The sequence below is a fragment of the Peptoniphilus sp. KCTC 25270 genome (assembly GCF_021012875.1).
Taxonomy (GTDB): domain Bacteria; phylum Bacillota; class Clostridia; order Tissierellales; family Peptoniphilaceae; genus JAJMZJ01.
Window position 1 is genome coordinate 230,687 of record NZ_JAJMZJ010000002.1, and the last position, 56,374, is coordinate 287,060.

67 protein-coding genes and 1 pseudogene (2 of these 68 cut by a window edge) are annotated in these 56,374 nt (G+C 37.1%); 13 read left to right on the plus strand and 55 right to left on the minus strand.

The window, feature by feature from the left end; translation table 11 throughout:
• Both LQU94_RS04975 and LQU94_RS04980 read left to right on the plus strand, forming a co-directional pair.
• Positions 1–125, plus strand: the 3' end of a protein-coding gene (locus tag LQU94_RS04975; protein WP_230696589.1) for a pyridoxamine 5'-phosphate oxidase family protein. The gene continues 250 nt to the left of window position 1, outside the view; only the last 125 of its 375 coding nucleotides appear in the window; its start codon lies beyond the left edge, outside the window; it ends in the stop codon at positions 123–125.
• Positions 126–237: 112 nt separating this feature from the next.
• Positions 238–492 carry a hypothetical protein gene (locus LQU94_RS04980; protein WP_230696590.1) on the plus strand — a complete coding sequence of 85 codons (255 nt, stop codon included), beginning with the start codon at positions 238–240 and terminating at the stop codon, positions 490–492.
• 97 nt (positions 493–589) lie between these two features.
• Here the strand turns inward: LQU94_RS04980 and chrA are convergent, their stop codons facing one another.
• The 4 genes from chrA to LQU94_RS05000 form a co-directional block, all read right to left on the minus strand.
• Positions 590–1,795, minus strand: coding sequence for a chromate efflux transporter (gene chrA / locus LQU94_RS04985; protein ID WP_230696591.1), 1,206 nt, complete (start codon positions 1,793–1,795; stop codon positions 590–592).
• Between the two features lie 134 nt (positions 1,796–1,929).
• On the minus strand, positions 1,930–2,871 hold the full coding sequence (locus LQU94_RS04990) for a 3-hydroxyacyl-CoA dehydrogenase family protein (protein ID WP_230696592.1): 942 nt from the start codon (positions 2,869–2,871) through the stop codon (positions 1,930–1,932).
• A gap of 63 nt (positions 2,872–2,934) precedes the next feature.
• A complete protein-coding gene (locus LQU94_RS04995; RefSeq protein WP_230696593.1) occupies positions 2,935–4,326 on the minus strand; it encodes a GntP family permease in 1,392 nt (463 codons plus the stop codon).
• Positions 4,327–4,401: 75 nt separating this feature from the next.
• Positions 4,402–5,160 carry a 3-hydroxybutyrate dehydrogenase gene (locus LQU94_RS05000; RefSeq protein WP_230696594.1) on the minus strand — a complete coding sequence of 253 codons (759 nt, stop codon included), beginning with the start codon at positions 5,158–5,160 and terminating at the stop codon, positions 4,402–4,404.
• 359 nt (positions 5,161–5,519) lie between these two features.
• Between LQU94_RS05000 and LQU94_RS05005 the strand changes: the two genes are divergently transcribed.
• Positions 5,520–6,470: an alpha/beta hydrolase gene (locus LQU94_RS05005; protein ID WP_230696595.1), complete on the plus strand. Its 951-nt coding sequence runs from the start codon at positions 5,520–5,522 to the stop codon at positions 6,468–6,470.
• 35 nt (positions 6,471–6,505) lie between these two features.
• Here the strand turns inward: LQU94_RS05005 and LQU94_RS05010 are convergent, their stop codons facing one another.
• From LQU94_RS05010 to LQU94_RS05045, 8 genes and pseudogenes are all read right to left on the minus strand, one after another.
• Positions 6,506–6,982, minus strand: a complete 477-nt coding sequence (locus tag LQU94_RS05010) for a cupin domain-containing protein (RefSeq protein WP_230696596.1) — start codon at positions 6,980–6,982, stop codon at positions 6,506–6,508.
• Between the two features lie 14 nt (positions 6,983–6,996).
• Positions 6,997–7,203 carry a DMT family transporter gene (locus LQU94_RS05015; RefSeq protein ID WP_230696597.1) on the minus strand — a complete coding sequence of 69 codons (207 nt, stop codon included), beginning with the start codon at positions 7,201–7,203 and terminating at the stop codon, positions 6,997–6,999.
• Positions 7,191–7,919, minus strand: coding sequence for a DMT family transporter (locus LQU94_RS05020; protein ID WP_230696598.1), 729 nt, complete (start codon positions 7,917–7,919; stop codon positions 7,191–7,193). The genes LQU94_RS05015 and LQU94_RS05020 overlap by 13 nt, the downstream gene beginning before the upstream one ends.
• Positions 7,920–8,060: 141 nt before the next feature.
• The gene (locus LQU94_RS05025) at positions 8,061–8,771 is read right to left on the minus strand and encodes an AAA family ATPase (protein ID WP_230696599.1); all 711 of its coding nucleotides are present in this window, start codon (positions 8,769–8,771) and stop codon (positions 8,061–8,063) included.
• A 10-nt stretch (positions 8,772–8,781) separates the two neighbouring features.
• The gene (locus LQU94_RS05030) at positions 8,782–9,957 is read right to left on the minus strand and encodes an MFS transporter (RefSeq protein WP_230696600.1); all 1,176 of its coding nucleotides are present in this window, start codon (positions 9,955–9,957) and stop codon (positions 8,782–8,784) included.
• Between the two features lie 80 nt (positions 9,958–10,037).
• A complete protein-coding gene (locus tag LQU94_RS05035; protein ID WP_230696601.1) occupies positions 10,038–10,442 on the minus strand; it encodes an HIRAN domain-containing protein in 405 nt (134 codons plus the stop codon).
• Entirely contained in the window at positions 10,439–10,804 is a 366-nt protein-coding gene (locus LQU94_RS05040) for a DUF6054 family protein (protein WP_230696602.1), read from the minus strand. Before LQU94_RS05040 ends, LQU94_RS05035 begins: the two co-directional genes overlap by 4 nt.
• 201 nt (positions 10,805–11,005) lie before the next feature.
• Positions 11,006–12,166, minus strand: a pseudogene (locus LQU94_RS05045) (NAD(P)/FAD-dependent oxidoreductase); the annotation flags it as partial.
• Between the two features lie 389 nt (positions 12,167–12,555).
• On the opposite strand from LQU94_RS05045, the gene LQU94_RS05050 reads away from it, so the two are divergent.
• Positions 12,556–13,140 (plus strand): general stress protein, encoded by a 585-nt coding sequence (locus LQU94_RS05050; protein WP_230696604.1) that lies wholly within the window; start codon positions 12,556–12,558, stop codon positions 13,138–13,140.
• Positions 13,141–13,314: 174 nt separating this feature from the next.
• Complete coding sequence (locus LQU94_RS05055) at positions 13,315–15,054, plus strand: flavocytochrome c (RefSeq protein ID WP_230696605.1); 1,740 nt, start codon at positions 13,315–13,317, stop codon at positions 15,052–15,054.
• A 39-nt stretch (positions 15,055–15,093) separates the two neighbouring features.
• Here the strand turns inward: LQU94_RS05055 and LQU94_RS05060 are convergent, their stop codons facing one another.
• The 13 genes from LQU94_RS05060 to LQU94_RS05115 form a co-directional block, all read right to left on the minus strand.
• On the minus strand, positions 15,094–15,936 hold the full coding sequence (locus LQU94_RS05060) for a pirin family protein (RefSeq protein WP_230696606.1): 843 nt from the start codon (positions 15,934–15,936) through the stop codon (positions 15,094–15,096).
• 166 nt (positions 15,937–16,102) lie between these two features.
• The gene (locus LQU94_RS05065) at positions 16,103–16,588 is read right to left on the minus strand and encodes an NAD(P)H-dependent oxidoreductase subunit E (RefSeq protein ID WP_230696607.1); all 486 of its coding nucleotides are present in this window, start codon (positions 16,586–16,588) and stop codon (positions 16,103–16,105) included.
• 423 nt (positions 16,589–17,011) lie between these two features.
• Positions 17,012–17,224 (minus strand): hypothetical protein, encoded by a 213-nt coding sequence (locus tag LQU94_RS05070; protein WP_230696608.1) that lies wholly within the window; start codon positions 17,222–17,224, stop codon positions 17,012–17,014.
• Positions 17,225–17,286: 62 nt separating this feature from the next.
• Positions 17,287–17,502 carry a hypothetical protein gene (locus LQU94_RS05075; protein WP_230696609.1) on the minus strand — a complete coding sequence of 72 codons (216 nt, stop codon included), beginning with the start codon at positions 17,500–17,502 and terminating at the stop codon, positions 17,287–17,289.
• A gap of 460 nt (positions 17,503–17,962) precedes the next feature.
• Complete coding sequence (locus LQU94_RS05080; protein WP_230696610.1) at positions 17,963–18,400, minus strand: helix-turn-helix domain-containing protein; 438 nt, start codon at positions 18,398–18,400, stop codon at positions 17,963–17,965.
• Between the two features lie 13 nt (positions 18,401–18,413).
• Entirely contained in the window at positions 18,414–19,067 is a 654-nt protein-coding gene (locus LQU94_RS05085; RefSeq protein ID WP_230696611.1) for an ABC-2 transporter permease, read from the minus strand.
• Positions 19,060–19,782, minus strand: coding sequence for an ABC transporter ATP-binding protein (locus LQU94_RS05090; protein WP_230696612.1), 723 nt, complete (start codon positions 19,780–19,782; stop codon positions 19,060–19,062). The genes LQU94_RS05085 and LQU94_RS05090 overlap by 8 nt, the downstream gene beginning before the upstream one ends.
• 556 nt (positions 19,783–20,338) lie before the next feature.
• Positions 20,339–20,656, minus strand: coding sequence for a hypothetical protein (locus tag LQU94_RS05095; protein ID WP_230696613.1), 318 nt, complete (start codon positions 20,654–20,656; stop codon positions 20,339–20,341).
• Positions 20,657–20,779: 123 nt separating this feature from the next.
• Positions 20,780–21,016: a hypothetical protein gene (locus LQU94_RS05100; protein WP_230696614.1), complete on the minus strand. Its 237-nt coding sequence runs from the start codon at positions 21,014–21,016 to the stop codon at positions 20,780–20,782.
• Positions 21,017–21,253 carry a serine aminopeptidase domain-containing protein gene (locus LQU94_RS08115; protein ID WP_370631506.1) on the minus strand — a complete coding sequence of 79 codons (237 nt, stop codon included), beginning with the start codon at positions 21,251–21,253 and terminating at the stop codon, positions 21,017–21,019.
• A 420-nt stretch (positions 21,254–21,673) separates the two neighbouring features.
• Positions 21,674–22,207, minus strand: coding sequence for a flavodoxin domain-containing protein (locus tag LQU94_RS05105; RefSeq protein ID WP_230696615.1), 534 nt, complete (start codon positions 22,205–22,207; stop codon positions 21,674–21,676).
• A gap of 80 nt (positions 22,208–22,287) precedes the next feature.
• Positions 22,288–23,643, minus strand: coding sequence for a 23S rRNA (uracil(1939)-C(5))-methyltransferase RlmD (rlmD, locus tag LQU94_RS05110; protein WP_230696616.1), 1,356 nt, complete (start codon positions 23,641–23,643; stop codon positions 22,288–22,290).
• Positions 23,644–23,671: 28 nt separating this feature from the next.
• Complete coding sequence (locus LQU94_RS05115) at positions 23,672–23,986, minus strand: hypothetical protein (RefSeq protein WP_230696617.1); 315 nt, start codon at positions 23,984–23,986, stop codon at positions 23,672–23,674.
• Positions 23,987–24,237: 251 nt separating this feature from the next.
• Here LQU94_RS05115 and LQU94_RS05120 point away from each other — a divergent pair, with 251 nt between their 5' ends.
• Positions 24,238–25,419 carry a coenzyme F420-0:L-glutamate ligase gene (locus tag LQU94_RS05120; protein ID WP_230696618.1) on the plus strand — a complete coding sequence of 394 codons (1,182 nt, stop codon included), beginning with the start codon at positions 24,238–24,240 and terminating at the stop codon, positions 25,417–25,419.
• A 95-nt stretch (positions 25,420–25,514) separates the two neighbouring features.
• Entirely contained in the window at positions 25,515–26,813 is a 1,299-nt protein-coding gene (locus tag LQU94_RS05125) for a DUF2254 domain-containing protein (protein WP_230696619.1), read from the plus strand.
• Positions 26,814–26,836: 23 nt separating this feature from the next.
• Here the strand turns inward: LQU94_RS05125 and LQU94_RS05130 are convergent, their stop codons facing one another.
• Positions 26,837–27,718 carry a DUF368 domain-containing protein gene (locus tag LQU94_RS05130; protein WP_230696620.1) on the minus strand — a complete coding sequence of 294 codons (882 nt, stop codon included), beginning with the start codon at positions 27,716–27,718 and terminating at the stop codon, positions 26,837–26,839.
• Positions 27,719–27,829: 111 nt separating this feature from the next.
• Here LQU94_RS05130 and LQU94_RS05135 point away from each other — a divergent pair, with 111 nt between their 5' ends.
• The 4 genes from LQU94_RS05135 to LQU94_RS05150 are packed head-to-tail and all read left to right on the plus strand — an operon-like array spanning position 27,830 to position 30,947.
• Positions 27,830–28,171 (plus strand): hypothetical protein, encoded by a 342-nt coding sequence (locus tag LQU94_RS05135; protein ID WP_230696621.1) that lies wholly within the window; start codon positions 27,830–27,832, stop codon positions 28,169–28,171.
• A gap of 58 nt (positions 28,172–28,229) precedes the next feature.
• On the plus strand, positions 28,230–28,814 hold the full coding sequence (locus tag LQU94_RS05140) for a phosphatase PAP2 family protein (protein ID WP_230696622.1): 585 nt from the start codon (positions 28,230–28,232) through the stop codon (positions 28,812–28,814).
• A complete protein-coding gene (locus tag LQU94_RS05145) occupies positions 28,811–29,848 on the plus strand; it encodes a homoserine dehydrogenase (protein WP_230696623.1) in 1,038 nt (345 codons plus the stop codon). The genes LQU94_RS05140 and LQU94_RS05145 overlap by 4 nt, the downstream gene beginning before the upstream one ends.
• Position 29,849: 1 nt before the next feature.
• The gene (locus LQU94_RS05150; protein WP_230696624.1) at positions 29,850–30,947 is read left to right on the plus strand and encodes an SLC13 family permease; all 1,098 of its coding nucleotides are present in this window, start codon (positions 29,850–29,852) and stop codon (positions 30,945–30,947) included.
• A gap of 31 nt (positions 30,948–30,978) precedes the next feature.
• On the opposite strand, the gene LQU94_RS05155 is transcribed toward LQU94_RS05150, so the two are convergent.
• From LQU94_RS05155 to LQU94_RS05175, 5 genes are all read right to left on the minus strand, one after another.
• Positions 30,979–32,325: an MATE family efflux transporter gene (locus LQU94_RS05155; RefSeq protein ID WP_230696625.1), complete on the minus strand. Its 1,347-nt coding sequence runs from the start codon at positions 32,323–32,325 to the stop codon at positions 30,979–30,981.
• 123 nt (positions 32,326–32,448) lie between these two features.
• On the minus strand, positions 32,449–32,991 hold the full coding sequence (locus LQU94_RS05160; protein ID WP_230696626.1) for a TIGR00730 family Rossman fold protein: 543 nt from the start codon (positions 32,989–32,991) through the stop codon (positions 32,449–32,451).
• Between the two features lie 37 nt (positions 32,992–33,028).
• Positions 33,029–33,295: a DUF1294 domain-containing protein gene (locus LQU94_RS05165; RefSeq protein WP_230696627.1), complete on the minus strand. Its 267-nt coding sequence runs from the start codon at positions 33,293–33,295 to the stop codon at positions 33,029–33,031.
• A gap of 9 nt (positions 33,296–33,304) precedes the next feature.
• A complete protein-coding gene (locus LQU94_RS05170) occupies positions 33,305–33,793 on the minus strand; it encodes a GAF domain-containing protein (protein WP_230696628.1) in 489 nt (162 codons plus the stop codon).
• A 52-nt stretch (positions 33,794–33,845) separates the two neighbouring features.
• Positions 33,846–34,622, minus strand: coding sequence for an EFR1 family ferrodoxin (locus LQU94_RS05175; RefSeq protein WP_230696629.1), 777 nt, complete (start codon positions 34,620–34,622; stop codon positions 33,846–33,848).
• A gap of 397 nt (positions 34,623–35,019) precedes the next feature.
• Between LQU94_RS05175 and LQU94_RS05180 the strand changes: the two genes are divergently transcribed.
• A complete protein-coding gene (locus LQU94_RS05180; protein WP_230696630.1) occupies positions 35,020–36,357 on the plus strand; it encodes an APC family permease in 1,338 nt (445 codons plus the stop codon).
• Between the two features lie 36 nt (positions 36,358–36,393).
• On the opposite strand, the gene LQU94_RS05185 is transcribed toward LQU94_RS05180, so the two are convergent.
• Complete coding sequence (locus LQU94_RS05185; RefSeq protein ID WP_230696631.1) at positions 36,394–36,984, minus strand: hypothetical protein; 591 nt, start codon at positions 36,982–36,984, stop codon at positions 36,394–36,396.
• 95 nt (positions 36,985–37,079) lie between these two features.
• On the opposite strand from LQU94_RS05185, the gene LQU94_RS05190 reads away from it, so the two are divergent.
• Entirely contained in the window at positions 37,080–37,748 is a 669-nt protein-coding gene (locus LQU94_RS05190; RefSeq protein ID WP_230696632.1) for a Crp/Fnr family transcriptional regulator, read from the plus strand.
• 101 nt (positions 37,749–37,849) lie between these two features.
• Here the strand turns inward: LQU94_RS05190 and LQU94_RS05195 are convergent, their stop codons facing one another.
• From LQU94_RS05195 to LQU94_RS05305, 23 genes are all read right to left on the minus strand, one after another.
• On the minus strand, positions 37,850–39,286 hold the full coding sequence (locus LQU94_RS05195; RefSeq protein WP_230696633.1) for a DUF438 domain-containing protein: 1,437 nt from the start codon (positions 39,284–39,286) through the stop codon (positions 37,850–37,852).
• 139 nt (positions 39,287–39,425) lie between these two features.
• The gene (locus LQU94_RS05200) at positions 39,426–40,634 is read right to left on the minus strand and encodes an OFA family MFS transporter (RefSeq protein WP_230696634.1); all 1,209 of its coding nucleotides are present in this window, start codon (positions 40,632–40,634) and stop codon (positions 39,426–39,428) included.
• Positions 40,635–40,891: 257 nt separating this feature from the next.
• On the minus strand, positions 40,892–41,689 hold the full coding sequence (locus LQU94_RS05205; protein ID WP_230696635.1) for an acyl-ACP thioesterase domain-containing protein: 798 nt from the start codon (positions 41,687–41,689) through the stop codon (positions 40,892–40,894).
• Positions 41,690–41,748: 59 nt separating this feature from the next.
• Entirely contained in the window at positions 41,749–43,035 is a 1,287-nt protein-coding gene (gene dcm / locus LQU94_RS05210; protein WP_230696636.1) for a DNA (cytosine-5-)-methyltransferase, read from the minus strand.
• An 8-nt stretch (positions 43,036–43,043) separates the two neighbouring features.
• The gene (locus tag LQU94_RS05215; protein WP_230696637.1) at positions 43,044–44,408 is read right to left on the minus strand and encodes a Sau3AI family type II restriction endonuclease; all 1,365 of its coding nucleotides are present in this window, start codon (positions 44,406–44,408) and stop codon (positions 43,044–43,046) included.
• Between the two features lie 131 nt (positions 44,409–44,539).
• The gene (locus LQU94_RS05220) at positions 44,540–45,118 is read right to left on the minus strand and encodes a flavodoxin family protein (RefSeq protein ID WP_230696638.1); all 579 of its coding nucleotides are present in this window, start codon (positions 45,116–45,118) and stop codon (positions 44,540–44,542) included.
• A 90-nt stretch (positions 45,119–45,208) separates the two neighbouring features.
• On the minus strand, positions 45,209–45,556 hold the full coding sequence (locus LQU94_RS05225) for a DUF2200 family protein (RefSeq protein ID WP_230696639.1): 348 nt from the start codon (positions 45,554–45,556) through the stop codon (positions 45,209–45,211).
• A 9-nt stretch (positions 45,557–45,565) separates the two neighbouring features.
• Positions 45,566–45,880 (minus strand): thioredoxin family protein, encoded by a 315-nt coding sequence (locus tag LQU94_RS05230; protein ID WP_304622580.1) that lies wholly within the window; start codon positions 45,878–45,880, stop codon positions 45,566–45,568.
• 9 nt (positions 45,881–45,889) lie between these two features.
• The gene (locus tag LQU94_RS05235) at positions 45,890–46,891 is read right to left on the minus strand and encodes a permease (RefSeq protein ID WP_230696640.1); all 1,002 of its coding nucleotides are present in this window, start codon (positions 46,889–46,891) and stop codon (positions 45,890–45,892) included.
• Positions 46,892–46,894: 3 nt separating this feature from the next.
• Positions 46,895–47,167: a metalloregulator ArsR/SmtB family transcription factor gene (locus LQU94_RS05240; protein WP_230696641.1), complete on the minus strand. Its 273-nt coding sequence runs from the start codon at positions 47,165–47,167 to the stop codon at positions 46,895–46,897.
• A gap of 85 nt (positions 47,168–47,252) precedes the next feature.
• Positions 47,253–47,525 carry a hypothetical protein gene (locus LQU94_RS05245; protein ID WP_230696642.1) on the minus strand — a complete coding sequence of 91 codons (273 nt, stop codon included), beginning with the start codon at positions 47,523–47,525 and terminating at the stop codon, positions 47,253–47,255.
• Entirely contained in the window at positions 47,518–48,015 is a 498-nt protein-coding gene (locus LQU94_RS05250; protein ID WP_230696643.1) for a GNAT family N-acetyltransferase, read from the minus strand. The genes LQU94_RS05245 and LQU94_RS05250 overlap by 8 nt, the downstream gene beginning before the upstream one ends.
• Positions 48,016–48,083: 68 nt before the next feature.
• Positions 48,084–48,692 (minus strand): helix-turn-helix domain-containing protein, encoded by a 609-nt coding sequence (locus LQU94_RS05255; RefSeq protein WP_230696644.1) that lies wholly within the window; start codon positions 48,690–48,692, stop codon positions 48,084–48,086.
• A 102-nt stretch (positions 48,693–48,794) separates the two neighbouring features.
• Entirely contained in the window at positions 48,795–49,700 is a 906-nt protein-coding gene (locus LQU94_RS05260; protein WP_230696645.1) for a glycine betaine ABC transporter substrate-binding protein, read from the minus strand.
• A 46-nt stretch (positions 49,701–49,746) separates the two neighbouring features.
• Positions 49,747–50,595, minus strand: coding sequence for a proline/glycine betaine ABC transporter permease (locus tag LQU94_RS05265; protein ID WP_230696646.1), 849 nt, complete (start codon positions 50,593–50,595; stop codon positions 49,747–49,749).
• The gene (locus LQU94_RS05270) at positions 50,579–51,808 is read right to left on the minus strand and encodes a glycine betaine/L-proline ABC transporter ATP-binding protein (RefSeq protein WP_230696647.1); all 1,230 of its coding nucleotides are present in this window, start codon (positions 51,806–51,808) and stop codon (positions 50,579–50,581) included. The genes LQU94_RS05265 and LQU94_RS05270 overlap by 17 nt, the downstream gene beginning before the upstream one ends.
• Positions 51,809–52,065: 257 nt before the next feature.
• Positions 52,066–52,560, minus strand: coding sequence for an O-acetyl-ADP-ribose deacetylase (locus tag LQU94_RS05275; protein WP_230696648.1), 495 nt, complete (start codon positions 52,558–52,560; stop codon positions 52,066–52,068).
• A 35-nt stretch (positions 52,561–52,595) separates the two neighbouring features.
• Positions 52,596–53,255, minus strand: coding sequence for an aspartate/glutamate racemase family protein (locus tag LQU94_RS05280; protein WP_230696649.1), 660 nt, complete (start codon positions 53,253–53,255; stop codon positions 52,596–52,598).
• Positions 53,256–53,267: 12 nt separating this feature from the next.
• Positions 53,268–53,588: a rhodanese-like domain-containing protein gene (locus LQU94_RS05285; RefSeq protein WP_230696650.1), complete on the minus strand. Its 321-nt coding sequence runs from the start codon at positions 53,586–53,588 to the stop codon at positions 53,268–53,270.
• Between the two features lie 57 nt (positions 53,589–53,645).
• Positions 53,646–55,298 carry an FAD-dependent oxidoreductase gene (locus tag LQU94_RS05290; protein WP_230696651.1) on the minus strand — a complete coding sequence of 551 codons (1,653 nt, stop codon included), beginning with the start codon at positions 55,296–55,298 and terminating at the stop codon, positions 53,646–53,648.
• Between the two features lie 60 nt (positions 55,299–55,358).
• The gene (locus tag LQU94_RS05295; RefSeq protein WP_230696652.1) at positions 55,359–55,928 is read right to left on the minus strand and encodes a 4Fe-4S binding protein; all 570 of its coding nucleotides are present in this window, start codon (positions 55,926–55,928) and stop codon (positions 55,359–55,361) included.
• Positions 55,912–56,121, minus strand: coding sequence for a DUF362 domain-containing protein (locus tag LQU94_RS05300; protein WP_230696653.1), 210 nt, complete (start codon positions 56,119–56,121; stop codon positions 55,912–55,914). Before LQU94_RS05300 ends, LQU94_RS05295 begins: the two co-directional genes overlap by 17 nt.
• Positions 56,122–56,197: 76 nt before the next feature.
• Positions 56,198–56,374, minus strand: the final stretch of a protein-coding gene (locus LQU94_RS05305) for a Crp/Fnr family transcriptional regulator (protein ID WP_230696654.1). 483 nt of this gene lie beyond the right edge of the window; the window shows 177 of its 660 coding nt (coding positions 484–660); its start codon lies beyond the right edge, outside the window — the gene reads right to left on this strand; it ends in the stop codon at positions 56,198–56,200.

Sequence of the window (56,374 nt, forward strand, 5' to 3'; positions counted from 1 at the left end):
TCCTATTAACTGGTACGGGAGAATTTTTCTTTGAGGGAGAACTTTTTACACAAATGCACGACAAATGTGATTTTGCAAGCCGTGTTTTGGTATTCACACCTGAAAGTTGCAGACAAACCATCTAAAACACAATCGTACTTCCTAGTTTTGAATCAAAGTTTTTCGGGTAAAGGAACCACAAGAAAGACAGAAGAGAAGGTGCACTTGAGAGTGCGCCTTTTTTTATAAGGAGGGCTTATGGATCATAAAAAAATGTCAGAGGATTACGAAAAAAAAGAAGAACTTATCCAAACGCGAGATTTTCTTTTGGAAGTGGAAAAAGATGCGAGGGAAAAATACGATTATTGGAATGAGTTAGACCCCAATGGCGAAACCATGGGAATTTTAATTCGCGCCAAACGGGTGGCTTGGCTTGAATCCATTCTCCCTAAAATGGAAGAGGCCATTGAAACCTTAGATGAAATCATCGAAAAAGACTATTATTTGAAATAAAAAAGCGAGGAGGACTTCCCTCTTCGCTTTTTCTTTTTCTTCTAAAAATTTTTTCTCTTCTTCTCTTTTTATTCCCGCTGTTCTTCTGTCGTCGTTCTTAGGTGAAAACTCCCAATAAAATTACCATCAAGACAATGACAGGAGAGGGGATTTTTTTCGTAAATAACAAGGCCGTTGTCCCTATGGTCACAAGAAGAATATCCCACGCCATTCCATTTTTCCCTATCATAGAAATGGCTGAAGCCAAAATCAATCCACAGGCAACGGGGGCAATTCCTGAAATCGACAACTGAATGGCTCTCATTTTCTTCAAATCTTCCCAAATGGGATAGACGAAAAAAATCAGCAAAACTCCAGGCAAGAAAACCCCCAATCCTCCAGCCATAGCCCCAAGAAGTTGCCCAAAGGTTCCCAAATCTCTAGCGGCCATTCCTCCGGCGTAAGCAGAGAAACTAAACATAGGCCCCGGCAAGCCTTGAACGATTCCAAAACCTCGCAGAAATTCTTCCCCCGTCATATAGGAATGTACCTCTACCAAATCAGAAAACATCAAGGGCACAACCACTTGCCCACCGCCAATGACCAAATAGCCATAGCGATAAAATCCATCCAATAATTGAATCAATCGATTATCCGTAATCTTTCCAAGGAAAGCAAGGCCCAAGGCAAAGGTCAGAAAAGCGACAAAGTATTTCCAGGGAGGACGAATTTCCACCCGCTGAAATAGGTTGTTCTCTTTAGAGGAAAGTACCGCCGCCACGCCCCCAAATAATAATACGGCTGGAAAAACCCAATTGGCTTTGTAAAAGTAAGTGACAATGGCCCCGAAGAAAAAAAGAGCCCAGTGAAAGGAATTTCGAATCACTTTTTTCCCTATGGTATAAATGGCCATAAGAATAAATCCAACTGCCATTGGTCCAACGTATCGAAAATTTTCAGGGGAAAAATTCAGCCGTTCTCCCCATACTCCCATAAAGGATAGAGTCGTCATCAAACATAGCACTGGCAACGCCCATACAATCATAGTGAAAAAGGCAAGAGGCACGCCTCCGACTTTGTACCCCATGGCAATGATCGTTTGGGTTGAGCTAGGCCCGGGCAAAATTCCTGTTAAAGCAATTAACTCCGTTAATTCTTCTTCTGTAATATATTTTTTCTTCGCTACCATTTGGTCTGAAAACACACCGTAATGAGCTTCCGGCCCTCCATAGGCGCCTAAAGAACAGATAAATACGTCTTTTAGAAACGTAGAATATTTCTTTCGATTCTCTTTGAAAGCAAACACCTCCTCCGTTCTATTCATACCCAACGAAAGTTTTTCCTCCTTTTTTCAAAAAAATAATCCTTATTATGGTATTCGCAAAGAAAATAACAAGGATTATAAAAATGATTTTATTTATTTTAGGAATAAAAATAGCGGGGATTCCCCCGCCACTTTTATTTTTCTTCATATAAAGTTTTTGAAACTTTTGTAAACATTGTATCTCTATAGCGAATCAATTCTTCGTCTTTTCCATTGCTATAATCGTAGAATCCTTTGCCATTTTTTACGCCTTTGGCATCTTCTTCTTCGATACATTCTTTTAAGCGACCAAATACTTCTTTTTGATCTGCCAAATCTTCAAATAAGTAAGAAGAAATATTATAGAAAATATCCAATCCACCTAAATCTGCTACTTGGAATGGTCCAAGACAAGCATAGCGCAATCCCAAACCATATTTCACTACATCATCTACGGCTTCCACTGGAGCAATTCCACGTTCCACAATATTTAATGCTTCGCGCATAACAGAAAATTGTAGACGGTTTAATACGAATCCAGGAGCATCTTTTACAACCACTGGTTTTTTGTTTAATTTTACGCACAATTCACGAACCACTTCTGCATTTTCTTCCAAGGTTTTTTCCCCACGAATAACTTCGATCAATGGAATAATATGAGGTGGGTTAATCCAGTGCATACCAGCAAAACGTTCTGGATTTTTGATGACTTCTGCGATTTTTGTAATGCTTAAACCGGAAGTATTACTACATAGAATAACATCCTCGTCTACCAATTGAGAAACCTCTTTCCAAAATTTGTGTTTGATTTCTATTTTTTCAGCAATGGCTTCTACTACAAAATCTGCTTTCTTAAATTCGTTTACATCATCTGTATAAGAAATTCGGCTTAACAATTTTTCTGATTCTTCTTTGGTAACCATACCTTGAACCACTTCAGTTTCTTGGTTCAAAGAAATCAGCTTTTTCGCTTTTTCCAAAGCTTCTTGGAAAATATCATAAAGAATTACATCGTAACCAAATTTTGCAAAAGTTTCTCCCATGGAAGAGCCCATGGTACCTGCACCTGCAATTACTACGGTTTTTATTTCTCTCATTTTTTCCTCCTAAATCCATTGTCATGAATTTCTACTACTTTCTATTCCTATTGTAACAAATTTTTACGCAATACCGAAAGACCCTAAAATAATAATCGCAATGGTTGCGATTGTTGGAATTACTACGGTACACATTCCAATATTTGCATAAGCCTCTTTGTGAGTCATTCCTGTAATACCCAATAGAGTAATAACTGCACCATTGTGTGGCAATGTATCCAAACCACCACAGGCTACAGCGGCAACCCTATGCAAAACTCCAGGGCTAATTCCCGCCTGAAGTGCCCGTTCCATAAATACATCTCCAAAAGTTTCCAAGGCGATGGAGAGACCACCAGAAGCAGATCCTGTAACCCCTGCCAAAACAGAAGATGAAATCGCTTCACCAATCAATGGATTGGAAGAAATATCGGTCATAAACGTTGCAATCATAGTAAATGCTGCTAAGGATTTAATTACATTCCCGTAACCAACTTCTGAAGCTGTATTCATTACGGCTAAGAAAGAACCTTGTACCCCTTCTTTTAATGTATGCATAACCCCATTTTCAAATCGTTTGTAATTCAAAGCAATGGCCAATAAAACACCTAAAGTTAAGGCGCAAATCAAAGACCAGTTTCCTAATACTGCCCCAAGGGTTGTATTGTATTGTTCTTCCAAATAAGCTGCTTCCATATTGGCAAAAACAAATTTTGTAAAAATTAAATTCCCAATCAATACGACCAAAATAGGTAGAATGGCTGCACCCATACCTGGAAGATCGCCTTGATCATCTGTACGAATTCCTTTGTCCTCATGGACACCGTAACCTTCTCCGTTGGCTCTTGCTTTTTTGGCTCGACCAGTAAGCCAAAACATACCGCCAAACAACATAATCAATGTAGCAACAATCCCTAAAATAGGCGCTGCAAACAAATCGGTTTCAAAGAATTTCATAGGAATCGCGTTTTGAATTTGTGGTGTTCCTGGAATGGCTGTCATTGTAAAGGTAAACGCACCCAATGCAATGGAGCCAGGTAATAAGCGTTTTGGTATATCTGCTTTTTTGAACAAAGCCGCGCCAATTGGATAAATGGCAAAAGCGGCTACAAAAAGAGATACCCCACCATAAGTGATTACTGCACAAGAAAGAACTACAGCCCAAATTTCTTTTCCCTCTCCGATTTTTTCAGAGATAAAAGCTGCAATTGATTTCGCAGAACCTGTGTCGTCCATAACCTTACCGAACAAAGCCCCCAATAAGAACATTGGGAAATAGGATTTTACATAACCAGCCAAAGAAGCCATAAAGCCTTCTGTATACGTAGCTAGTAAATGCATATCCTCACCGCCAAGCCCGGCGATTACAACGGCCAATAATGCAAGGATTGGGGCCAAAAGAATAACCGACCAACCTCTATAGGCCAAATACATCAACAGGGCAAGAGAAATAACAATACCAATAATGCCTATCATCTTTTACTCCTCCTTAATATTAAGTTTTGTATGTAAGGAGCCAATATGGCTCCATACTACCGAATTGACTTTGGATTAGTTCGCTGTCCAACCACCATCCATTGTAATAGCGCTACCAGTCATACTATCTGCTGCATCTGTACAAAGGAATTTCACCAATTCTGCCACAGAACTTGGATCCAACATCTTCTTAATGGCTGCCTTTTGTAACATAATTTCAGAAATAACTTGATCTTCAGAAATTCCGTGAGTTCTCGCTTGGTCTGCAATTTGCCCGTCTACCAAAGGAGTACGAACATAGGCAGGACAGATTGCGTTTACAGTAATTCCATGAGGTCCACCTTCCAAACCGGCTGTTTTTGTAAAACCAATCAAACCATGTTTTGCAGAAACATAAGCAGACTTGAATTCAGAAGCTACCAAACCATGGATAGAACTAATGTTGATAATACGTCCCCATTTGTTTTCTTTCATAGAAGGCCATACGTATTTTGTCAAAAGGAATGGCGCTGTTAACATTAAGGAAATCATAAAATCCCATTTGTCTTCTGGAAATTCTTCAATCGGAGAAACATTTTGGATTCCTGCCACATTTACCAAAATATCTACTTTCCCAAATTTTTCCAAAGCAAAATCAACCAATCCTTTACAGGACTCTCTTTTACTAAGATCTCCTACAAAATATTCTCCGTTACATTCTCCACTTACTTTTTTTAACAGTTCTTCGTTAATATCTGCAAATACAACTTTGGCACCTTCTTTGGAAAGCGTTTCCGCAATGGCTAAACCAATACCACTTGCAGCTCCAGTTACTATAGCGACTTTGTTGTTCATAAAATACCTCCTTATTGTATTAAAAAAATGAATACTCTTCATTGAATCATATCACAATAAAAATATAATTCTATATCAAATCCCGTTAAATACATATAATCGAGTTTGCATTTTTTCGTGTTTTTCTTAATAAAATCTTCTTTTAATATTGAAATTTAGCCATTTATTTTATTCTATGAATCCAATTCATGGAATCTTGCTTTTTTTTCATAACAAATCCTCGATTTTTGGCTTATTTAAGCCATTTTTTCTGTTAGTTTTTTCCATTTATGGTTATATAAAAAGTAACGAAAAAGTCTATGGGAGATTTCTACAAATTGAAATTTTCATTTTTATTTAGAAAAAGAAGGGAGACAAAAATGAGACAATTAAAACCGACTATGGTAGCTTTTTTAGACACATTTAATAACGTCACTGTTCCCGCTTTATTGGAAGCTGGATTTACGCCAAACGTTATCAATAAGAGAGAAGGACTAGCCAATACAACCAACCTTTTTTCTACGGAAAATCCTGAGCCCGTTGCACAAGTTTTAGACGATACCATTGATGGCAAAGGGCAATACAATGTTCCTATTCGAATTTTTAATCCAAATCCTGAAAAAGAACTTCCTGTTATCCTCTATTACCATGGAGGAGGACATTTAGCCGGATCTGTAACGGTTTACGATCCTATCTTGCGATTGTTGGCCAATCGTGCCGAAGCCATTGTAGTGGCTCCAGAATATCGCTTGGCCCCAGAATCTCCTTATCCTGCCGGAGAGATCGATGCTCGTACTTGTTTCTATGGCGTTTTTGATATTTTGGAAAAGAAAAATATCAAACACCAAAAGAGACTAACCATTATGGGCGACTCTGGCGGAGGTGCTTTGTCTACAGCATTGGCACGGGATGTGCAACACGACAAATCCGTTCCTTTGGAAAATATGATTCTAATTTATCCAAGTGTTGACTACACCATGAGTTTTGATTCTTATAAACCAGAAGTAAATGGACAGGGATATCTACTGGAAACACCTGGAATCGAATGGTATTTCGATCAATATTTTCAAAAGGGCGAAAATCGCCGTCATGCCTCTCCATTGTTTGGAGAAATTAGTTCCGATATGCCAAGAACCCTTTTATTCTCTGCGGAATTTTGCCCATTACGTGACGAAAACTTTGCCTATGTTGAAAAACTAAAAGAAGTCGGCGTAGAAGTGGAGCACCACAATATTGAGAATATGCCTCATACTTTTATGAATATGAGAGATTTGGCCAAAGAAGAAACCGACTTCGTTTATGAAACCGTAAAAAAATTCCTACAAAAATAGGTCCAAAAAAACTCCTTGCTTAGACAGGGAGTTTTTTATTTTCGCGTTAATTTTTCTATGATTTCTCTTTCTTCTGGATAATTCTCCAATAAATCTTTTCTTTTCATCAATTCAAAATCCGAATATTCAAATCCTGGCGAAACCATACAAGACACCAAGGCGTAGCCACTTTCTACGGAAGAGCCAAAAATCGTGTGTTTGGGTACGACAAATTGCAAATGTTGCCCCTTTTCTATTTCTGTTCCAAGAAAAACCTTGGAATATTTTCCTTCGGGAGAAAACATATGAATTGTCAAAGGCTCTCCCTCATGGAAATACCAAACTTCATCCGCTGTTAACCGGTGAAAATGGGAGGGATTGTCCTCTTCCAATAAAAAATAAATGCTCGTATAAAGGGCTCGATTTTCTCGCGAAAGAATTTTTTCCTCCGATTTTGCCATTTCCTTAAAATATCCACCCTCAATATGAGGTTCCATCTTCAATAGTTGAATCCAATCCTTTGCCGTCTTCATTTTCAATCCTTTCTTTATTCCTCTGAAAAAATATCCCCTGGATCTGGCAAAGTATTTTCAGGCAATAACTTTTCTTTCTTTGAAGGGGCCATCGTCAAAAATAACGCCGACAAAACCAATGCTCCTCCCAATAGAACACGAACTTCTAAAGGATCCCCTAAAAAAACAATCGCCACCAAAACCGTAACGACCGGTTCTAACGTTGAAATCAACGCCGCCATAGAAGGCCCCGTTTTTTCCATTCCTGTAAAAAAGCCCACATAGGCAAAACTGTAGAGGCAAAAGCAATCAGAAGAGCTCCCATCCACCCCGTGGAGGTCTTTGGTAACGAAAAACCGAAAAGAAGCGCCATCACGCCAAAAACAATCGTCGCACCCAACGTAATAAACGCCGAAGATTGGATTCCCATTCCTTCCCCAATCACTCGAGAACTCACCAAAATATAAACCGTATAAATAATCGCTGCCGAAAGAGCCAAAAGAATTCCCGTAGCCTCTCCGCCAATTTGTCCGCCAATAATGACAAAAGCTCCACTTAAAGCCAACAACAAGCCAAAAACTTTTTTCTTTGTCACTTGTTCCTTAAAAACTAAAACCGAACCAATCATAACCAACATAGGATAAGTATAGAGCAAAAGAGAAACCACACTAGACGGTGCATAATTTAAAGCCGAAAAATAACAGAAAGATTGTCCCACATAACCAATTCCTACCAAAAGAAGAAAAGACAAAATCTGCTTGCCCGTTGGAAATTTCAATTTCCTCCCAAAAAACAGACCGAACATAAAAATAGAAGCCACAAAAAAGCGAAGAAACAATAACGTAAAATTGTTCACACCTGATCCAAAGGTCATAATGACAAAAATGGGCACCAAACCAAATCCAACAGCCGAAATTCCAATTAATATAGGACCTCTAAACGCAGAAAAATTTTCCATACCAATCTCTCCTAAACTACTTTTCCCGAACAACGAATTTTTCTTTTCCTTATTATCTAAAAATCCAAGCCCATTGTAAATCCTTCCTTATAAAGTTTTTAGAAAAATTTATCCATCAAAAATTTCTCAACACTCTCTTCCCTATTCCTTCAGTAAATGATGCAAAAATCCCTTAGGATTTTCCAAAAACATTTTCATCACCTGATAACTTTCTGTTTCCTCATACTCGCACCTTCTGATCCCATCTTCTGAAAAATTATAGATTTCTGCCCCTTCCATAGCCAATACAATCGGCGAATGGGTCGCAATAATAAATTGTGCCCCCTCTTTCACCAACTCCGAAATTTCCCTCAAAAAAGCCAATTGCCTTTGAGGAGAAAGAGAAGATTCCGGCTCATCCAAAAGAAACAACCCCTTGCCCGAAAAGGAATTCTGAACCAAGGATAAAAAACTTTCCCCATGGGACTGCTCATGAAACCGAAGGGAACGCCCGCCACGATATTCCTCCTCCATCGTCGCCACATTATAAAAAGTTTCCCCACGGAAAAAATATCCCCCATTCGTGGGAACGGCCCCCTTCACCAAAGAAACAGCTTGCCACAAATCCGAATGAGAAGAATGAGTCGAGAAACGATAATTTCTCGTTCCCCCCTCTGGATTAAAACCATAAGACACAGCGATCGCCTCCAAAAGAGTTGACTTTCCACTCCCATTTTCCCCTACGAAAAAAGCAACCGGAGACGAAAAAGTAAAACTTTCCAAAGAACGAAGGGAAGGGATTTCTCGAAGATAAGAAGAAGAATCCACCTTCTCCCAATCTAAAATAACTTCACGCAAAAGCAATGGATTCATATCATTCCTCCTAAACCTCCTTTTTCCCCTTTACCATCTTCCCAACGACCCAATACAACAACAAACCAATTGGAACTGTGCACATTAACAAGGGATAAAACCATTGAATGGGGAATTGTCCATACAATACGCCCCCAAGAAAAGGTCCGAACGCCATTCCTGCATTGAGCCCCATATAATAAGTACCGTTGGCTATTCCTCGCTTTTCTGGTTCTACCAAAGTAATGGCCTTGGATTGGGAAACGGTACACATAATTCCGTAGCCTCCTGCCATAAATAAGGCACCTAAAAAAAGTTCTCCATTGTTTTCCATCGTTCCTAAAAAATAAAGGGATGCCAAAGCACAGAGGCTCCCGATTCCTAAAAATTTATGATAAGACCATTTGTCAAACCAATTTCGCAATAAAATTCGACTGGTCAATAAAGCCATGGCATATAGAGTAAAAAATAAACTTACGGTAATGTTTAATTGTTTCGTTTCTGCGTAGCGAACGATAAAGGATTGGGTAGCGCAATAGGGAAGGGCAAAAAACAGAACCACAAGAGCCACAGGAAGTACCCGTACATCCAAAAGTTCCCATTTTCTGTTTTTTATTTCCGCTCCTTCAAAGGCTTCTCCTTTGTCCTGGCAAAATTGAATCAAAATCATACAAACAATGGCGAAAAATGTAGCTGCTCCAAAAGCCCAATGGTAGCCTACTCTTTGATACAAAAATACGCCCACTCCTGGTGCTATTGCCATGGCTAAAGCATTCATCATTCCATAAAGCCCCATACCATAGCCAATTCGATCCGATGGCAAAAGATTGGCAATCCATGTAGAAAAGCATACGGAACAAAAGGCAAATCCTATACCGTTAATCATTCGAAAAATTAAAACCATTTTCGCTGTTTTGGAAAGTACATAGCCCAGACAAGCCAAAATCAAAAACCCTACGCCAATGCAACCTAGTTTGTATTTGCTTTCTCGATCGGCCCATCCGCCGGCAAAAGGTTGAAACAACAAAGAGCAAAGATTGGTAAGTCCTCCTACCAATCCCATAATCCACCCACTGGCTCCTAGAGTTTCAGAAAACCCTGTGATTAAAGGCGTTACCAGCATCGGCGATGCCATATAGAAAAAGCTTGCCAACATTAAAATTCGAATATCTCTCGTAAAGATAGAATTTTTATTCAAAGAGTTCATCTCCACTTCCATATTTTTCTTTATTTTACCACAAGAAAAAGCTCTCTTTCCTAGAACAATCCGAAAGAGAGCTACTTCTTTTATTTTTTCTTTTTTACATAAATACTGATACGAACAAAAAGCCAATCCCCCTTATATTCCTTCCAATCGATCCGTCCATACAATGGAATTCCCATATCCATTAACCGGGCCAAAATTTCATTGTCCTTTTTAGGAATGTATCCCAATTTTTTCCCTTTTTTGGTTTCCACACGAATGGCCCAAAAATCATAGGGATTGTAGGATTCTCGTTTTAGAACCAATTTCTTTCCACGTTTCAATTTCGGTTCCCTTTTTTCTATCTTTTTAATATGGCTCGTTCCCGCAATATGCGTTTCTGTTAAAAAATTTTCCTTTCGATAGGGAACAAAGGCCGTTTCTTTTCTATCTACATCCATCCATTCTTTGGGAAACTTTCTCGCCTTTTTTGTTTTTGAAACAATCATTTTTCATCCTCTTTTGTAAATCCAAGGGTTTCCAAGTGATCCACTACTTTAATGGCAAAATCTTTGTTTGCGCCCCAGCTGATATTGAACACTCCGTCCCCACCGCCAGTTCCAACAATTTGAATGGATTGATGATTCTCATAATTTATTCCTTGAACGGCTAGAGCTGCCATTCCTCCGATTCTCGCATAATATTTTTCAAATACTAGAAGAAAAATTTCCACATCGCCTACCATTTCTAAATGTTCTGAAACCAATTCTGCCGGCACAAGGGAACTCTCCATTTTTTCTCGAATGGAATCCGCTACTTCTTTTAGACCAGTAGAGGAATCTCTCTTCATAAAAATCTTCGTACTGCCCATTTCTCCCTCTTCCTTTCTCTCATTCATAATCTGGATGATCTTTTATAAACGTTTCGTTTTTCAATATTTACTTGCATCCATGAAATCTAGCTTCTTATAAAATTTATACTAAAAGGGAAATATACTGTTTTATTTTTATTTTCTATCCAACTTCAAAAAATCAAATGCAGATATGTCCTTTTCAGCAACCCAATCTAAGACAAGTTTAGAGGCTATAGTTGAGTATACAGTCCCATTTCCTCCCACACCACATATTAAGAATACATGAGGGTTTTCCGGATGAATTCCCATATAAGGTAGATTATCACTACTTTCGCCAAACAATGCCGCATAAGAGTATTCCGGTTGAATGAGAGAGGATTTATGTCCTATTATCTCCTGCATGGATTCTACAAGTTTACCTTTATTTTTATATGCGTCTTCTGGCTTTAAGCTAGAACCTTTTGTGTCCAATCCGCCAATCATAAATTTATCTTCAAAGGTATATTTATAATAAGTATAAGGAGTTTTTGCCTCCCAAACTAGATAATCCAACTCTTCATCGTAACCCTGTTCTCCATTCGAAACAATTACATAGGTTTTATTTATCATTAAATGTTTCAAATATTTTCGCAAAAATTCTGGAGGATTGTAGCCAGTAGCAAAAAGAATTTTCTTGAACTTTCCTAAAATTATTTTTCCTTCTTTTTCGCAGACCACCTCTTGATATTCTTTTTTATTTTTTAATTTCAAAAATTTTGTTTTCTCAAGAATTTTTACCCCACATTTTTCATTTCCATGAACAATCAGTCGATTTAGGAATCCATAAGGATTTAGAGAAATATCTGGAGTCGTTTTTAATGCTCCATAAGCTTTGAACCCTTTATTTCTAAGCTCCATTTCCTCTAAGAAGGAAGCTGCATAGCCAATTCTGCTCTGTTTATCTGCCTCTTTTCTTATAGCTTCAACCTTTTTTCCCTCTGTAGCCAAAATCAAACTCTGAGATGGTCGAAATGTCTCACTACTTAAATTTTCTATTTTCTCATCTATTTTTATTAATTCTTCTATAGCTTTTACTGATTCGTTGTAAAAGTTTACTGCGTTTTTTTCTCCAATTTGCTTGATTAAGTCTGTTAAAAAAATATCACTCATATATTGAATCAAACCCGTATTGGCCAAGGTCGACCCCGATCCAATTGTATTGGATTCTACCAACGTTACCTTGTATCCTGCCTCCGATAAAGCATAGGCCGAAAGAGCTCCGGATATCCCTCCTCCGACAATAAGTATGTCTTCAATTTCATTTCCAAAACTAGTACTTAAGGAATAGTGTTTCTTTTCTGTAAAGTCCGACCAATACATATCTCCAATGTGTAAATTCATTTTCTTACCTACCCCCTCTTCATCTTTTTTTCTAAATTTAAATCATATATATCCAAACTTTTGATTCCTCGAACACCAATAGAAATTTTTATATTTTATTTCATTATGTTTTTTTCGTGCTTATAGCTTTTATGACATCTTAATTATTATCAAATTTACATAAAAATATACTTTTAGTTTAATTCTTTTTTGCATGGGTATCTACTTAGGGCAGGCGAATAAATTAGTTGGTTATTGCGCCACACTTAGGTAAATAAGACCTTATATATCTCTGTGCTCTAAAGATAAACTTACAAGTTATTGTCAAACTTAAGTGAGTAAGACGCTATTTCTAGAAACTTAGTGCATAAGCGTATGCATGAGTAATTGTATCTGAAAGGATGGAAATAATGAGATATTTTGAAACTTTTAACACAGAAGAACAACTAAAGGAAAGAATTAGATACTTGAGAGATAATCAGTACGAAAACTTCGAACTTGAGGTGTTCACATCAAATGAACTTCATGAGAATGGAGACTACTATTACAGAGTCAATCGTCATGATGGAGAGGCAAGCCTAGGTGATAAAATCGCCGCCTTCTTTACTGGGGAAGATCCTGAAGATAGAGTTTTCAATAGATACGAATGGACAGATGATGTAAAAAGGGAAGCCCGCCGTGCCGTAGACAAAGGCCAGTACGTTTTAGTCGTTAAGAGGGAAGGTTATTATGATAACCCTGAGCATTTCACATATAGAGATTCAGATCCCTTCTATACCGGCATTAATGACGGCGTTGGATTCCGCGGCATGGAATTTGCTGATGAAGACCTGGCTTATGACAGAGAGTTTGCCGCTCAAAAAGGGCTAGATTTTGATCGCTTGGATGATGAACAAAAAATTCAAATTCATGAGGAAGGTTTAAGAGTTAGAAGAGAAAAATCAGACGCTGTCGATGATAGCACCACATTTGATGGCGACAATAGAATCATTTAACAAAACTAAAAGGGACCATTCATGAAAATGGTTCCTTTTTAAGTATTCATTGCATGACCTCATTTAGTTAAAAGTGATTGAATCAAGTATTCTCTTGTGAATAATTGGATTCATTCACATTTTTATGAGAAGTTCACTTTGATAAATGATGATAGTTCCAAAGAGGAGGCGAATATGAAGAAAAAATTTACAACGCTATTTATTGTTGCATTGGCACTGCTTGCAATCGCGTGTACGGCAAAAGAGGAAACCACCGGAAAAGCAATAGAGACTGGACACAACGGAAACATTCAAGTGGAGGTGAGCTTTGAGGGGGATAAAATTTCTGAGATAACCACGGTACATAACGAGACACAAGGTCTTGGCGATGAAGCAATCAAACGATTAACCGAATCAATAAAAGCAAATCAATCCATTAACTTAGATACTATTTCTGGAGCTACTGTAACAAGTACTGCTTATTTGAAAGCTATATCCAAAGCAATTGAAGATGCTGGAAAAGATCTTTCTAGTTATCAAACAGCTGCTGAAAAAAGCGAAAAAACGGAAGAAAATTTAGATACAGACGTTGTAGTCGTAGGAGGTGGCGGCGCAGGATTTGCCGCTGCAATTTCTGCTAAAAAAGCTGGAGCCAACGTCATCTTACTTGAGAAAATGCCACAAGTAGGCGGAAATACACTTATTTCTGGTGGAGAATATGCAGCCCCTGGTAATGCACTTCAAAAAGTTGAGAATATCGAAGATAGCCCCGAAATTTTTGCAAGAGATGTCGAAGCGGCAGGGGGAAACCCTCAATTAATTGAAGTCCTAGCCAATAATGCTTTGGACTCCTACAATTGGTTACGCGACGATATTCAAGTAGAATGGCTAGATCAATTGATGTTCTTTGGAGGTCACTCTGTAAAGCGCTCTTTAATTCCAGCTGGACATTCTGGAAATGAAATAATTTCCAAATATTTAGCCAAATGCGAACAATTACACATCGAAGTTCTTACAGAAGCAAATGTGACAGAACTTTTAAGTGAAAATGAAAAAATTATTGGTGTAAAAGCTGAGACACCTAAACACTTCTTGAAAATAAGCGCAAAATCTGTCGTTATAGCAACTGGTGGTTTTGGCGCAAATGATGAAATGACCTACCAATATGATAACGAAATAGATGATAAAATCTTATCCACTAATGCACCTGGCGCAACAGGAGATGGAATTTTGATGGCAGAAAAAGTAAATGCCAACACCGTAGATATGAATCAAATTCAATTGTATCCTGTTTGCGATATAGAAACTGGAAAACTATTATATGTTGGCGATACTCGACTTGTTGGAGGTGCGCTACTCGTAAACAAAGATGGACACCGATTCGTAGAAGAATTAGATACAAGACGTGCTATTTCTCTAGCTATAAAGAATCAAGTCGATTCAGTTGGGTATTTAATTTGGGATGAAAAATCTTCCGAAGAAACCGGAACCATCCATTCCCATCCTGAAGAGGCTAAAAGCTTATATGACAGAGGACTTTTGGTAAAAGCAGATACTCTAGAAGAGTTGGCTCAACACTTCGAAATTCATCCAGAATCTTTGAAAGAAACGATAGAGAATTTTAATCAAAATTCCAAGAATAACCAAGATCCAGAGTTCAATTTACGTATGCTTGGATGGACTATCGAAGAACCCCCTTTCTATATGCTAAAAACAGCTCCGGCTGTACATCATACCATGGGTGGCCTTGAAATCAATACGAAGGCGCAGGTTATGAATAAAAACGCCCAACCCATTGAAGGGCTTTACGCTGCTGGAGAAGTTACAGGTGGCACTCATGGTTCCAATAGATTGGGGTCTGTAGCAATGACAGATATTACTGTTTTTGGTAGAATCGCCGGAGAGGAAGCCGCAAAATACGCATTAAATCAATAATAAAAAAAGGGAATGGAACTTTTTCTCCATTCCCTTTTTTTATTCATAATCTGGATGATCTTTTATAAACGTTTCGTTTTTCAAATCCGAATAGGCCTGTTGAATTTCTTCTTCCGTATTCATAACAATCGGACCCGCCCAAGCCACACTTTCATGAAGAGCCTTTGACTCCATATACAAAATTTGGGCTTTTTCTTCTGTGGCAGAAATCGTAACCGAATCTCCCTCTGATAGCTTTACGGCGGTTTTCTCTTTTACTTCTACATCGCCAATCTTCGCTTTTCCTAACAAAGTAAAGCACATCACAGAATTTTCTGAATCCATATGCAAAGTCAAACTTTGATTGGGTTCCAAATGAATATCGTAATAATTTAGAGGAAGATAATCCCCTTTGTATCCCTCATAATCTTTGTATTTCCCTGCCAATAATCGCAACTTACCGCCATCCAAAGGAATCTCCGGGATTTCCTCTCTCCCAATACTATGGTAAGAAGGTTTTGACATTTTGTCCTTTTGTGGCAAATTCAGCCACAGTTGTACCCCCAAAAGACGATCCGCTTCCGGTATCATTTCTTCGTGTAAAATTCCTGAGCCGGAATTCATCCACTGAATTTCTCCATCGCCTATAGCATCCTTATTTCCTAAGCTATCTTTATGAACCATCTTCCCCTTATATACGTAGCTAATGGTTTCAATTCCCCGATGAGGATGCAAGGGAAAACCTGCCGTATAATCCTCTGGATTCTGGCTATCAAAAGAATCTAACATCAAAATGGGATCAAAATCCTCCACCGTTTCTCTCCCAAGAACTCGAACTAAATTTACTCCAGCTCCGTCCACAGTGGAAAATCCCGTTACCGTTTTTTCTATCTTTCTCTCCATCTTCATCCCTCCTTAGGAATTTTTTATCTTTATGCTAAAAACCATTTATTTTCTCATAAAATATATTCCCTATTTCCTTCAAATGAATCTTTTCTCCCCTCTTAAAAACAAACTTCGCCCATAAAAAAATGACCTCTCTTACAAGAAGCCATCTTCACGAAACAATTTATTTTTCTACCATTTTGCCCAAAACCTCTTGAACCTTCTTCCGGTCCATTTGGTGATGAAATTTTCCATTGATCATAATGTTGGGCCCAAATTTACATTTTTTGAAACAATTCTGTCCTCTAAGTCGAATTCTTCCATCTTCTGTCGTTTCATTAAAATCAATTCCCAAAATATTTTTTACCTCTTTTAAGACTTCCACAGAACCATTTTTTGCACATCGAGGACCCGTACAACAAATCACTTCATACTCTACTTTGGACTCCTTTATAGAAGGCATAAACTTAATTACCGTCTTAATAATTTTTTCATCCAAACCAAAGGCCTCTGCAATTTGCTTTTGATGGCTAATGGAAACAAATCCAAAATCCTCTTGGCATTCCTTAATGGCCATCTTCGCCCCTTCTTGGTTGCCCTCTCCAAAGCTCTCCACAATTTCTTCCAATCTATCTCTAAAAATTAACTCTTCATTTCTTTCTTCCAACATATTCTTCATCCTTTTTATATTTATCTGCTTTATTCTAAAACACGATTTCTATAAATATATTCCCTACTTTCCCCAAAACAATCTTTTCGAAATAAAATCAACTTTCGACAAACCCTCGATTTCTCCTAAGACATAAATAAGCACCTAGAATTTTCTAGATGCTTACTTCAAACTCCTTTTATTTAGAAATAATGTGATCGACTCTTTCTTTTAGATTATACGAAGTTTTATAGATTCCTTCTATATTTTTATCTTCCGATTCAACATTATACCAATACATCTTATCTTCAAAATATGGCTTATCTTCTATTATTTCTATGGTAAATGGCGTTCCCTCAAAAATCTTAATGAGATAAGTATTTTCATTATAAGCGGATTCTAAGCCTTGATATTCTCCATCTATATATAATTCCCCACTTTTTGTCAGTTTTTTATCTCTCCAAAAACCTCTTGTTGTTTTTCTGGCGAAATACTGATTTTTTTGAATTCTAAGGAATCCCCATCATAGGAATATACCTCTACTTTATCTGTTTTCTCATTTCCGCTCTCTTCCTTCCATTCTCTTTCCTTTGATGAACAGCCTACAAGAGTGAACAAAAAAAGCATCACGACAAAAACTTTGAAAATCCCTTTCACTTTATAGTCCTCCTCTTCCCAAATTTGTGCAGATTCTGGACTTCTTTTCATTATGGATGAATCTAGCGATAATGTTTCTTTATTTTAGGAACATCTTTTAAATCAACCCATTCTTCTGTAAATCCACAACTACAGCAGACATATCGATGAACTGGCACGGCTGATAATACCGTCATTCCAACTTGGATATTATTTCCGGAACCATAATCTTTTACCTTCCCTGGTATTTTAACAATATCTTGGCCTTTGCATTTCGGACATATTCCACTTTCTTTCATTCGTCATCCCTCCATAAAATTATAGAATCCTTTTTTCAATGCATTCTTCCATTTCATGATACCTTAAAAATTTTGGATAATTGTACTATTTAAGTAAAATCAAGAAACCATTCGTCTTTGTAAGGAAAGTTAGGGTTTCCCAAGTCGCTTCACGGGAAAGCTTTGGATGAGACAGCCTCCGCTTCACACGATTGGCTTCGTTATTCCCGCGATAACAGGGTAATCGCTTCAACATGCCTCGAGTTTGGAAGTCTGATGTCAGTAAGAGCAGGACAATATTTTTTTCCCGCAAAATGCTATCTGGTCATAACAGACAATCCCCGCTTCTCCAAATAAACATTGGGGATATTTCGCTAATCGACATGGCGAATTGTCACTGTAATTCCATCGACTAATCGTTAGCAAAAGTTTTGGTTGAAATTTTTTGCTCTGTTTCTGATCAAATATTCTCTCTACTACTTTACTGATCTTTTTTCATCGACATCAGCTTCATACCTTGATTGACAATTTCTTCAAAAGTCTTTGACGGTATCAATGCAATGCCATGTTCATCGCTGAGAACAATGAGCCTTTTTCCGGCTGTTATATCAAACAATTCCCTCGCTTCTTTTGGAATAACAACCTGTCCTCTGTCATTTACCGTGACAGATCCCCAGATATTCTTTCCCATTGGCGCCGGCGGAAGAACACCTATTCCCTCAACTTTTGTAGTGCTGACAAGACTATCAATCGTGGTTCCATATATCCTAGCCAGCAAGCTGCATTTTTCAATATCAGGTACTGTTGCACCGCTTTCCCATTTTGCATATGCCTGACGGGAAATACCTATCTTTTCCGCAATTTGTTCCTGTGAATACCCGTTTATATTTCGAAGCATTACAAGATTCTCTTTCAGCATTTATGAATCCTCCTTATAAATCTATAGTTTCAAAATGAGCACAGGATTTATTACATGAAAGAGCCGTCATCAGAGACCATGCTGTAACACCAGAAATTAGAGTAATAATCTGTAATTCAATATTATCTGCGCCAAATGCATTGAGCTTTTCAAGCCCAGGAATGTGATGCAAAGCTTCAAATACGCCTATACTGAGAAATGCCGCAATCATATAGACAACGAAGGGACGGCCTACCTTGTATCCTGTTTTGAAAAAGCCTCCAACAAAAAGCAGATTAAACAGACCAAAAATAATAAAGGCGGCACCCAAGGCAAATAAATTGGCATTCATCAGCACGTTGTTTCTGTACAGTTCTACACCTTCCGCAGCCGTCATTCTAATAATTACTGATAAAAGCATCAAAAGAGTAGTAGATATTTCAATCATACAGATAAAACAAAATCTACCCTTTACAACATCTTTTTTTGCAATCGGAAGAAGAGCCGAGAAAAGTGTGTCATTTGCTTCTCTGGCGAATTCAAAGCTCTTGAAAATGCCGAGAGTTGAGAAGAATACACCGCATAGAATCGGATATCCGGGGAGTAAAAACATGAACCCAAAAAGAACAAACAGAAATGCCAGGGGTGATGCACTGAGCTTTATCTCCTTCAGAAGAATGTTACACATGGTCAGCACCTCCTTCCATACGGAGAATAGTTTCCTCGAGAGTCTCTCCTGGAGCAGAATACTTTATTATAAACCGATCTTCCGGCATTGCCGCAACAATTTTCCCAGATGAAATATAGACGATGTCATCCGCACATTTTTCAATATCTGATATGATATGAGTTGAAAAAAATACAGCTATGCCTTCCTTTTTCAGCTTGATGAAAATCTCCAGCAGTTCATTTCGCGAGAAAGGATCAAGACCGCTTGTTGGCTCATCCAGTATCATTATCTCTGTCCTGTGTGAAAGTGCAATAAGGAGATTTACCTTTACCTTCATGCCCTCTGAAAGTTCAATTGGCATTTTATTCTCGTCAAGCTCGAATAAATCAAGATATTTTCTGTATGCCTCATCGTCCCACGTCTCATAAAAGTTCTTTACAACGCTGACGATATCCTTTATTTTCTTGCGTGGATACCAGTTGACTGTTCCCGTTGAATAACCGATTCTCTTTTTTGTTTCCGGCTCATTTTCCGATAAGGCTTTGCCAAAATATGTAATACTTCCGCTCTGCGTATGAATTAAATTCAGCATGGCTTTGATTGTTGTCGTCTTGCCAGCACCGTTTCTACCAATAAACCCAGTGATTCTACCTTCATGAATATCAAAAGAAATCGATTTTAATTCAAAGGAAGGATACCTCTTTACAATATCCCGTACTTCTACAATACTCATAAAAACCTCCACTTGTATGATTTGTATGAATATTGTAATGTCTAGTTGCTATGCGTTCAACCAACCGCACTTAACAGATTTTTCGATATTTTGTTAAATTAAGTTGCCTAGGGTGACTCCTTTACCCGTCATGTATCTTGCAGATTGGAGGTGCTGAACCGCAGTTAGTAAAAATCTAATCCGCCCACTCAATTTTTACCATAGATTTCAACTCCCGCGGATATGTTCTATCGTACAACTTCGACATTTCTAGTGAGCAATTTGAGTATAGGATTTTATGCAAAAATCCTTGGAAACAGCCATTTTTAGGTCATTATTCCCTTGACAGTAGAACTAGCGTCTCGACATGGCTTGAGTGGTCAGTATTGATAAAATTTCATATTTCTCAAAAGCCTCGTATGCGGGAATATATCCACAAAATCAAGTCATTTACTTATAATATATCCAAAAATTGCTATCGATTTTTCTCTAATCACAATATAATCTTTAAATATGATCCTTATTAATTGAATTATAAAAAAACAAAACCATATAGTATTTACTTTAAAACTGAAATTTAATTCAAGTTTAAATAATCATCATAAAAATCAACAAAATGTTTAAAAAGAATTATATCCATTCTATTACACCATTTTTTTCTATCGAGATTAGCATCAATGAAATTTTCCTCATCTTTTATAAAACGCTCTATATTGTCCTCCGCTTTATAAGCATAATCTAGGGATTCAGTCCATTTTTTTAACGCAGTGTTAAACTCATCTTTGTAGGTGTTGTTACAATCGAAAAAAAAAATCGTTATGCCCTTTATATTTGAAACGAAGGAATGTAAATCTCGGATTTTCCTTATATTTTTCATAATATAAATCGTATCCATATTATATTCGAACCACCTCGCCATCCTCGCTATGCGTAACTAAAATTGCAGCATCACTCGATTCAAAACCATCCATCACTGTGCTAATAGCGTACTTTCCAAGATTTATCCATTCATGTATTTTTACAAATGCATCATAGCATATATGAAATTGCCCGCCTGCTCTTTCCCTCCTATCTCAAAGATATCCGAAGAGCTGTTAGTACCGCAACATGCAATAACTGCTTTCACCTCAGGATGATATGTAAGAACACCGCAATCACAATAAGCACCCCAACTATGTCCAAACAAACCAATCGGTAAATTTGGGAAGTTTCCGCTATCTTCAACAAATGATAAAGAATAATCTAAATCAATCACTCATTGTGGAAATCCTCTGACACCTTCGCCCTCGCTTTCGTCATTGCCAGTAGCGTCATAAGCAAATACATAGTATCCATTCTGGGCAAAATAGTTTATACAATCCAAATATGAATTATGACCACCGCCGCCAAAACCATGTGCGATAATAATGATCCCTTTCAGATTATCTCCTACACTATATAGTGAACCATAGTGAGCCAGCGAGCATTTAATCTTTATCTGAAGGAAATTCATACTTTGTACAAATCAGCCCTTCAAAGTCCTCAACTTTAAACATTAGCGGATTATAACTTTCAAATCGTTTGTTGATGTTATCATTATACGTAAATACTGAAAAATACCAAACAATGCCTACTATTAGCATAAGAAAGATTACTTCATTATTTTTTACTATTTTTTTTGATTTTTCATAGTCAATTAATTTTACACTATCTTTATTTTAAAATATAAAAATGCGTTTTTTAGTAATTTATCTGTCTATTTTAAAATGAATTTCTGCTTATCACATTTCAAACTAATAAAGTTTTGATTCACATAATTATAAATCTGTTTTCTTTTCAATTTTAATCGTTTAACATTATCTTTTGTCGATAGTAATAATATTTCTAATTTCTATAAATCAAAATTTTCTGTAATATATATTTTTATAATTAATTATTCTATTCTATCTAATATAGGATTTAAGTAAGCCTTGTCAGTCCAATCATGTGTTTTATTACCAGCCTCAATCAAAGCTTTTTCCCATATTTCATAAGAAGAAGGATCTTTTTTTGAAACTCTATTTTGAAGTAATTTACACAGATTTTTATCAATAAAACTCATATTTTCCAAGTCCCACTTTCCTCTACAATAAAATACAGGAATATCTGATAACTCACCTGTTAAATTGTTTTCTGCAATAACTTTTTCTATTCCGTCAACATAAGGAGAAGCACCCACTGCAAATACTAAAATTTGTTTTGGTTTTAATAAACTGTAATTCTTTTTAAGAAAGGATATCCCTGAAATTCCTGTTGCATAAAGTCCACCACCAAGTATTATTAAATCATACTGCAAAATCTCGTCAATTTTTGCCTTCTTAATTTCTAAAAATTTAAAACCTGTTGTCTCGGACAACCATTTTGCGTATTCTTTAGTTGCACCATATTTGGATTGGTATAAAATAATACCGTTTTTTTGTTTGTTCATATTCTTCTCCTCAATATTTTTATCTCCATATTTTCTTTACAAACCGAGATATATTATTCATTTTTAAACCACTTTTGAGTTTATACTGTTCTTGACATCAATACTACACTCTCAACGTGAATGGTCCGTGGGAATTGATCTACGGCTTCTAAGTGATCCATTTTGTATCCGTGTGCCTTAAAAATATCCAAATCTCTTTTTAATGTTGCTGGGTTACAGGAAATATACAGAATCCTTGGACTTTCCATGGCGATCAGCTTTCCAATGGCTTTTGGGTGAATTCCATCTCGTGGAGGGTCAACTACCAATAGGTTCGGCTTTTTCTCTAATTCATCTACGACTTTTAATACGTCTCCTGCTAAGAAAGTGGCGTTTTCTACGCCATTCTCTTTGGCGGTTCGATTGGCCTGTTCTACGGCTTCTTCCACAATCTCAATTCCGATTACTTCCTCTGCTTCTTTGGCCAAAATTTGCCCGATGGTTCCGGTTCCGCTATATAAATCAAAGACAATTCCTTTTTCTTGTCCAGCCAAAGCACGGGCCTTTTCATAGATGATTTCTGCTGTCCATGGATTGGGTTGGAAGAAAGAGAAGGGACCAATGTGAAATTTCAATCCCAACAATTCCTCTTCAATGGTTTCCTCACCCCAAAGTAGCGTTACTTTTTCTGGCTTAATGGCATCGGCTAAATCATTGGTTTCGGTGTGATAGATGGATTGAATCTTCCCGTCTAATTCTAAATTTTTCAACATTTCCACAAATTCCGTTAAATCCATGTCCGTCCACGTGGTAACAAGATTTACCAAAATTTCTCCCGTTCCTCGAGCTTTTCGAATAACAAAATGACGCAAAACGCCTTCATGGCGCATGCGATGATAGAAAGAGACTCCTTTTTTATCAAAAAATTCTCGGGTGGCTTTTCGTATGGTGTTCATATCTTCTGGAACCAATAGACAATGATCGGTATTTACCAATTCATGGAATCGCGCTTTTCGATGAAGTCCCAGTGCCAATGGCCCGTCTTTTTCTTCGTCTCCAAAGGTATATTCCATTTTGTTTCGATAACGAAGCTCTTGGTTGCTTTTTGTATAAGGAAGGGGCGCGCCTTCTAACTCTTCGGCAAAAAGCTCTTCTAATAATGTTTTTTTCAATTGGCTTTCTTCTTCATAAGAAATGGTTTGGTAAGAGCAACCCCCACAAATTTCTCCGTGAGGACAAGGGCTTTCTCTTTCGTAATCTGCCCGTTTCGCCACTTGTAAAATGCGGCCTTTTTTATTGTTTTTTCTTGTGCGTGTCAAGAGAATATCTACTTCTTGCCCTACCATTCCTCCTTTTAGGGAGATGGTTTCGCCCTCTTCATTTACTGCCTTGGTTCGATTCGGGAAACTATGGGATACAATTTTCCCGCTTGTTAATTTTGATTTTTTCTTAGCCATTCTGCCTCCGGTCTATTTTATTTCTAATTTATTCCCATCCTGACAATCTTCCCGTATAGAGAGAAACCTCTTCTTTATGGTTTGGATGGGGAATAAATCCTTGATCTAGCAATTTTCTTATATAGATTTTATTATACATAAAACCGAAGAATAAATTAACTATGGATATCCCAAAACCAAAAGTGATATATCCGAGAATCGATTCTGCTAGAATCATAATGAACATCCAAAGAAAATCCCCTCGGAATAAGGGAACTAGAAATCCAAAGAATAATGTTGTCCACGAAAAACCTATTTTGACTTCTTTGTCTTTTCCATTTGGGTGAACGAATAACGCTTTCATAATTTCTCCTTTGCTTTTTCTTTTATTCTATCCTCTAATTTCTCCAATTTCAATGGAATTAGACGTTTTTTTGCTTTTGTTTCTTTTTCTTCTTTGGGAAAATTTTTTCCCGAAATTTTCAAAAAAATAGGAAAAATTTTCCAATTTTTTTATATATTTTATACTCATTTTGTGGCCCTTATGGTAAAATACATGAGTATGAAATGGCACAATCCTAGAAATAGGAAAATCATCTTGAAAGAGGCGATGAAATGAAAAGATATGTTGGAACTGTCACTCGTGGAATTCGTACCCCAATTGTAAAAATGGGCGACAATTTGGTGGATATTGTTTATGATTCTGTTACAAAAGCCGTTGAATCTGAAGACATCCAAATGCAAGAAAAAGACGTAGTTTGTGTTACTGAGTCTTTGTTGGCTCGTTCTCAAGGTAACTATGCCACTACAGACCAAATTGCTAAAGACGTTGCAGCGAAATTCCCTAACGAAATCGGAGTTATTTTCCCAATTTTGAGCCGTAACCGATTCTCTACTATTTTACGTGGTATTGCAAAAAGTGGTAGAAAATTGCATATTTTATTGGCCTATCCTTCAGATGAAGTGGGAAACCATTTAATGGACGAAAAACTTCTTTATGGCAAAAAAATCAATCCTTACACTGATATTTTAGAAGAAAATCAATATCGTGAGGCTTTTGGTCAAGAAGTAAGACATACTTTTACTGGCATCGACTATGTTACTTTGTATAAAGAAATTGCTCCAAATTGTGAAATCCATTTTTCCAACGATCCAAAAACCATCTTAAATTATACAAAAGATATTCTTGTTTGCTCCATTCACACAAGAGAATTGGTGAAACAACAGTTAAAGGACAATGGCGCTGAAATTGTATTTGGTTTGGATGATATCCTAACAGAAAGCATTGATGGCAGCGGATTCAATCCTGAATATGGTTTGCTTGGTAGCAACATGGCTGGGGAAGAAAAAGTCAAATTATTCCCAAGACATGGACAAGAATTTGTTACTGAATTGCAAAAGAAATTAAACGATTACAGCAAAACAAATATTGAAGTAATGGTTTATGGCGATGGTGCTTTCAAAGATCCAGTAGGAAAAATTTGGGAACTTGCTGACCCTGTTGTTTCTCCTGCTTATACATCTGGATTGGAAGGAACACCAAACGAATTAAAAATGAAATATATTGCAGATACTGAGTTAGAAAACATGAGCAAAGAAGAAATGGAAGAAGCGATTCTTTCTCGTATTAACAAAAAAGACCAAGACTTAACAGGTCGTGACGAAACATTGGGAACAACTCCTCGTCGTTTAACTGACCTTTTGGGTTCTTTGGCTGATTTAACTTCTGGCTCTGGAGACAAAGGAACGCCTGTCGTTTACGTTCAAGGATACTTTGATAACTACGCTAGCAACTAATCTGCCTTTCTAGTCCAACCTTCGGGTTGGGCTTTTTTATTTCCTTATTCCTATAGCTTTGATATACTATTTGGTAGAAAAAAAAAGGAGATATTATGAAAAATCAAATACGACTTTATTTATTTAATCATCGAACGTGGGTCTACAACTTGCAATACATAGGAATTTCTATTTTGCTCCTAATCATTGTAACTTTTATTGACTACAGCACCGCCCAATGGAGCCGAAACTTACCACAAATTCTTTTTACTAAATTGGATTTATCCAAAACGGTTTTGTCCTCCATTGCGGCCAGTTTGCTTTCTATTGCAATCTTTACTTTTTCATCGATTTTATCTGTTTTAACCTACTATAGCGGATCCATTACGCCAAGAGCTATGGAAAATTTTGTTGGCAAAAAAATTACCATGAAAGTTCTTGGAATTTTCATGGGAGGATTTATTTATTGTATTGCCTCTCTAAATTTTATGCGTAGTTACGATGAAACTCGCTACGTAATAGCGGGGACCGTCGGCGTTGTATATGCTTTGATTTGCGTTGTTTACATGGTTATCTTTATTCAACAGACCATTCGTGATTTGCAACCGGGAAATGTTATTGCCGATGCCTTTGAGGAAGCCTTAGAAATCGTAAAAAACGAGGTGAAAGAGCGAGATTACGACAATTTGTATGAAAATTTTGACCGAACGGATTTCATCCCAATCTACAGTAGCACTTCTGGATATTTAGAACATTTTGATTTCGGTGCGGCAAAGTCTACTTTCCAGGATTTTGAAGGGACGTTTGTCCTCACTCGTAAAAATGGAGAATTTATCGTAAAGGAGCAAGAAATTGGTCGGTTGTATCTTAACCAAAATAAAAATCAAGAAGAACTAGAGGAGAAAATCGAAAAAATAAAAAAATTATACCAAATCCAAGATACAAAAATCGTCCTAACAAACTACCGCTATAGCATAGAGAAAATAACCGAAATGACTTTAATGGCTCTATCTACAGGAATCAACGATCCTACCACAGCCGTTACAAGCATTCGAAGACTTGGAATTCTATTGGGTGAGCTTGCCTCTGTAGATACCCATCATCATATTATGCACCTAGATAAGGGTTGCATTTATTACACATCCAACACTTTAGAAGAAGATTTGTATCACACCATTATTCCAATCGTAAATTCTGGAAGTCATAGTCCTCAAGTTATTTCCGCCCTCTTCCATGGATTCAATGTAATGGCTCTAAAATCTACAAGAAAGAATTTAAGCCTACTACGAAAAATGGCCAAAGAAATTTATGAATCTACCGTTCCAAACTTTTTACTAGAAATAGACCGAATAAAAGTAAGAGAGCATTACGAGGCTTTTGAATCTTTTGCCGCAGAAAAAGAAGCACAAAAATAACCGTGGAAATTTCCACGGTTTTTTTATTCTGCTTTTGTATCTTCTTTTAATTTTATCCACTGCATTCCTAAAACCAGTAGGACTCCTCCAATAAAAAATATAGGAGAAAATGTTCCTAGGCTTAAAGCGGGAACTGGATTTTCTAAGGTGGTAGGACCTAAAATAATGGGATAAATGGAACCAAACATCATTCCCAATACAAAGAAAATGGTACGAGATCGATAATTTCTCAAACAATATTCTATTACTTTTACTACGCTTTGTGCCCCGATTAATACACCCACTCCAAATACAAATAAGGAAGGAATATAGGAAAAATCTAAGCCCAATACTTCACGAATTCCTGTAATAATGGGTATATAAGCTCCAAAGATTAGAAGAAATGTAGAGCCAGAAATACCTGGTAGGAACATGGCCGAAATAGCAATCATTCCAAGGAAAAATAAACGGATGCTTTGAGATAGAGTGAATTCTCCTAGAGAAAAAGAAGCGCTATCGCCAATATTTCCTAAAAATCCAATTCCGACTACAATAGCCAATCCGATACCAAAAAATATTAAGCTGGCTGGATTGTTCTTCAAATTTCCTTTCTCTTCCATTACAATAATAGGGATAGCACCTAAGATAAAGCCCATAAATAGAGAGCTTACGTTGTAAATATGGGATTCAAATAGAGCGGATAAAATTAGCACGGCCAAAATCATGCCGATTCCCCAGCCAACTCCTAATTTCATCAGATATTTTAGTGCTTTGATCTTTGCGTCTTTGTTTCCAAATGTTAGGGCGTTTATGGAACCGATAAATCGATCGTAGAAGCCCATTATAAAGGCGACGGTTCCTCCTGAAACACCGGGAACGCTGTCGGCAAGTGCCATGGAAAATCCATGGAGTATATCTTTTATCATAAATTCACCTTTTTTCTCTTTTTTAGTAACTCTATCTAGTTTAGTATAGGAAGAAAAAATATTCAACAATTTATAAAAATTCAATTCTTAAGATATTTCTAAGGAGGTTTTATGAAGCCATTATCTGTTCTTTTTTATGGAGAAAAGTCCCGGGAAATCCCCCATACCAAAAGTTGTGGATTTGCTGGAGTAACCCATCGCGATGCGAATGAGTACGATATTTTTTGTGAACTGCAGTCCTTTTTGTCAGGAACCGATGTAAAGGAAAAAATCCAATTTGAATTTGTTGAGTCCTCTTCGGTGGATTCAGAAAATATTCAGGAGCTTTTGGAAAAATACGGCACGCCCATCCTCTCCCTTGGCGATTCTGATTTTCTTATTGGCAGACCCCACAATGTGAACCTTTATTTGAAAATAAAGGAGATTTTAGAAAGAAAAAATTCTTATGAATAAGCGTATTTTTTATTCTATTCTTCTCCTTCTCCCTTTTCTTTTCAGTTTGGGAGGGCTCTTGTTTTTTCCTGATTTTATCAACACTTGGGATCACCGAGTTTTGGAATGGATTCTTACCATTCGCAATCCCAGTCTTTCCCTTTTGTTCCGTTTTCTTACCTCTCTTGGAAATGCTTCCACTGTCGTCATCTTAACTTGTTTTGTCGTAGGATATTTTTATTATCATAAAAATTATTTCCATAGCTTTTGGTTTGCCATTACAGTCATTATTCCCACCGTTATTATAAATCCTTTGCTAAAACAGATTATTCATCGCCCTCGCCCAGAGGAAATCTATCATTTGGTTTCAGCTACTTCCTATTCTTTTCCTAGCGGCCATTCTTTAGGTTCTGTTGTAGTCTATGGTGCTTTGGCTTTTCTTCTGATGGAACATTTTCCAAAAGAAAAAAAATACTCCTTAGGGATTTGGATTTTTGTAGGAGCTTTTTCTTTCCTTATTGCCATGAGCCGAGTTTACGTAGGCGTTCATTATCTTTTCGATACCATTGCCGGTCTTTCCTTAGGAGGATTTTTGTTGTACCAATTCATCCATCTATTCTATAATAATAGTATTGCCAGAAAGTTTAAGGAGGATCGAAAATGAATACATTAAAATTGGCTTTATTGGGTTTTGGAAATGCGGGACAAGCTTTTGCCCAAATGCTTTTGGATAAACAAGAGGAAGTAGAACAAACTTACAATCACAAAATTCTTGTTACAGCTATTTCTACCCGTTCAAAGGGAACTTTGGTAAATCCTAAAGGAATTGATTTGGAAAGAGCGTTAAAAGATGTGAGAGAAATGAATCACTTTTCTAAGGTAACCCCTGGATATTGTTCTCTTTCCAATTTTGAGGTCATTGAGTCTGCCGATTATGATGCTATTATGGAATTGACTCCTTTGAATATTGAAACAGGACAACCGGCTATTGATCACATTCGTGGAGCTTTTTCTCGAGGAAAACACGCCATTACAGCCAACAAAGGCCCTATTGCTTGGGCTTTTGAGGAGTTAAAATCCATGGCGGAAGAAAAAGGCGTGGAATTTTTCTATGAAACTACAGTTATGGATGGCACTCCCATTTTTAATTTAGTAGAAGATACTTTGAAATTTTGTCAAATTGAAGAGGTGTCTGGAATCTTAAATAGTACGACCAATTTCATTTTGGAAGAGATGGCGAAAAAACGTCCTTACGACGAAATTATGGAAGAGGGACGGGCTCGCGGTTTTGTGGAAGCCGATCCCGCTATGGATATTGAAGGATACGATGCCGCCGCAAAGACAACGGCCCTTTTGAATGTTTTAATGAGAGCAAATATTACCCCAGACCAAGTTGATCGTGAGGGAATTGAACATATTACAGAAAAAGATATTGAAGAGGCGGAAAAAGAAGGGCGCGTCATTAAACTTCTTTGTCGCGGATACCGAGAAAATAATCAAGTAAAAGCCGTGGTAAAACCTACCGCTCTTCCTCGAGAAAATATGCTTGCTTCTGTAGATAGCACCACCTCTATCGTTTCTATTACAACAGATTTAATGGGGAAAGTTTCTGTTATCGAACATGCACCTGAAATTGAACAAACTGCTTATGGAATTTTTAGCGATATGGTTCGCTTATTGGATAGAACGAGAAAATAATATGAAGAAACACTCTTTTTTCAAGGAGCATATTGTGCTCCTTGTTTCTCTTTTTTTCGCCCTTCTCTCTCTATTTTTTGTTCCTCCTAGTCGGGAATATTTTTCCTACATAGACACCAATACATTATTGCTTTTGTTTTCTCTTATGGTTGTCGTAAAAACCTTTGAAGATTCAGGCGCTTTCCTCGCTATTTCCAACAAACTTTTGGAAAAAAGTCGCTCCACTCGCGCTCTCTTTCTCTGGATGATTTTCCTTTGCTTTTTTTCTTCTATGATTTTAACCAATGACGTGGCCTTAATTGCCTTTGTTCCCTTTACCCTTCTTTTATTGAAACAGGCTCATTTGGAAACGTACGCCATCCCTTTGTTGATTTTCGAAACCATCGCCGCCAACGTTGGTTCCGCCTTTACACCTATTGGAAATCCTCAAAATATTTACTTATATTATTTCTATGGGTTTTCTTTGGAAGAATTCTTTCAAACAACAGGCCCTTTAACCTTAGTAACGGCACTTCTTCTTTTGGCTGGAAGTTTCTTTGTCTTTCGCCACTCTTCTCCCTTGGCCCTTTCTATTACAAAATCAAACATAAAAAAAGAGACCCTCCTTTGGGCTCTCCTTTTATTTATCCTTTGTTTGTTGAGTATTTTTAAGCTTTTTAATACCTACCAATCCTTTTTAGGAGTGACGATTTTAACCCTTTTTGTAAAGCCTAAGCGATTGATCAGCGTCGATTTCTCTCTTCTCTTGACCTTTGTATGTTTTTTTATCTTTTCCGGAAATCTTCAAAATCTTCCCGCTTTTCAAGAAATGATTCAGAACTTATTAAAGGGTAGAGAGCTCCTTGTTACGGCACTTTTAAGCCAGGGAATTAGCAATGTTCCTGCAGCCATTTTGTTGTCAAAATTCACCATGGCAAAGAACGCTCTTTTGTTGGGCAGCAACATTGGCGGCCTAGGAACCCCTGTGGCCTCTTTGGCTTCTTTAATTACCATTCGCTATTTTTCCAAAGGAGGCGGCGAAATAAAATCCTTCCTTCTACCTTTTTTCCGTTGGAATTTTGCTTTCCTCGCTTTTCTTCTTATTTTTTATTCTATCTAAAAAATCCATGGATTTTCCATGGATTCTTTTTTTAGAAATAACGGTAATATTTTCTCAAAAGGAATAAAAATCCCACAGAAACAACAAAGGCAAATATTTCAGAGGCCCCTGTCGCCCACCAAATTCCCTCTACGCCAAATAGAACGGGCAATATTAACACTGCCCCCATTTTGAAGACCAATGTCCGCAAAAAGGCGATTATCGCCGAAACACGTCCATTGTTTAACGCCGTAAAAAAGGAAGAAATATAAATATTGACTCCAAATAACACAAAAGCAAAGGAAAAAATTCGAAACGCTCGAGTTGTCATGGCCAATAGTTCTGGGCTATAGCCAACAAATATATCAGAAAAAGGTTCCGCCATAAGAAAAGCAAAAACGGCTAAAAATATACCAATCCCTAGCATCAATATCAAACTTTTTTTCAGTAAACTTTGTAGCTCTTCTATGTGATTGGCCCCATAGTGAAAACTGATTACCGGCGCCGTTCCAAAGGAAAATCCTAGAGAAATGGAGACAAAAATAAATTGTAAATACATTAGTACCCCATAGGCCGAAACGCCGCCTTCTCCAATGTAGCGGAGGAGTTGATAGTTAAAGACCATACCAACTACAGAAGCGGAAACACTATTCATAAGTTCCGAAGAGCCGTTGACCAAAGTTTGCCAAATGGCTTTCCAGTCCATTTTCGTTTTCTTTAATTGCAACAGACTGCTATTGGGACGAAGAAAATACAGTACAGGAAGAAGTCCTCCTACACACTCTCCTACTCCCGTTGCCAAAGCAGCACCTGCAATTCCCATTTTGAAGACAACAATAAACACAAAATCTAAAATTACATTGGTAATTCCTGAAGCAACGGTCATCCACAATCCTAATTTTGGCTTTTCTGCTGCCACAAAAAAACTTTGAAACACCCCTTGCAACATAAACGGAACCATAAAAAAGATGGTAACCCGCCCATAAATAATGGCGTCAGAGGCAATTTTCTCCGTTCCCCCAAGCCAATCTACGATTTGAGGAATCAACGCCATCCCTACAATGGAAACAATCGCTCCTAAACACAAGGTAAAGACAATAAGCATTCCAAAATATTCATTAGCTTTTTCTTGATTTCCTCGACCGAGTTCACTGGCAACCAACGCCGATCCACCGGTGCCAATCATAAAACCTATGCCTCCTAGAATCATAATAAAAGGCATAATAAAATTAAGAGCCGCAAAAGACGTCTCGCCAATGAAATTAGACACGAACAAACCGTCTATAACTCCGTAAATCGAAGTAAAAATAACCATAATAATCGACGGTAATGCAAATCGCAATAACCGCCCATAAGTAAAACTATCAGATAATTTAATTTCCGTCTTTATATTCTCCATATTTCCTCTTCTCCAATTATATCGTACTAGTATACAATCAAAAAAATAGAAATGCAAGAAAAAAAGCCTCCTTTCTTAGGAGTCTTTTCCTATTTGACTTGAACTTTTACACCTTTCGGAAATCTAACAACGATAATTTTCTACAAACTCTTCCATTTTTTCTAAATTTTCTGTAAACAACGTTTGATTCCGTTCTTCTTCCGTTAAAAATCCATATTCCACCATTCTGTCAAATAGAACTTCCAAAGGATCATAATATCCTCCTACATTCAAAAGGATACAAGGAGAGGATTTCTGTCCCAAGCGAACCCATGAAATCACTTCAGAAATTTCCTCTAACGTTCCCGGTCCTCCTGGCAAGGCAATAAAAACGTCCCCTTTTTCAATCATAATGCTTTTTCTCTCTCTCATGGTTTCCACAAGAATGCACTCCGTTAGTTGCGGATGTACATCGGTTCTCTCGGCCAAAAACTTTGGTATCACTCCAATGGTTTCTCCCCCATTTTCTAAAACCGCATCGGCTACAATCCCCATAATTCCTGATTTTCTCCCGCCATATATTAGGCGATGGTTCTTTTTTGCAATCCATTTTCCTAACTTTATTGCCATTTCCTTATGGCTTTTTTCTTTTCCGAAATGAGATCCACAATATACTGTAATATTCATATTTTCTCCTCCCTTAAAAAAAGAGCCCAAAGGGCCCTTACATGCGAATTTTTGACACAAAAATATAAACAAATACAATGAACCCAAAGGCATTCATCAAATAAAAATGACGCTTCGATGTTTTATGATTAAAAGCTTGCATTCCCAAAAGTCCACCAATTCCACCGCCAGCCAATCCTAAGATTAAAAGGCTCGCTTCAGAAATTCGAAAATTCCCTTTGACTGCGTTCCGTTTATCCATTCCATACAACGCAAAAACTACTAGATTCAGTAGCAAGTAGATTCGTAACAATTGAAAATCCATGATTTCCTCCTAATATAAATAATCTTGAATCAAACTTCCCAAGCGAGAAAATCCTTCCACTTCGATTAATGTAAAACGACCTTTGATTGGAGAATCCAAATCCAAAACACCGTATACTTCTTCTTCACGGAAAAGGGGAATGACCAATTCGCTATTTGAGGCGCTATCACAAGCAACGTGATCTTCTACGGCATGAACATCTTCTATACAAACAACACGTTTTTCCCGCCACGCTTTGGCACAAACGCCCACTTCGTATTCCAAACGAGTGCAAGCAGGAAGACCTTGAAAGGGACCAAGAACCAATTCTTTCCCCTGAACCAAATAAAAGCCCGCCCAATTCAAATCTTCTACAACTCCTTTAATGGCCGCAGAAATATTACTCATTAAAGCAATGGGATCTTTTTCTGTTTCCAATAATGCCTTCACAAAAGAATGGAGATATTCCATTCTCTCCTCAGCGGATAAATTTTGAATTCCTTTTATTTCGTTGCTCATTTCCTCACCTTCTTCTCTTTTTATATCCATATTTATAGAAACAAAATCAATTTTACTTCTTTTCCCAATCGTAACGCTGAATCATTTTGCTCTGTTGGTGTACCTTACTACCTGAAATGGTAATGGCTTGGGTTGGACACAAATTGGCGCAGCGATAACATAATGTACATTGTCCGCGATCTACTATTTTTTCCTTTTTTATTTCGAAATTATCCATAGGACAAACTCTCATACATTTTTTACAATCCACACATTTGGTTTGATCGATTTTTATTTTGTCGCTATATTGACTAACCATTTCTGTTGCGTGGGCTCTTTGGGCAAAAAATCCTAGCATTTCTGCTGGAATGCTTAGCCCTTGTCGAATGGGCCGATGGCTCATATAACGTCTTGCGGCTCTTTCCAATTTGCGATCGGCCTTAAACAAAATTTTTGCCTGCCCTTCTTCATCCTTTTTGAAAATTTTAATATCGCAGATACAATCAGGCATAATTACATGGATTCCTCCTTGGACCTTTGCTTGGAATTTTTCCATTAAACGAGCCAAAACTCCCGCTCCATCTCCACTAAACAAAGTCATCGTGGCAATTATATATACTTTTTTTCCATAAAATAACGCCCGATGCTCCATTAAAAATTCTCGGAAAATCAATGGTAAATTGCTAGCATAAACGGGATATCCTAATACAATTTCCTCCGCCTCTTCCAAACGTTCCAACGCTTCTGGATCTTCTATTGAATACGCAGAATTTTCATAACCACATTCTTTCAAAAACTTTTCTATGCAATAACGGGTATTTCCTGTACCACTAAAATAAATTCCTATCATATTTCCACCCTTTCCCTTTCCTCTATAAATTATAACATAATTCTAAGGAGAATATTTTTCTCCATTATGCACCTTTGAGGAAAAACCAAGGAATATTATGTTTCATTTATTTTTTCACAAAATTGCAGTTGATATGTGTTATCGTACTTTTTCATTTCAATACCGCTTTACTATAAAGCAGTAAATCCTCGTTATTTACTTATTTTTCTTGCTTTTCCCTCTTTTGATGTTATAATAAAATTGTACTTAAGAATTAAGTTTTTTCATTAAATTGATTTTTGTATGTTTGTTTTACAACAAAAAGGAAAACAATTTTTTATTTTTCCCACCTCTAAATCTTGTTTGTGAAATTTCTTATCTTCTTAAAACGAAAGAAATAAAACTAAAGGAGTTTTTTATGAACAAAAACAAAACCGAAACACAATTGGCCAGAAACCTCAGCTTATTTGAGGCGACCATTTTCGGTATTTCCTACGTAATTGGTACAGGGGTTTTCTTGAAGCCTTCTTCTGTATTGAATTCTACAGGATCTACAGGAATGTCCTTAATCATTTGGGCTTTGGCTGGATTCGTTACCATCTGCGCGGCTTTAACCATTGCAGAAATTGCTGCCTATATTCCTGAATTGGGCGGTATGTACACCTATCTTTCTGAATTATTTGGAGAACTTGTTGGCTTTTTATACGGCTGGGTTTACGTCTTGGTTGTAGGGCCGGGGGGAATCGCCGCCAGCGCCATTGCTTTCTCTACTTTCGCTTCTTATTTCTTGGAAATGACGCCTGGTCAAATGCGAATGTTATCCTTTGGAGTGGTTATTTTATTTGGTATCTTACAAGCTCTTTCCACAAAAGGGGTTATGAAAATTCAAGTGTTAGGAACGATTGGTAAGTTGGCGCCCATTGCTGCCATCTTATTGTTTGGTATTTTCAAAGGAAATATTCCCGGCGCCATTAATCTTTCGATGATCGGCTCTCCTGATAAAGTAAATATTGGAGTTGCTTTAATCGGCGCTCTTTGGGCTTACGATGGATGGATTGCCACTTGTACTCTAGGAGGCGAAATGGTAAATTCTGAAAAGAACTTACCTAAGGCCATTGTGGCTTCTATTATCTTTGTAATGGCAGTTTACATTGCCTTTAACTGGGTTATTTTCAAAACTCTTCCCGCCAACGAAATTCTTGCTACAGAAAATGTTGGAGTTCGCGCCGCTGAAGTTTTATTTGGAGGAACGGGAGGATTATTAATTAGTGTAGGCGTATTGATTTCTAGTGTTGTTACAATGAACGCACAAATGATGAGTAACGAACGTTATATTTTACCAATGGCAGAACGTAAATTATTGCCTGCTTCAGATACTTTCGCCTATATTCATCCAAAATTCAACACGCCCATTCCATGTATTATTGTTACAGTGCTTTTCTCCTTGTTCTTCATTGGAACAGGAACCTTTGAAACCGTATCGAACATGGTAATATTTATTCTTTGGGTATTCTTTACTGTATTGGTTGCGGGGATTTTCAAATTAAGAAAAACTAGAGAACGGGACAACAGCTTGTATCACGTTCCATTGTTCCCAATTATTCCTATTTTAGGAATTACCGGTGGATTGTACCTTGTATTCTCCACTGTGACGACAGATTTCCGTCTTTCTTTGTACGGATTGGCTGCTGCAGCAGTAGGAATTCCTGTATTCTTATATTTTAATAAGAAAAAAGAAAGAGAAGAAAACCAATAATTTTTCTAAAAAAAAGGGATAGCTTTCGCTATCCCTTTATTTTTTTGCCAATCGATACAAATCTACATCTACATTTTCTAATGTATATCCCGTATTCGAAAGCATTCCTTCTATAACATTTTCTCGCAACGTGTAATATTGTTTCGGATCCCCTCCTACTTCACGCCAATACTCCTTGTGCAAATCCTGGGTTTGTTTCCACATAATTCCCTGTGGGTTGCTTTCCATTACCATATTCACATGATCACAAGGCATTCCATTTACGAAAAAATTTTCCATCTGGCGATAGATGGCCTCTGGGTTCTCATCCTCTTCAAAAGGATGACGAACACCAAAATCATAGGCCACTTCTTTTATTTCTTCCCAGCGACTTTCGTCTTCTTTTATTAATTCCGTCACTAGTTTCGCCCAGCGGATTTCTCCGTTTCGAACCTCCTCTTGTAACCAACCATGAATATCTCCTTCATCAATTGCCGATTCCAAAGGAGGAAATTCCTTTGTCCATTGGCTTTCTTCTGCTATCCATTCTTGATTTTTCCCATACTCTTCCAAAGATTTTGTCAAATTTTCTTGATTTTCGATTTTATTGTACAACCAATAATGAATGGGTCCTAAAAATTGGCTCATTTTTCTACCTCTCAATCTAAAACTTTTTTCTTTTTCCTAATTATAGTAAAATAACAAGAGAATGTATGTTGTTTTAACAACGAAAGGAGAGGGTTATGAAAATTTTTTTGAAAAATACTTCTTTATTTCAGGGCATTCAAGAAGAAGAAATAAAAGCTTTGCTTCCTTGTTTAGGGGCCCATAAAAAATCCTTTCAAAAGGGAGAAATTCTCTACCAAGCTGGAGATACTATAGAAGAAGTCGGGTTGGTTTTGGAAGGTTCGGTAAATATTGTAGTAAATTTTTATTGGGGGGACAGTGTTTTATTTGGACACATTCCAAAGGGAGAAATTTTTGGCGAAACCTACGCTGCCATTCCTGGTAAAGAGCTTCTTTGTGATGTTGTAGCTGCAGAAAAAAGCTCGATTCTGTTTTTGAATATGAACCATCTTTTTACAACTTGCCAAAAATCCTGTTCTTTTCACAATCGATTGGTTCATAACCTTATTCAAATTTCTGCACAAAAGAATCTCAATCTTTCTCAGAGAATGTTGCATACGGCATCCAAATCCATTCGCGGTCGGCTTCTTTCCTATTTATCAGAACAATCCATAAAAAACAATTCTCGTCATTTCCAAATTCCTTTTTCTCGACAAGAATTGGCCGATTATCTAGGGGTAGATCGTAGCGCTCTTTCCAATGAACTTTCCAAAATGCAACGAGAGGGATTTATTGAATATAAGAAAAATGATTTTCTCTTAAAAGAAGGAGGGACGGATTTTTAATCCGCCCCTTTTCTTATATCTTGTGATTTATCTGTCCTCGTTTTTTATCTTCCCGTTCCTATACGTATTGTTTTGATAAAACGAAGGAATGGAACCCTTCTCTATCCCTGAAAATATTCTTTGGCAAAATCCATTTCTTGAACCAATTCCATAGTGCCAACATACTCTCCTTTATGATCTCGAACCGCCATATAAGTCACCAATAAAGTACTCCCATTTTTTTCCATCCAAACGGGCACACTGTCTCTTTTGCCTTCCCGAAAATCTTCAATAATGCCTCGAACCATAGGCTCAATTTTGGGAGGATGACAGGAAAAAACTTCCCGTCCTATAGCCATAGATGGACGCTTAAATAATTTTGGTCCTTCGTTGAAAAATCGGTTGATATTCTGATCATCTACAAAGGAAATTTCCAAAGGAATCGCATTGAGCATAGCCCTAAGCTGAGAAACTGTCATATTTCCTCCAGGCATAGAAATCATTCCATCGATAGAATCCACTGGGCTTTCAAAACTTTCCGCCTCTTCCCATTTCTCTCCTTTTACTCCAAATACCATAGGGTAGTCTTTTGCGTCTTGATAAATGGATTTCCATTCATCCAAGGTGAAATTCTCCAAAGCAATAGGAAATAGAATATTTTCTTCCTTATATATCATCTCTTCCATTCGCCCCAAAACTTCTAATAATTTTTCCTTATCCTGTTTCTCATCGAATTCCTTCAAACTTTGACGAATTTCATCGTCTACGGTCCACATGACATTGGAAGGACCTGAAATATCATATTTCACCTTCAAGTGAGGGTATAGCAAATCTCCTTTTTTAGCGTAATGAACCGAAATTTCTCGAATTTTTTCAAGAAATCCTTCCAAATCTTCTTCCATATGTTTTTCTTTTTCAGATAGTAGGCTTTCTAAGGCTTGGTTCTCTTCTTGAAAAAGAAAAATCGGATGGCCTTTGATTCCCTTTATTTTTTCATAAGCCCCTTTTGTTTCTTCTCGTTCCAAGGAAGCTTCTACTTCTTTCTCAGCATTGGCGATTTTTTCTTCTCGTGTGTTTCCGTGGAATAAGGCAGAGTGAACGTCACAAAGTTTTTGCACCTCTTCCAAAGGCGTTCCCTCTTCTAAAAGTTCCTGTTCCGCCCGCATAATTTCCGAAGCTTCCACCTCTTGGAATTTTTTCACAAAATCCTCTCGAACCGATTCCAAATCCTCTCCTTCTCCCAAACGACGTAAGAAATCCTTAATTTCTTCACGAGATCCGTTGGTTGGAGTTTTCTTCATTTCCTCTTTTTCAAGAGAAATTTCCTTTGGCATTTCCCCTTCCAAAACAAACCCCTCTTCCATAAGGGCAAATATAATTTTTTCCATAGGGATTTTTCGCATTTTTGCTCCCTTTGGAAGGGTCATAACACGTCCCAAAGAAGAAAGCATGGCCGGTTTTTTGATTTCATCAAAACCAACGCTGGCCAAAATGTCTTTTACTTCAGGATATTCTTCTACTAAATCATACACGCTACGTGCTAAATTTATTTTTTTCATATTCTTTTCCTTTCTTAGAACACAAATGATTTCTTAATGGTAAATTCATTGTATCGAGAAAGGAATGGAAATTATGTTGTTATAACAACATAATAAAAAGAAAATAAAAAAGACGATGTCAAAAGACACCATCTCTTTTTTACGCTTTTTTCGCCATCTTTCGATAAACCACAGTTAGCAACAAGCCAAAGGCCGCCAAGGCAATGGAAATCAAAAAGGCATAACGATAGATTCCCGTTGTACTATAAACATTGCTTAATAACATTGGACCGATGATTCCAGCTAAAGAAAAACCAATCCACATAATTCCATAATTTACCGTATTGTATTTTGTTCCAAACATATCGGTACTGAATCCTGGGAAAACCGCCATAAAAGTACCGAAACAAATTCCGATTAAAATCAAACCAACGGAGAACAATGGAACCGATTGAGAAGGCTCTGCTAACAATAAAGAGACCAAGGCCACAATGGCAATGCATAAAGCCGCCGTAATGGTATTGATACGTCCCAATTTGTCAGAAATAGAACCGGCAACCAAACGTCCTGCCGTATTAAATAGACAAAGAATTGAAACAAATAAAGTCGCCGTTCCATCTGCGGCTGAAACCATATTTATTGCCAAACCCTTTGCATTGGAAATAATCATCATTCCAAAAGTTGCTCCACAAGTTAAAAGAATCAACATTACGTAGAAAATAGGCATACGCAACATTTCTCCTGGCGTTTTGTCTTTGGCAGAATTGGAATTTGTAACAACTGGAGGAATATATCCTTCTGGAACAAACCCCACTGGGCAACGTTGCATAATAAAGGCTCCCGCACAAATAATTACCATAAATACTACGCCTAAAATATGGAAGGAACTGCGAACGCCAAAAGAATGGTTCAAAGCCGAAGCAATGGGCGCAAAAATTACGGAACTAATTCCATAAAAAGCCGTTGTCATTCCCCCCACCATACCACGGCGATCTGGGAAAAATTTAATGGTATTGCTAATGGTACAGCCATAGACAAAAGCCAAACCGATTCCCAACATAAGACCATAGGTCAAAATCAAATGAGTAACCGATTGCGCATTCCCTGCTAAATACATCCCCAAACCAAAAAGCAAACCGCCACTGAAAACAACCCAACGAGGACCAAATTTATCGTTTAATGTCCCTCCAAGAATCATTCCCACAAAACCAATGGCGTTGGAAATAGAAAACACAATCGCCAGACTCTCCACATTTAATTCCTTAGCCATCGGCCCGGCTAAAGCACTCCAAGCGTACATGGATCCGATACATAAGTTGATTAAACAACTTACAATCAAAATGATCCAACGTTTTTTCGTATAGTTCATAATCCTCTCCTCAAAATAAAATATGTAATCTATTCCATTATAAAGAAAAAGAGGGGAACTTGTATACAACTTTTTCAAAATTTACAACGAATCCAAAAAAGGCCACGGTTTCCCGCAGCCTTTTTCGTTACACTCTTCTTTTTTGTGATTCCTATGAAAATAAAACCCATGGAATTTCATTTCGCTAAAAATTGCCGATCCAACGACCAAAGCAACTTTAACTTATTTCGATCCATAAAAACTCCGCAACAAAATTTTTAATCCAAATCCTTATCCAAAATATCCATTTTCGCCTTTACTAAGAAAACACACTCGCCCTTTGGATCCACTCCCTCCATAAAAATAAAATCCTCTTCTTCCTTTACAAACATAGAAACCGAATCTCCCATAAAAATTTCATTTTGATACTGAATATGGAAAGAACGAATTCGAATGGTTTCCTTCTCTGGATCCAAATTCCGAAATTCTGCAAAAGCATCCATGGCCGTACGAATGTAATAACTACTATGAAAATGGATATTAATGTCTAAATCACTATAACGAACTTTATAACAAAGAACCGGCTCCATTCCCTCTTCGTAGAAAGATTCCAACAAATCCAATTCCTCTGTTAAAGCAATCGAATCATCAAAAAAATCCTCCTGGGCTTCCTGAGAAATCCATCTCGACAACTCCACCGTCTTATGATCCTCCTCCGAAATAATCGCCCATTGGGAAGTATTCAAAGCAAACACATTCTCCTCATTGATTCCATCGCAATAATATTTCGCTTCTCGGAGCAATTTTACAACATCAATTCCCCGAGACCAAGTATCGATAATCATCGCCTCTCCCTCCTTTGGAAGAGGACGAAGAAATTCATACTTACTAGACAACAGAATCAAACGTCCCTTTTTTTCCAATAAAAACTCGTGATCCAAACCCAATTTTTCACAATTGGCCAACTCCAACAACTGAGATTTGTCCATTAAATGATGAAAATGAAGCTTTTCTCCACTATTTACCTCATTCCCCTCAATCAAATATTTTTCCACATTATGGGCATTCCGTTTCATAAAACCCCTCCTATTCTTATACCAACTATACCCAAAAGAAAAAGCCATAAGAATCTATCTTATAGCTTTTTCTTTTCAAATTTTTCATAATTCTTTTTTATTCCATCACCAATTCTTTTTACTATTCCCGTGACTAAAGCATTGCCCATAAAAAACATCCTCATACGATCTGAAACAAGTTCAACATCTCCCTTTTCGTTTCGTTTATACTTTGTCCAATCATCAGGAAAGTCCTGTAATCTTTCTGCTTCAATTGGTGTTAATAAGCGATATCTCCCATCTACTTTCAACAGATGAGTCGAACGGTTCACAGATCCTTCTGAAGTAAGCATTGTTCTACCTGGCAATTCCAAAGAATCATATTCACTCATCCCACCCTCTGAATAGACATATTTATGCCCATCAAAAGATGTCCGTTCTAATTTTTTGGGACCTCTTAGGTATCTAAATTTCTCTAATTTTTTATCATCAATAAAATATTTTTCCTCAACCTCTTCATTTTTCAGAATTATTTCCTTTAGAGGGATTGCCTTTTCTATAATCGGTTCTGTTTCAATGGTGCAAAAAAATCCATGTCGCATTACCCCGCTATTCCAAAACTGACTAGCAAAATTATCAGAAATGTTCGCAATATCTTTATCAACACTACCGGTATGAACTCTTCCTTTAACTGGATTTTTTTTCACAGGAAACTCTTTAGCAAAAATTCCATCTTCAAAAATATATCTTTCATAAAATAGCTCTTTATTTTTATCTTTTTGTAATTCCAAGTCTAAGTGCTTTGCCCAATTCAAGTCATTTTTATAGACAATGATAAAAACTCTTCTCCTTCTTTGAGCCCTTCCATATTCTGCTGCATTTATAACTCTCCATTCAACAGAATATCCCAGTTGATGAAACGCACTTAACATTACACCAAAATCTCTTCCTCTCTGTTTAGAGGGTGCTTTTAGTAATCTATCTACATTTTCTAAAATTAAATACTTCGGTTCAATAATACGAGTAGCCCGAACTATCTCCCAAAATAATACTCCTTTTTTTCCTTCGATTCCCATCTCATTTTTCTTACTTCTTGCAACAGAATAATCTTGACAGGGAAAACCTCCTACAATCATATTTACTCCCGTCTTTCTCATTTCAATAAATTTCGAATCTGGGATTTCAGCGATATCATCGGGAAGATGCACCATATCAGGGAATCTATATCTTCCTACCTCAAAAGCATCTTGGGATTTTCTAGAAGGTTCATATTGGTTAGAATACATTACTTTGTAGAACTCCGAATCTGAGTTCTCTAGCCCAACAATAAATCCTCCTACTCCATCAAACATCGAAAAAACATTCATTTATCCACCTACTCTACTCCATCAATATCACTTACAATTTTAGCCACATATGAGCTATTTAGCCAATATGTCTGTTTCGTTATCATTTGCCCATCTGGCAGCTGAACCTTATCTTCTGCATTTCTCGCCTTTGGTCGAATATGAGCAACGCCATTAAAACTACTATCCGGAAGATTGTTTTTTATTCCTCTTGAGCTTTTCTCTAATTTAACCCCTTTTTCTAATTTATCCCTTACATCTTTCCACAGACCATATATTTCACCTTGAATTGTTTCTTCCGGCATATTCCACAATTTGATTCCCTTAAAAATCAAATTTTCTTCATCATCAAACTGAAATACAACGAATAAAAATTTTGTTGTTTCAAAAGTATTATAGATTTCACTTTCTTCAAAAGGTAGTTCTAACCATTCCTTAAAATCAATTTGTTTGAAAGACATACTTTCCTTAGGAACGCCTTTTTTATTTAATCGTATTGTCTTGAAAACAATATTTGCTTTGGAAAACTCTTCAATACTATCCAATTTATTTCCTCGAATATCTAGAATTTTACTTGTTAATTGTTGAACTTTCGACTTAAATGCTGAATTCAATTCCAAGCCTAGATTTTGAGAAATTTCTTCTACACTCATTCCAATATATGGATTAAAACGAGCATGAAGAATTTCTTCAAAGGATTTTTCCCTTAATTCTCTCTTATCAGTGATTCTTTCTAATTCTTCACTATCCAAATGTTGCCGGGCAATAGTTGTCATATAAGATTGTTTTAAGGAGTAAGCTCTTTGTTTTGCTAAAATAGGAGAAAACGGCTGTTGCCTCATACTCTTTGCATTTACTCCTTTTGTACAAGCACCTAAATACATTGTATCTCCCTCAGACAACTCGTGAGCCTTTCCAGATAAAATTTTATGATGTATGATTTCCCAGTCATTTCGAATGATAGACAAATCTTCCTCTGAATAAGTTAACAGAACCGCTTTCAAAACCTTAAAATTTTGAATGGGGGCACCTTTCTCCCATAAATAAAAATATAATAATATCTCTTGATTTTTAGTCCAAAAGCTAGATGTTTCAAACGTTACATGAGCTTCCTTCATATAGTTTATTATATTTAACACTAATCTTTCTTTAGCTGAAATACTCCCATTCTTATTTCTTTTTAGAGGCGTTGTTTTTAGCTCTATTCCTAATTCCTTGAAGTCCGCTTCCGATCTTGAATTTATATCAAATCCATATACGCTTTCTTCTATAATATGTCCTATCATTCCTTTGGTTTCTTTCTCGGAACGGTGCTTTTTATCTATATCCTTCACTGATTTCCCATATACGGTTTCTGCCATCGATAAAATATCATCACGATTATATTCGTTCATTCTTACACACCTTTCCGTAAAATTATCTCTTTTCATTATAACATTCTATCTGTCTTGGTAAATTAAAAAAGCCATAAGAATCTATCTTATAACTTTTGTTTTCTTTTTACGAAAAAAACGTAGAATTTCTTCTACGCTTTTTCTCCTAGTTTTCTCGCAAATTCTTGGGCTCGTTTTTCTTTTTCTTCATCCCAAAATTCCAAATGGTATCCCTTATGTCGTTCTGCCAAATATCCTAAATACTCCAGTTGAGAATGTTTTATGTAGCGTTTCATTCCTTCTTCCCATAAATCCATTCCTTTTTCTACTTTATAGCCACAAGTTGAAATTAGGGCTACTTTTGTTCCTGCCCATAGAGAAGGTCCTTTTTCTTCTCCATAGTATTTGTTCAAACCATAGACCAAACGGTCCAACATGGCTTTCATTGGCGCGGTACAGTACCAGGAATAAATAGGAGTAGATAAAATCAAAAGTTCACTTTTCAAAATTTCTGGATAAATTTCCATTACATCGTCATCAAACATACATTCATAGGTTTCCCAATTTTTTTGGCATTTTCGACAAGCGGTGCAAGGATGAATTTCTTTTTCATACAAATTATACGTCTTGCATTCATGCCCCAAAGCTTCCAATTCTTTTACGACTACATTGGTTACTTGATTGGTGTTTCCTTGAGGTCTTGGGCTAGCTGTTAATACGGTAATTTTCATAATCGGCCTCCTTTTTTCTATTGTAATCGAAATAAGGGAGGAAACCTAGATTTTTTCCTATTTTCATAAGACATCGGTAAAAAAGAGAACTCACGAAATGATTTTTTCTATGGATTTTCCTTTGGCCAATTCATCGATTAATTTGTCCAATTGACGAATGGATTTTCTTAGAGGATCTTGGATTTCTGCAATTTTTACCCCACAAATTGCCCCGCTAATTTTGTCTTTATCTGGGTTCATCTGTGGTGCTTTTTCAAAAAATTCCCCATAGGTGATTTCACTTTCTAGAGCATCGTTGATTTCAATGTTATTGTAGCCTGTGAGCCAAGTGGTTAGTTCTTGTACTTCTTCTAAGGTTCGCCCTTTTTTCTCTGCTTTTTGGATCAAAGCCGAGTAGACTTGAGAAAATTCCATCTCTTCTACTTTTTTTCTTACCATAATTTCCCTTTATTCTCCTTGAATTATTTTTTTAATTTCTTCCTTTGAAAGAACTTTCCCGTACGATAATACCTTTTCATCCAGAACGAGAGCCGGCGTACTCATAACTCCATATTTTGCTATTTCTGCAAAATCTCGAACGTGGGAAATTTCTTCCTTCATCCCTAGTTCTTCCAAGGCTTCTTTTGTATTCTTTTCTAGTTTTTCGCAAGAGGAGCATCCAGATCCTAAAATCTTCACTCGAGTATTTTTTTCTTCCCTTCCTTTTTTGACCCAACCATTTGTTGTATTTTCACAAGATGGTTTTTTCTTAAAAAATCCCATTTTTCCTCCTTATAATAAAACATTTTGAAATATATTAAATAGATATCCCACAACAATAATTCCTACGGTACAAATTCCTATAAATAAAGCCAATAGCTTTGGTTTGATTGCATTTCTTAATAAAATTAAAGAAGGCAGACTCAATGTAGTTACAGCCATCATAAAAGATAAAACAACCCCTAGTTGGGCTCCTTTTTGTAATAAAACTTCTGCCACAGGAATGGTCCCAAAAATATCCGCATACATAGGGACACCTAAGGCCGTTGCCATCATTACTCCTAAGGGATTGTTGTTCCCCAACACTTTTTCAATCCATTCTCCAGGAATCCAGTTGTGAATTCCTGCACCGATTGCCACTCCTATTAATATATAGGGAAAAACTTTTAGAAATGTTTCTTTCACCTGTTCTTTCGAAAATTTCAAACGATCTTTTAAGGACAATTTCTCTAGGGGAATTTCCTCTGTCATCCCTTGACTCTGTAGTACAAAATCCTCTACGTATTTTTCCATATGAAGTTTATCTATAATGGTTCCCCCAATGACTGCAATGACTAAACCTACCACAACATAAGCTATGGCAATCTTAATCCCAAATATACTCATAAGGAGTACCAAGCTTCCTAAATCTACCATGGGAGAGGATATTAAAAAGGAGAAGGATACACCAATGGGAAGACCGGCGCTAGTAAATCCTATAAAAAGAGGAATGGAAGAACAGGAACAGAATGGAGTTACCGTCCCTAAAAGAGCCGATACTATATTGGCCCCCATTCCACGAAATTTCATTAATATTTTTTTGCTTCGCTCTGGCGGAAAGTAACTTTGAATATAGGAAATAAGAAAAATCAGCGTACAAAGTAGCAGAACAATTTTGATGGTGTCATAGAAAAAGAAATGGATGCTTGCTCCTATTTTACTCTCCATAGACAATCCTATCCCTTCCATCCCTTTTTCAACCAAATCGTATAGCCACTTCATCTTAAAAATTTGGTTTTCAATAAAATTCCACATTTTCTATCCTCTAGAAAATTTTCCTATAAAATTTTCTAATTCCTTCAAAGTTTCTTTTTCAATGGAATAATGAGACCATTTCCCTTCTTTTCTTGTTTTTACTAGATTGCAATCATTTAAGATTTTCATATGATGGGATAGGGTAGGTTGGGTAATTTCTAGTTTTTCCAAAATATGACAAGCACACCGCTCCTCTTGCCCCAAAATCTCTAAAATTTGTAGACGATTGCTATCACTTAAAGCTTTGCAAATCAAAGATATATCGATCCGATTCATATTTCCTCCTTTATAGATTGATAAGTATCTATATACTATACGACAGATTGATGGTTGTCAATCTATAAATAAAAAATAACAGCCCTTATAGAGCTGCTATTATTCCTAAAATTCCGGCTACAATAAGTAGAACCATACCGATTAAATTTTTCTTCTTCCATTGTCTTCCAATTTCCATAAACCATTCCACTCCATAGGATAGAAGAGCGATTCCTATACTAACGAGGCCTAGAATCAGCATTTCTTGCAAAACTTCCTTTGATAGGCTGGTTTTTTCTGCTAGTCCAAAAAATAAAAAGAGAAGAATCAGCCCGATCATACTAAAAATCAGCCCGATTTTGTGTGCTATCTCACTCATTTCCATTGCCCTTATAATCGTAGGCTATTCGCGGAGATCCATTTTCTACATAAATGATTCCACATTCCTTAAACCCATATTTTTCCACCGCTTTTCTCATGGATGTGTTTTTTTCATGGGTATCGATTCGCAAATAGGGAATTTGTTTTTTGGCAAAATCGAAGCAAATCTTTCCAAAGGATTTCACTTTTCCATTGGAGGCAATTCGGTGAATGGTTCCGTATTCTTCCTCCCAACGCCAGTTTCCTTCATAAATTTTTCTATAGGTTTTTTCTTCCCCTATAATCAGAGCGAACATTCCTACTACTTCGCCCTTTTCTTCCACAACATAGGAACTTTCTTTTTCCATGTCTTCCAAAAAATCTTTTTTTGAAGGATAATTTCCTTGCCATTGAACGGTGTTCCCTTGAGAGGCCATCATTTCTTTGGCTATTTTTATAATTTTTTCCATTTTCGGTATATCATTTTCTTTGGCTTTTCGAATGTTCATTTCCCACCTCTTGAAATTATTATAGCGAAAATTTTTTCCTTGGCAAAGAAAAAGACAGGTTTCCCTGTCTATTTGCTTTTTGGATTGATTCCTAAGATTTTTTGTTTCATAAGTCCATGACGGTTACAATAGGCGTATAAATAGCCTGTTTTTCTCAGAGGAAACCTTCCTTCGGCGTTTCCCTCTGGGTACAATTTTTTCAAAATAAATTGATCTGGAGTTACATAGGCAAAAAAGGAAATAAAGTGTTCCTTTGTCATATCATGATGAATTTTTATGAAAGATTCATCCTCCACCCTCTCAATTTCAAAAGCATGGTCCTCGTCTGGATCTTCTGCTTCTAACGGCGGCAAAGTAATTCCGCAACAACTTGCAACAATTTCTCCCATGGAATGAATGGTATTTCCACAAATGGGACATACATAAAACTTGGAACGATAGAGGTTGGATGATGGATTTTTATTTTCAATGGAATCTCCTGACAATAATTCAATCAAAGATATTCCTAGAGATTTTGCTAAAGGTTCCAACAGACTAATGTCTGGTAGTCCCTTTCCTGTTTCCCATTTGGAAACGGTCTTTCCACTTACGCCAATTTCTTCTCCTAGTGTTTCCTGGGTTATATTTCGTTTTTCTCTAAGATTTTTTATAGTAGACCCTGTTACATATGGATTCATATTTTCTCCCCTTTCTTTTCCTAGTCTACCTTAGGAATTTTCTCGGGGCAACCTACGCATCGTGGACAGAAAAAATCCTCCGCAAAAGCGAAGGATGTTTCTTTATTGTGCTGTCCATTCCGAAACTTTTTCTTGATTGTTGTCAACCCAGTTTCTTGCTGCTTCTTCTGGACTTGTGCCTTCTGAAATTTCTAGCATTACAGATTCCATATCTTCAACAGACCAATTGAAATTGTCCAAAACGGAATATACTTCTGGCATATCTTCTTGAAGTCCTTGGCGTGCCATGGTTTTGATTTCTTCTTCTCCACCAAATACGCCTTTTGGATCTTCTAAATATTTTAAGTCATAGGTTTGGAATTTCCAGTGTGGAGACCAGCCAGTTACGATAATGTCGGATTCATTTTCAACAGCTGTTCCCAATGCGGTTACCATCGCTCCGGAAGAAGAGGGAACCAAATCCCAGTCCGCTAAATTTTCATATTCTTCGATAGCTCTTTCCGCACCAGCTACAACGCCTGCACCCGCTTCGATTCCTGTAATTTCTTGGTTTGCTTCTTCTGTTAAATCTTCAATGGAATTTGCTTCCATATATTCTGGAACTACCAAGCCGATTTTTGCCCCTGTTAAGTTGGCGCCTAAATCTTCTACTTGATCTTTATATTGTTCGTATTGTTCTCCATGGGTTACTGGTAACCATGCTGCTACCATTCCGTCCACTTCTCCATTGGCTACGCCACTCCACATAATGGCATTGTCTAAAGGAGTAATTTCAACGTCATATCCCATATCTTCTAGCACTGTTTTTACTACATTTGTAGAAGCAATTTCTGTATCCCATTCTACATAGCCTAGCTCAACAGAACCTTTTTCTCCTTCTGTTGCTGCTACATTTTCTCCCGTATTGTTTCCATTGCTTGTATTGGCCTCGCTACCACAAGCTGTAATCGCAAGCATCATACATAATGCAAATCCTAATGTTAGTAATTTCTTTCCTCTGTTTTTCATATTCCTACCTTTCCTAATTTCTATACTTTCATCGTACAAACAAATTTTATTCCTCTTCCTTAGAACGGAAGGATTGAGTAAATCGATCCATGGCAATGGCTAAGACAACGATACTTAATCCAGCGACAAACCCTGTTCCTACATTGGCTCTTTGTAACGCAGATACAACTTCTCGTCCCAATCCTGGAGCTCCGATCATAGAAGCAATAACAACCATAGATAAAGATAACATTACCGTTTGATTGATTCCTGCCATAATTGTTCCTTTTGCTAAAGGCAACTCTACTTTGAATAGTTTTTGGCTCCCTGTAGCACCAAAGGAATCGGCTGCTTCTCCCAATTCTTTAGGAATTTGTCGTAGTCCTAAAGAGGTAAAGCGAACAGTTGGTGGCAATGCAAAAATAATAGAAGACACCATTCCTGGCACGACACCAATTCCAAAAAAAGCTACCGCTGGAATTAAATATACAAAAGCGGGCATGGTCTGCATAAAGTCGAGTATCGGTTTTAGAATCGCCTCGGCTACGTCATTTTTCCCCATTAGTATTCCTAGAGGAACGCCTAAAACGATGGCAAATAAACTAGACACCAATATTAGGCTTAGAGTGTGAATAAATTCGGGCCAAAGTTCTTGATTGTAGACAAATAACAATCCTATACATAGAAAGATGACCAAACCCCATTGTTTCGATTTTCTTTTTATCCATAGGGCAAAAACGACCACTATTAAAATGAAAATGGGAGCCGGAATAGCACTCAGCAAAGAGTCTAAACCATTAATGATTCCATCACTGAAATTGCGAATCCCATTAAATAGCCCCGAAAAAACATCGACCGCTTGATCTGTTACAGATTCGACCCACTGGGCCACTGGAAGTTTAGGCATTGAATTCATTCTCTGCACCTCCTTCATCGTCAAGCATTTCGATTATGCCTTTTCGCGTTACAATTCCTTCCATACGTCCTTTTTCATCTTCTACTACAACTGGAGTCGTAGAATCTTTCAAAAGAGTATAGACTGTATCTACTGTGGCATCTTTTTGCGTTCTCGGTAAATCCGTCCGCAAAATCTCTTCATAGGCTTCCTTATCTCCGCCTTGATCTAAGAACTCTTGGACTTCCTCATAATCAATATAGCCCAACGCTTTTCCTCTCTCATTTACAACCAAAATATTGGAATAATTTTTTCTCTCCATTGTTTCCAATGCAGACTCTAAATTGTGTTCCTCATGGGATGTTTTATAAGCAACGTCCGTTTCGCTCATTACATAGGATAGATCCAAAATCTTTGTTCGATCCACATCTCTAACAAATTGTTCTACATAGTCATTGGCTGGATTGGTTAGGATTTCTTCTCCCGTACCAACTTGTACAACAACCCCATCTTTCATAATGGCGATTCGATCTCCTATTCTTAGGGCCTCGTCCAAATCGTGGGTAATAAACACTATGGTTTTTTTCATCTTTTCTTGTAACGTTAAAAGTTCATCTTGCATATCTTTTCGAATCAAAGGATCCAATGCAGAAAATGCCTCATCCATAAGTAAGATTTCTGGATTATTTGCTAGGGCTCTTGCTAAACCTACCCTTTGTTGCATACCTCCAGATAATTGGGACGGATATTGGTCCTTGTAAGCCAATAACCCAGAGTTGTCTAAAGCTTGTTCTGCTTTTTTCGTTCTCTCTTCCTTAGGAATCTTTTTTAATTCCAAGCCAAATTCTGTATTTTCTAAAATCGTCTTATGGGGAAATAGGGCGAAGCTTTGAAACACCATACTAAAGGCGTTTCGTCGCATCTCCAATAATTTCTTTTTATCCGCTTTTACGACAGACTCTCCATTTACTAAAATATCTCCTGCTGTAGGTTCAATCAATCGGTTCATCAATCGAATCAGTGTAGATTTTCCACTACCACTTAAACCCATTACAACAAAAACCTCTCCTTCGTATATGTCAAAGGAGGCCTGGTTTACACCAACCGTTGATCCTGTCTTCTTAAAGATTTCGTCTTTATTTTTTCCTTCTTTTAATAATTTACTTGCTGTCTTTTCTTTCTTTCCAAAAATTTTTGTAACTTCTCTACAAGATATCTTTACTGTCTTGTCCAAAATACGCATCCCTCCTTTTCAATAAATTTATTTTTTCTAGTCAAAACACTCTTATCTATTCACCCTATCATAAAAAAAAATAGATTACAAATCGATGTCGCTTTATAACCATTGAAATAAACGTTTTCTTCCCCTTGCCTTTGGGAAAGAAATTTTTTTATTTTTATTTATAATTATTTGATTTCAATTTTTAATAAAAGAAAAAAGAGACTCTCTTTTTTGAAAGCCTCTTTTTCTTTCTAATTTTATATTTTCTCCTATAATTCTTTATAAACGGCCTCTGCCAACTTATAAGAATCTTCATCAAAAGCCACCAAATACAATTCTAACTCTTCCTCTTGTTTTTTCATCTCTTCTAGAGCAATTTTTATGGCCTCTTTCTTAGGATAGCCATAAACACCTGCAGAGATAAGAGGAAAAGCCAAGGATTTTAGCCCCTTTTCCTTTCCAAGATTGAGGGAATTTTTATAAGCGTTTCTAAGCAATTCTTCTTCCCCTTGCTTTCCATCTTTATAAATAGGTCCTACCGTATGGATAACAAATTTTGCCGGAAGTTTGTAGCCTTTTGTTATTTTTGCCTCGCCGGTTTTGCAGCCGTTTAAGGTTCGGCACTCCTCCAAAAGCTCTGGTCCAGCCGCTCTATGAATGGCGCCATCCACGCCTCCACCGCCTAAAAGACTTTCGTTGGCCGCATTAGCAATTCCATCTACCTTCATGGTAGTTATATCTTTTTGTACAATGGAAATACTCATACTCTCCGTCCTTTCTGTACATTTTGAAAAAGAGCCTATTCGGCTCTTAATCGTTTTAACATATCTTCCGTAGGATCGATAAAGGGAATGTTTGTTGCCTTCTCCAATTCTTCTTTTATATAGGGGAAATGGGTGCAACCTAAAACAATGCCATGAATTTTGTATCTTGGATCTTGAATCCCCTCTAAATAGTCAAGCCAACCGTATAGATTTAACTCTTCCAAAATTTTTTGGGGCGATTTCCCTTCCTCTATGTCCAGTACAACCGGCAAATTCCCAAATGTTAGGGTTTGAATTTCTTCATCCGATGCGGTAATCATCTGATCAATGCCATAAGCAGAAATTCCATTGGCCGCAACAATCGCAATATTTTTCATTCCTTCTGGCAATTTTTTATAGGTTTCCAAAGGAGTAATTACAGGAATTCCCAACTCTTCTTGAATTTTTTCGTAATCAATGGCAGAACTTAGGGAATTGCAATAAATAAAGATTTTTTCCACTCCCTCTTTCATCCCCTGGCGCGCCTTTTCCAACACAATATTGCCCAACTCTTCTCGAGAATAATATTGCATTTGAGTTTGCTCTTTGGGATTTTTTGATAGGGGAAAAGAAATCGCCTCATAACCATTGGCTTCCAATAAATCGGCTCCCATTTTTGTGTCTATAAATGTTCCTGCAAATACGCCGACTTTCATATATTCACCTACTTATAATTCTACAGGACCTTGGTAGTCCTGAATTCCACCAATATTTCTTACTCGAGGATATCCCCTTGCCATCAATTCTCTTTCTGCCTGACCGCTTCGCCCGCCACTATGACAATAGACAAAAATCGGTCTGTCTTTTTTCGGGAAGGTTTCCTCTATTTTTTCCAAAACATCCAAAGGAATATTTACACTCCCGGGAATACGTCCTTCCTTAAATTCTTTTTCCGTGCGAACGTCTAATAAAATCGCATCCTTGGTATTCTTATAATCCTCAATTCCTTTGTTAATATCAATTCTCTTAAAAATCTCAAATCCAAACATATTTTCTATCTCTTCTTTCTTCTAATTTCTGCCTTCATATATACCCGGATGTTGTATTTATTTTTCAATTTTTTCTGGATAATTTGCCGAATAATAAATATAGGATCCATCCAAATTCATTACGGAATATCCCGCTTCTTTTAGAATTCTCTCCGCATTATAAGAACGAACGGAGCTTCTACAGTGAACAATATATTTCTTGTTCTTATCTAATTCTTTCAATCGATCTCTTAATTCATCCAATGGAATATTTTTGGCCCCTTGAATATGGCCCGCTGCGTATTCCTTTTCTCCGCGGACATCAATCAACTCATAGCCTTCTTCCAGTTTTTCCTGCAATTCGTAAATCTGAATGGGATTGGTTAATCCCAAAATAACATTATGGGCAAAATATCCTGCCATATTTACCAAATCTTTTGCCGATCCAAAAGGAGGCGCATAAGAAAGTTCCAACTCTTGCAAATCTTCTACTTTCATTCCCGCTTTAATGGCTGTAGCAATAACATCAATTCGTTTGTCTACTCCTTTTTCTCCGATGGCTTGTGCTCCTAAAATTTCATGGGTGTCTTTGTCAAATAAAACTTTCAAATACACATCTTTTGCTGTAGGGAAATATCCAGCATTGCTCTTTCCTACTAAGTGAAGAGCTTGGAAATTTCTTCCTTTCAATTGGGCCTCTTTTAACCCAGTGCTTCCAAAGGCTTTGGTAAAAATCCTTACAATGGCAGTTCCCAAGGATCCCGATAATTTATGTTCGATTCCACTTAACATATCCGCTAACTGGCGCCCTTGTCGATTGGCTGGAGACGCCAATGCAATCATAGCATCTTCCCCTGTAATGGTATGTTTGACAATAATTGCATCTCCTATGGCATAAATATCTTTTACAGAAGTTTCGTAGTTTTCGTTTACTACAATCCCATCCTTCATTCCCAATTCTATACCAGAACCCTTAAGGAATTCCGTTTCAGGGCGAACACCAATGGCTTCAATTAACAGCTTCGATTCCAAAACCGTTCCGTCTTTTAGGGTAAGAGTATTTCCTTCTATTTTTTCAATCTCGTTTTCTAAAAATAATTTCACTCCATTATTCTCTAATTCTTCTTGAGCAAAACGAGCCATCTCCGGATCGAAAGGAGGTAAGACGGAGCCGGAACGCTGAATCATATTTACAGAAATTCCTCTATCTACTAGATTTTCTGCTACCTCTAATCCAATAAATCCACCCCCAACAATGGTGGCTTCTTCCGGTTTTTCCTCTTCAATAAACTGCATAATTCGGTCTAAATCTGGAATATTTCTTAAGCCAAAGGTCCCTTTGTGGCTTTCGATACCTTCTGCTTCTAAAGAGATGGGGACAGCCCCTGGGGATAATACCAAAACATCATAAGGAATTTTCCCTTCTCCCTCTTTTGTCTTTGTCCTTAGAACTTTTTCTTCCGAATCAATAGAAATTACTTCTTCATTGGGACGAATTTCCAATTGGAACCGCTTTTCCAAAGTTTCCTGCCCTACAACAATCAAATCTCCTCTTTCCTCAATTTCATAAGAAATATGGTAGGGCAATCCACAATTGGCAAAAGAAACGTAAGGATTTTTATCCACTACAATGATTTTGTCCTCTTGATTCAACCGACGATATCTTGTAGCAAAACTCATTCCACCTGCTACACCGCCAACAATAACAACCGTCTTTTTTTCTTTATTCATACATTTCCTCCCATTCTAATTATGTACCTTTATTACCTAGTACATACCCTTATTTCCTTCTCACTTCGTTTTTTTACTGTGAATTTTACAAATTTCCTGAGTCATCGTCCCCATTGGACAAAAACCACACCATGTTCTAGGTTTATACAAAACCATAACAATCATTCCTATCAGGGCGGAAGTTACCATTAAACTATAGAAACCGTAGGAAAACTGTAGCGCCCATCTTGGCAAAAGCCCAGGAATGCTTTCCCCAGAAAAAGGGATTCGAAAGGTCCAAAATAGAGTCAAAACTTCTCTTACATTTTCTCCTTGAAGGGCTACACCATAGGTTAGAAAAATCAGATTCCCAAACATCGTCAAAAAGAATAGCAAAAATCCATAACGAAACCACTTAGAATACATCCATGAAGGAGTATTTTTCTTCCTTGAAAATTTCTTACCCAATAGAGAGAACCATTGGCCTCTTCCACACAAATGGTTGCAAAAATATTTATTTCCTCCAAATAGAGCAAATAGCAAAGGAATGAAGAAATCTAACATTCCCAACCAAGCAAATCCAATATAGAAAAATCCTAGAATAAAAAACAAAAGACTCCAAATCCAAAGATAATCAAACCACTTTTTCATGGGTTTCCCTCATCTCTATTCCATTTACAGGACATTCCCTCTCACAGCGGCGACACCCTACACATTTTTCTTTTTCCACTATTGCATAGGATCCTTTCCAAATAGAAATTGCTTTTTTCGGACAAACCTTTAAGCAGGATCCACAAGCAACGCAGCTCTTTGGAATCACTTCTGCTTTTTGCTTTTTAGCCATATATCCCTCCCAATAAAAAACTCTTTCTGTTATCATAGCAACAGAAAGAGTCCTTGTATGTAATTCAGTCACACAATTACAAAATATCTTTTAATTTTTTTACGTCTAAAATTTTAATTTTCCCACGAGAAAGTTCTAAAATTCCTTCTTCTGCCATATATTTCAAAGTTTTCGTCACCACTTCTCGAGCACTACTTATGGATTTTGCCACCTCTTCATGGGTTATACAAATCACTTTCTCTTCTTCCATAGG

Excerpts from the sequence above, each read along its gene's own strand:
- LQU94_RS04980 (WP_230696590.1), top strand. The coding sequence starts at position 238 with ATGGATCATAAAAAAATGTCAGAGGATTACGAAAAAAAAGAAGAACTT.
- chrA (WP_230696591.1), bottom strand. The coding sequence starts at position 1,795 with ATGAATAGAACGGAGGAGGTGTTTGCTTTCAAAGAGAATCGAAAGAAA.
- LQU94_RS04990 (WP_230696592.1), bottom strand. The coding sequence starts at position 2,871 with ATGAGAGAAATAAAAACCGTAGTAATTGCAGGTGCAGGTACCATGGGC.
- LQU94_RS04995 (WP_230696593.1), bottom strand. The coding sequence starts at position 4,326 with ATGATAGGCATTATTGGTATTGTTATTTCTCTTGCCCTGTTGATGTAT.
- LQU94_RS05000 (WP_230696594.1), bottom strand. The coding sequence starts at position 5,160 with ATGAACAACAAAGTCGCTATAGTAACTGGAGCTGCAAGTGGTATTGGT.
- LQU94_RS05005 (WP_230696595.1), top strand. The coding sequence starts at position 5,520 with ATGAGACAATTAAAACCGACTATGGTAGCTTTTTTAGACACATTTAAT.
- LQU94_RS05010 (WP_230696596.1), bottom strand. The coding sequence starts at position 6,982 with ATGAAGACGGCAAAGGATTGGATTCAACTATTGAAGATGGAACCTCAT.
- LQU94_RS05015 (WP_230696597.1), bottom strand. The coding sequence starts at position 7,203 with ATGGCGGCGTTGATTTCAACGTTAGAACCGGTCGTTACGGTTTTGGTG.
- LQU94_RS05020 (WP_230696598.1), bottom strand. The coding sequence starts at position 7,919 with ATGGAAAATTTTTCTGCGTTTAGAGGTCCTATATTAATTGGAATTTCG.
- LQU94_RS05025 (WP_230696599.1), bottom strand. The coding sequence starts at position 8,771 with ATGAATCCATTGCTTTTGCGTGAAGTTATTTTAGATTGGGAGAAGGTG.
- LQU94_RS05030 (WP_230696600.1), bottom strand. The coding sequence starts at position 9,957 with ATGAACTCTTTGAATAAAAATTCTATCTTTACGAGAGATATTCGAATT.
- LQU94_RS05035 (WP_230696601.1), bottom strand. The coding sequence starts at position 10,442 with ATGATTGTTTCAAAAACAAAAAAGGCGAGAAAGTTTCCCAAAGAATGG.
- LQU94_RS05040 (WP_230696602.1), bottom strand. The coding sequence starts at position 10,804 with ATGGGCAGTACGAAGATTTTTATGAAGAGAGATTCCTCTACTGGTCTA.
- LQU94_RS05050 (WP_230696604.1), top strand. The coding sequence starts at position 12,556 with ATGAGATATTTTGAAACTTTTAACACAGAAGAACAACTAAAGGAAAGA.
- LQU94_RS05055 (WP_230696605.1), top strand. The coding sequence starts at position 13,315 with ATGAAGAAAAAATTTACAACGCTATTTATTGTTGCATTGGCACTGCTT.
- LQU94_RS05060 (WP_230696606.1), bottom strand. The coding sequence starts at position 15,936 with ATGGAGAGAAAGATAGAAAAAACGGTAACGGGATTTTCCACTGTGGAC.
- LQU94_RS05065 (WP_230696607.1), bottom strand. The coding sequence starts at position 16,588 with ATGTTGGAAGAAAGAAATGAAGAGTTAATTTTTAGAGATAGATTGGAA.
- LQU94_RS05075 (WP_230696609.1), bottom strand. The coding sequence starts at position 17,502 with ATGAAAGAAAGTGGAATATGTCCGAAATGCAAAGGCCAAGATATTGTT.
- LQU94_RS05080 (WP_230696610.1), bottom strand. The coding sequence starts at position 18,400 with ATGCTGAAAGAGAATCTTGTAATGCTTCGAAATATAAACGGGTATTCA.
- LQU94_RS05085 (WP_230696611.1), bottom strand. The coding sequence starts at position 19,067 with ATGTGTAACATTCTTCTGAAGGAGATAAAGCTCAGTGCATCACCCCTG.
- LQU94_RS05090 (WP_230696612.1), bottom strand. The coding sequence starts at position 19,782 with ATGAGTATTGTAGAAGTACGGGATATTGTAAAGAGGTATCCTTCCTTT.
- LQU94_RS05095 (WP_230696613.1), bottom strand. The coding sequence starts at position 20,656 with ATGGATACGATTTATATTATGAAAAATATAAGGAAAATCCGAGATTTA.
- LQU94_RS08115 (WP_370631506.1), bottom strand. The coding sequence starts at position 21,253 with ATGAATTTCCTTCAGATAAAGATTAAATGCTCGCTGGCTCACTATGGT.
- LQU94_RS05105 (WP_230696615.1), bottom strand. The coding sequence starts at position 22,207 with ATGAACAAACAAAAAAACGGTATTATTTTATACCAATCCAAATATGGT.
- rlmD (WP_230696616.1), bottom strand. The coding sequence starts at position 23,643 with ATGGCTAAGAAAAAATCAAAATTAACAAGCGGGAAAATTGTATCCCAT.
- LQU94_RS05115 (WP_230696617.1), bottom strand. The coding sequence starts at position 23,986 with ATGAAAGCGTTATTCGTTCACCCAAATGGAAAAGACAAAGAAGTCAAA.
- LQU94_RS05120 (WP_230696618.1), top strand. The coding sequence starts at position 24,238 with ATGAAAAGATATGTTGGAACTGTCACTCGTGGAATTCGTACCCCAATT.
- LQU94_RS05125 (WP_230696619.1), top strand. The coding sequence starts at position 25,515 with ATGAAAAATCAAATACGACTTTATTTATTTAATCATCGAACGTGGGTC.
- LQU94_RS05130 (WP_230696620.1), bottom strand. The coding sequence starts at position 27,718 with ATGATAAAAGATATACTCCATGGATTTTCCATGGCACTTGCCGACAGC.
- LQU94_RS05135 (WP_230696621.1), top strand. The coding sequence starts at position 27,830 with ATGAAGCCATTATCTGTTCTTTTTTATGGAGAAAAGTCCCGGGAAATC.
- LQU94_RS05145 (WP_230696623.1), top strand. The coding sequence starts at position 28,811 with ATGAATACATTAAAATTGGCTTTATTGGGTTTTGGAAATGCGGGACAA.
- LQU94_RS05150 (WP_230696624.1), top strand. The coding sequence starts at position 29,850 with ATGAAGAAACACTCTTTTTTCAAGGAGCATATTGTGCTCCTTGTTTCT.
- LQU94_RS05155 (WP_230696625.1), bottom strand. The coding sequence starts at position 32,325 with ATGGAGAATATAAAGACGGAAATTAAATTATCTGATAGTTTTACTTAT.
- LQU94_RS05160 (WP_230696626.1), bottom strand. The coding sequence starts at position 32,991 with ATGAATATTACAGTATATTGTGGATCTCATTTCGGAAAAGAAAAAAGC.
- LQU94_RS05165 (WP_230696627.1), bottom strand. The coding sequence starts at position 33,295 with ATGGATTTTCAATTGTTACGAATCTACTTGCTACTGAATCTAGTAGTT.
- LQU94_RS05170 (WP_230696628.1), bottom strand. The coding sequence starts at position 33,793 with ATGAGCAACGAAATAAAAGGAATTCAAAATTTATCCGCTGAGGAGAGA.
- LQU94_RS05175 (WP_230696629.1), bottom strand. The coding sequence starts at position 34,622 with ATGATAGGAATTTATTTTAGTGGTACAGGAAATACCCGTTATTGCATA.
- LQU94_RS05180 (WP_230696630.1), top strand. The coding sequence starts at position 35,020 with ATGAACAAAAACAAAACCGAAACACAATTGGCCAGAAACCTCAGCTTA.
- LQU94_RS05185 (WP_230696631.1), bottom strand. The coding sequence starts at position 36,984 with ATGAGCCAATTTTTAGGACCCATTCATTATTGGTTGTACAATAAAATC.
- LQU94_RS05190 (WP_230696632.1), top strand. The coding sequence starts at position 37,080 with ATGAAAATTTTTTTGAAAAATACTTCTTTATTTCAGGGCATTCAAGAA.
- LQU94_RS05195 (WP_230696633.1), bottom strand. The coding sequence starts at position 39,286 with ATGAAAAAAATAAATTTAGCACGTAGCGTGTATGATTTAGTAGAAGAA.
- LQU94_RS05200 (WP_230696634.1), bottom strand. The coding sequence starts at position 40,634 with ATGAACTATACGAAAAAACGTTGGATCATTTTGATTGTAAGTTGTTTA.
- LQU94_RS05205 (WP_230696635.1), bottom strand. The coding sequence starts at position 41,689 with ATGAAACGGAATGCCCATAATGTGGAAAAATATTTGATTGAGGGGAAT.
- dcm (WP_230696636.1), bottom strand. The coding sequence starts at position 43,035 with ATGAATGTTTTTTCGATGTTTGATGGAGTAGGAGGATTTATTGTTGGG.
- LQU94_RS05215 (WP_230696637.1), bottom strand. The coding sequence starts at position 44,408 with ATGAACGAATATAATCGTGATGATATTTTATCGATGGCAGAAACCGTA.
- LQU94_RS05220 (WP_230696638.1), bottom strand. The coding sequence starts at position 45,118 with ATGAAAATTACCGTATTAACAGCTAGCCCAAGACCTCAAGGAAACACC.
- LQU94_RS05225 (WP_230696639.1), bottom strand. The coding sequence starts at position 45,556 with ATGGTAAGAAAAAAAGTAGAAGAGATGGAATTTTCTCAAGTCTACTCG.
- LQU94_RS05230 (WP_304622580.1), bottom strand. The coding sequence starts at position 45,880 with ATGGGATTTTTTAAGAAAAAACCATCTTGTGAAAATACAACAAATGGT.
- LQU94_RS05235 (WP_230696640.1), bottom strand. The coding sequence starts at position 46,891 with ATGTGGAATTTTATTGAAAACCAAATTTTTAAGATGAAGTGGCTATAC.
- LQU94_RS05240 (WP_230696641.1), bottom strand. The coding sequence starts at position 47,167 with ATGAATCGGATCGATATATCTTTGATTTGCAAAGCTTTAAGTGATAGC.
- LQU94_RS05245 (WP_230696642.1), bottom strand. The coding sequence starts at position 47,525 with ATGAGTGAGATAGCACACAAAATCGGGCTGATTTTTAGTATGATCGGG.
- LQU94_RS05250 (WP_230696643.1), bottom strand. The coding sequence starts at position 48,015 with ATGAACATTCGAAAAGCCAAAGAAAATGATATACCGAAAATGGAAAAA.
- LQU94_RS05255 (WP_230696644.1), bottom strand. The coding sequence starts at position 48,692 with ATGAATCCATATGTAACAGGGTCTACTATAAAAAATCTTAGAGAAAAA.
- LQU94_RS05260 (WP_230696645.1), bottom strand. The coding sequence starts at position 49,700 with ATGAAAAACAGAGGAAAGAAATTACTAACATTAGGATTTGCATTATGT.
- LQU94_RS05265 (WP_230696646.1), bottom strand. The coding sequence starts at position 50,595 with ATGAATTCAATGCCTAAACTTCCAGTGGCCCAGTGGGTCGAATCTGTA.
- LQU94_RS05275 (WP_230696648.1), bottom strand. The coding sequence starts at position 52,560 with ATGAGTATTTCCATTGTACAAAAAGATATAACTACCATGAAGGTAGAT.
- LQU94_RS05280 (WP_230696649.1), bottom strand. The coding sequence starts at position 53,255 with ATGAAAGTCGGCGTATTTGCAGGAACATTTATAGACACAAAAATGGGA.
- LQU94_RS05285 (WP_230696650.1), bottom strand. The coding sequence starts at position 53,588 with ATGTTTGGATTTGAGATTTTTAAGAGAATTGATATTAACAAAGGAATT.
- LQU94_RS05290 (WP_230696651.1), bottom strand. The coding sequence starts at position 55,298 with ATGAATAAAGAAAAAAAGACGGTTGTTATTGTTGGCGGTGTAGCAGGT.
- LQU94_RS05295 (WP_230696652.1), bottom strand. The coding sequence starts at position 55,928 with ATGAAAAAGTGGTTTGATTATCTTTGGATTTGGAGTCTTTTGTTTTTT.
- LQU94_RS05300 (WP_230696653.1), bottom strand. The coding sequence starts at position 56,121 with ATGGCTAAAAAGCAAAAAGCAGAAGTGATTCCAAAGAGCTGCGTTGCT.